Source organism: Actinomyces sp. W5033, from assembly GCF_051303165.1.
In genome coordinates this window covers 57205-99029 of the sequence record NZ_JBPPGD010000006.1, presented here as the reverse complement: position 1 = coordinate 99029, position 41825 = coordinate 57205, and the positions used below count along the sequence as shown (strand labels likewise).

Annotated in this window: 34 protein-coding genes and 1 other annotated feature; of the genes, 20 read left to right on the top strand and 14 right to left on the bottom strand. The window is 68.4% G+C overall.

The genetic code is table 11. The annotated features are described in order from the left end of the window. Nucleotides 1-84: 84 nt before the first annotated feature. Nucleotides 85-1272: a phosphoglycerate dehydrogenase gene (locus ACSJJR_RS05625; RefSeq protein WP_435942567.1), complete on the bottom strand. Its 1188-nt coding sequence runs from the start codon at nt 1270-1272 to the stop codon at nt 85-87. Nucleotides 1273-1320: 48 nt separating this feature from the next. Further along, nucleotides 1321-2409 (bottom strand): 3-phosphoserine/phosphohydroxythreonine transaminase, encoded by a 1089-nt coding sequence (gene serC / locus ACSJJR_RS05620; RefSeq protein ID WP_435942565.1) that lies wholly within the window; start codon nt 2407-2409, stop codon nt 1321-1323. Nucleotides 2410-2607: 198 nt separating this feature from the next. On the opposite strand from serC, the gene ACSJJR_RS05615 reads away from it, so the two are divergent. The 3 genes from ACSJJR_RS05615 (at nt 2608) to ACSJJR_RS05605 (ending at nt 7583) form a co-directional block, all read left to right on the top strand. After that, the gene (locus tag ACSJJR_RS05615) at nt 2608-3777 is read left to right on the top strand and encodes a hypothetical protein (protein ID WP_435942563.1); all 1170 of its coding nucleotides are present in this window, start codon (nt 2608-2610) and stop codon (nt 3775-3777) included. After that, the gene (locus ACSJJR_RS05610; RefSeq protein WP_435942562.1) at nt 3774-6875 is read left to right on the top strand and encodes a tetratricopeptide repeat protein; all 3102 of its coding nucleotides are present in this window, start codon (nt 3774-3776) and stop codon (nt 6873-6875) included. The genes ACSJJR_RS05615 and ACSJJR_RS05610 overlap by 4 nt, the downstream gene beginning before the upstream one ends. A gap of 495 nt (nt 6876-7370) precedes the next feature. Beyond that, nucleotides 7371-7583, top strand: a complete 213-nt coding sequence (locus tag ACSJJR_RS05605) for a hypothetical protein (protein ID WP_435942560.1) — start codon at nt 7371-7373, stop codon at nt 7581-7583. Nucleotides 7584-7705: 122 nt separating this feature from the next. On the opposite strand, the gene ACSJJR_RS05600 is transcribed toward ACSJJR_RS05605, so the two are convergent. Together ACSJJR_RS05600 and ACSJJR_RS05595 are read right to left on the bottom strand one after the other, a co-directional pair. Next, nucleotides 7706-8677, bottom strand: coding sequence for an Abi family protein (locus ACSJJR_RS05600; RefSeq protein WP_435942559.1), 972 nt, complete (start codon nt 8675-8677; stop codon nt 7706-7708). 275 nt (nt 8678-8952) lie between these two features. Beyond that, nucleotides 8953-10181 (bottom strand): IS3 family transposase gene (locus ACSJJR_RS05595; protein ID WP_435942557.1). Its coding sequence is split into 2 segments (ribosomal slippage): nt 8953-9905 and nt 9905-10181, totalling 1230 coding nucleotides; the frame shifts between segments, so codons are not numbered across the junction. Next, nucleotides 9776-9909 (bottom strand) — a sequence feature (AL1L pseudoknot). It overlaps the preceding gene by 134 nt. 671 nt (nt 10182-10852) lie before the next feature. On the opposite strand from ACSJJR_RS05595, the gene ACSJJR_RS05590 reads away from it, so the two are divergent. Then, nucleotides 10853-11518: a hypothetical protein gene (locus ACSJJR_RS05590; RefSeq protein WP_435942556.1), complete on the top strand. Its 666-nt coding sequence runs from the start codon at nt 10853-10855 to the stop codon at nt 11516-11518. 108 nt (nt 11519-11626) lie between these two features. Here the strand turns inward: ACSJJR_RS05590 and ACSJJR_RS05585 are convergent, their stop codons facing one another. Further along, the gene (locus tag ACSJJR_RS05585) at nt 11627-12157 is read right to left on the bottom strand and encodes a zinc ribbon domain-containing protein (protein WP_435942554.1); all 531 of its coding nucleotides are present in this window, start codon (nt 12155-12157) and stop codon (nt 11627-11629) included. A 176-nt stretch (nt 12158-12333) separates the two neighbouring features. Here ACSJJR_RS05585 and ACSJJR_RS05580 point away from each other — a divergent pair, with 176 nt between their 5' ends. From ACSJJR_RS05580 to ACSJJR_RS05545, 8 genes are all read left to right on the top strand, one after another. Beyond that, nucleotides 12334-13380 (top strand): sensor histidine kinase, encoded by a 1047-nt coding sequence (locus ACSJJR_RS05580; protein WP_435942552.1) that lies wholly within the window; start codon nt 12334-12336, stop codon nt 13378-13380. Then, entirely contained in the window at nt 13377-13991 is a 615-nt protein-coding gene (locus ACSJJR_RS05575; protein ID WP_435942551.1) for a response regulator transcription factor, read from the top strand. The genes ACSJJR_RS05580 and ACSJJR_RS05575 overlap by 4 nt, the downstream gene beginning before the upstream one ends. Nucleotides 13992-14616: 625 nt before the next feature. After that, nucleotides 14617-14829, top strand: coding sequence for a hypothetical protein (locus ACSJJR_RS05570; protein ID WP_435942549.1), 213 nt, complete (start codon nt 14617-14619; stop codon nt 14827-14829). Beyond that, nucleotides 14798-15934, top strand: coding sequence for a hypothetical protein (locus ACSJJR_RS05565; RefSeq protein ID WP_435942547.1), 1137 nt, complete (start codon nt 14798-14800; stop codon nt 15932-15934). The genes ACSJJR_RS05570 and ACSJJR_RS05565 overlap by 32 nt, the downstream gene beginning before the upstream one ends. Then, a complete protein-coding gene (locus tag ACSJJR_RS05560; protein WP_435942545.1) occupies nt 15927-17336 on the top strand; it encodes a HesA/MoeB/ThiF family protein in 1410 nt (469 codons plus the stop codon). The genes ACSJJR_RS05565 and ACSJJR_RS05560 overlap by 8 nt, the downstream gene beginning before the upstream one ends. Continuing rightward, nucleotides 17333-18205, top strand: a complete 873-nt coding sequence (locus tag ACSJJR_RS05555; protein WP_435942543.1) for an ABC transporter ATP-binding protein — start codon at nt 17333-17335, stop codon at nt 18203-18205. The genes ACSJJR_RS05560 and ACSJJR_RS05555 overlap by 4 nt, the downstream gene beginning before the upstream one ends. After that, nucleotides 18202-19128, top strand: a complete 927-nt coding sequence (locus ACSJJR_RS05550; RefSeq protein ID WP_435942541.1) for an ABC transporter permease — start codon at nt 18202-18204, stop codon at nt 19126-19128. The genes ACSJJR_RS05555 and ACSJJR_RS05550 overlap by 4 nt, the downstream gene beginning before the upstream one ends. 58 nt (nt 19129-19186) lie before the next feature. After that, complete coding sequence (locus tag ACSJJR_RS05545) at nt 19187-19450, top strand: hypothetical protein (RefSeq protein ID WP_435942540.1); 264 nt, start codon at nt 19187-19189, stop codon at nt 19448-19450. Nucleotides 19451-19817: 367 nt separating this feature from the next. Here the strand turns inward: ACSJJR_RS05545 and ACSJJR_RS05540 are convergent, their stop codons facing one another. Then, nucleotides 19818-21353: a CCA tRNA nucleotidyltransferase gene (locus tag ACSJJR_RS05540; RefSeq protein ID WP_435942539.1), complete on the bottom strand. Its 1536-nt coding sequence runs from the start codon at nt 21351-21353 to the stop codon at nt 19818-19820. Between the two features lie 69 nt (nt 21354-21422). Here ACSJJR_RS05540 and ACSJJR_RS05535 point away from each other — a divergent pair, with 69 nt between their 5' ends. From ACSJJR_RS05535 to ACSJJR_RS05500, 8 genes are all read left to right on the top strand, one after another. Beyond that, the gene (locus ACSJJR_RS05535; protein ID WP_435942537.1) at nt 21423-21932 is read left to right on the top strand and encodes an NUDIX hydrolase; all 510 of its coding nucleotides are present in this window, start codon (nt 21423-21425) and stop codon (nt 21930-21932) included. A 5-nt stretch (nt 21933-21937) separates the two neighbouring features. Then, nucleotides 21938-24337, top strand: a complete 2400-nt coding sequence (locus tag ACSJJR_RS05530; RefSeq protein ID WP_435942536.1) for a DUF6049 family protein — start codon at nt 21938-21940, stop codon at nt 24335-24337. Beyond that, nucleotides 24334-28137, top strand: a complete 3804-nt coding sequence (locus ACSJJR_RS05525; protein WP_435942534.1) for a lipid II flippase MurJ — start codon at nt 24334-24336, stop codon at nt 28135-28137. The genes ACSJJR_RS05530 and ACSJJR_RS05525 overlap by 4 nt, the downstream gene beginning before the upstream one ends. A gap of 136 nt (nt 28138-28273) precedes the next feature. Beyond that, the gene (gene trxB, locus ACSJJR_RS05520) at nt 28274-29200 is read left to right on the top strand and encodes a thioredoxin-disulfide reductase (RefSeq protein ID WP_435942532.1); all 927 of its coding nucleotides are present in this window, start codon (nt 28274-28276) and stop codon (nt 29198-29200) included. 415 nt (nt 29201-29615) lie between these two features. After that, entirely contained in the window at nt 29616-29942 is a 327-nt protein-coding gene (trxA, locus tag ACSJJR_RS05515) for a thioredoxin (protein WP_435942531.1), read from the top strand. A 123-nt stretch (nt 29943-30065) separates the two neighbouring features. After that, complete coding sequence (thrC, locus tag ACSJJR_RS05510) at nt 30066-31505, top strand: threonine synthase (RefSeq protein WP_435942529.1); 1440 nt, start codon at nt 30066-30068, stop codon at nt 31503-31505. Nucleotides 31506-32715: 1210 nt separating this feature from the next. Beyond that, nucleotides 32716-34026 carry a PLP-dependent aminotransferase family protein gene (locus ACSJJR_RS05505; RefSeq protein WP_435942670.1) on the top strand — a complete coding sequence of 437 codons (1311 nt, stop codon included), beginning with the start codon at nt 32716-32718 and terminating at the stop codon, nt 34024-34026. A 10-nt stretch (nt 34027-34036) separates the two neighbouring features. Further along, on the top strand, nt 34037-34993 hold the full coding sequence (locus tag ACSJJR_RS05500; RefSeq protein WP_435942528.1) for a D-alanine--D-alanine ligase family protein: 957 nt from the start codon (nt 34037-34039) through the stop codon (nt 34991-34993). Between the two features lie 590 nt (nt 34994-35583). Here ACSJJR_RS05500 and ACSJJR_RS05495 read toward each other — a convergent pair. From ACSJJR_RS05495 to rpmH, 8 genes are all read right to left on the bottom strand, one after another. Then, entirely contained in the window at nt 35584-36876 is a 1293-nt protein-coding gene (locus ACSJJR_RS05495; RefSeq protein WP_435942526.1) for a ParB/RepB/Spo0J family partition protein, read from the bottom strand. Further along, nucleotides 36876-37778, bottom strand: coding sequence for a ParA family protein (locus tag ACSJJR_RS05490; protein WP_435942525.1), 903 nt, complete (start codon nt 37776-37778; stop codon nt 36876-36878). Before ACSJJR_RS05490 ends, ACSJJR_RS05495 begins: the two co-directional genes overlap by 1 nt. A gap of 390 nt (nt 37779-38168) precedes the next feature. Further along, complete coding sequence (gene rsmG / locus ACSJJR_RS05485) at nt 38169-38855, bottom strand: 16S rRNA (guanine(527)-N(7))-methyltransferase RsmG (protein WP_435942523.1); 687 nt, start codon at nt 38853-38855, stop codon at nt 38169-38171. Between the two features lie 32 nt (nt 38856-38887). Beyond that, nucleotides 38888-39454 carry a protein jag gene (locus ACSJJR_RS05480; protein WP_435942521.1) on the bottom strand — a complete coding sequence of 189 codons (567 nt, stop codon included), beginning with the start codon at nt 39452-39454 and terminating at the stop codon, nt 38888-38890. A gap of 84 nt (nt 39455-39538) precedes the next feature. Further along, on the bottom strand, nt 39539-40726 hold the full coding sequence (yidC, locus tag ACSJJR_RS05475) for a membrane protein insertase YidC (RefSeq protein ID WP_435942520.1): 1188 nt from the start codon (nt 40724-40726) through the stop codon (nt 39539-39541). Between the two features lie 69 nt (nt 40727-40795). Beyond that, nucleotides 40796-41071, bottom strand: coding sequence for a membrane protein insertion efficiency factor YidD (gene yidD / locus ACSJJR_RS05470; protein ID WP_435942669.1), 276 nt, complete (start codon nt 41069-41071; stop codon nt 40796-40798). Nucleotides 41072-41141: 70 nt separating this feature from the next. Beyond that, on the bottom strand, nt 41142-41498 hold the full coding sequence (gene rnpA, locus ACSJJR_RS05465) for a ribonuclease P protein component (RefSeq protein WP_435942519.1): 357 nt from the start codon (nt 41496-41498) through the stop codon (nt 41142-41144). 1 nt (nt 41499) lies between these two features. Further along, a complete protein-coding gene (gene rpmH / locus ACSJJR_RS05460) occupies nt 41500-41637 on the bottom strand; it encodes a 50S ribosomal protein L34 (RefSeq protein WP_017177846.1) in 138 nt (45 codons plus the stop codon). Nucleotides 41638-41825 lie beyond the last annotated feature (188 nt).

The window sequence follows — 41825 nt, the reverse complement described above, 5'->3', positions numbered from 1 at the left end:
GGGGTGTCGCTGCCCCTGTGTTCAAAAGGGGTCCTCCCCCCCCCCGCCCGGGTGGGCGGGGCGAGGCAGCCCGGGTGAGACGGATCAGGCCTTGGACGGGATGGCGCGGGCGGAGATGACGCCCTCGATGGTGCTGAGCTCCTCCAGGACGCGGCCGTCCACCGGCCCGTCGACATCGACCAGCGTCACCGCGATCTCGCCGCGCGAGCGGTTGAGGAGGTTGGCGATGTTGTGGCCCGCCTGGGCGACGATGGTGGAGACCTGACCCACCATGTTCGGGACGTTGCGGTTGACGATGACGAGGCGGTGCGTGCCCGGCTCGCGGGTCATGACGGCCTCGGGGAAGTTGACCGAGTTGCGCACCTGACCGTCCTCGAGGAAGCCACGCAGCTCGTCCACGGCCATGACCGCGCAGTTGCGCTCCGCCTCCTTGGTCGAGGCGCCCAGGTGCGGCAAGGAGATGCACCTGGGGTGCTTGTGCACCGCCGTCGAGGGGAAGTCGCAGACGTAACCGCGCAGGTAGCCCTGGTCGAGGGCGGAGACGACGGCCGCCTCATCGACGATCTCGGCGCGGGCGAAGTTGAGGATGACGGCCGAGTGCTTCATCATCGCCAGGTGCTGGGTGGACACGAGCCCCCGGGTCGCCTCGATGAGGGGCACGTGGACGGTGAGGATGTCAGCCTGGCGGAAGACATCCTCCAGGGTGCGGGCGCGCTCGACCTCCGCCGACAGGTTCCACGCGTGGTCCACGCTGATCGCCGGGTCGAAGCCAATGACCTTGAGACCCAGGCCCAGGGCCGCGTTGGCCACCTGGACACCGATGGCGCCCAGGCCGATGACCCCGAGGGTCTTGCCGGGCAGCTCGAAGCCGACGAACTGCTTCTTGCCGGCCTCAACGGCCTTGGTGATGGCGGCGTCGTCGCCCTCAAGCTCGTGGGCGAAGCGAGCCGCCGGGATGAGGTTGCGCGAGGCGATGAACAGGCCTGCGAGGACAAGCTCCTTGACGGCGTTGGCGTTGGCGCCCGGGGTGTTGAAGACCGGCACGCCGCGCTCGGTCATGGCGGCCACCGGGATGTTGTTGGTGCCGGCGCCGGCGCGGGCGATGGCCAGGACGGAGTCGGGGATGGGGGTGTCGTGCAGCTTGGCGGAGCGCACGAGCAGGGCGTCCGGTGAGGTGACGGACTCGCCGACCTCGTAGATCTCCGCGGGGAAGCGGGTCAGGCCCGAGCCCGAGATGGCGTTGAGGGTCTTGACGCGGAACTGCTTGGTCACGGTGGGGTCCTTCTGTCTGTGGCGCTGGGCGGGGTGTGGTGCCGCGGGTCAGGCGCGGGTGCGCTCGAACTCGGCCATGTAGTCGATGAGGGCGCTCACGCCGTCGTCGGTCATGGCGTTGTAGAGGGAGGCCCGCATGCCGCCGACGCTGCGGTGGCCCTTGAGGTTGGTCAGCCCGGCGGCCTGCGCTCCGGCGAGGAAGCTGGCGTCAAGGGCGGGGTCGGCCAGGGTGAAGGGGATGTTCATGGCCGAGCGCGAGCGCCGCTCCACCGGGTTGGCGTAGAAGTCGGAGGCGTCGATGGCGTCGTAGAGGCGCTGCGCCTTGGCGTCGTTGCGCTCGCCCATGGCCGCGAGTCCCCCCTGGTCCTCGATCCAGTGCAGGATGAGGCCCAGCAGGTAGATGGAGAAGGTGGGCGGGGTGTTGAGCATCGAGTCGGCCTCCGCCATGACCTTCCAGTCCCAGATGGCGGGGACGTCGGCGCGGGCGCGGCCGAGCAGGTCCTTGCGGACGAGGGAGATGTCCATGCCGGCCGGGCCAAGGTTCTTCTGGGCGCCGCCGAAGATGACCCCGAAGGCGTCGACGTCGATAGGACGTGACAGGTACATGGAGGACATGTCGGCGACGAGGGGGACCCCTGCGACCTCCTCGGTGGGCACGTAGGGCATGGTGACGCCGCCGATGGTCTCGTTGGCGCAGTAGTAGAGGTAGCGGGCGCCCTCGGGGACGGTGAAGGAGCCGGGCTCGGGGGTGGTGGTGTAGGAGGAGGCGGCCTCGTCGGCGACGACGACGGCGTCCACGCCCTGGCGCTTGGCCTCCTTGATGGCCTTGGCCGACCACTGGCCGGTGTTGAGGAAGGCGGCGGTCTCCCCGCGCTGGGTGAGGTTGGCGGGGATGGCGGAGAACTGGCCGGTGGCGCCGCCGGCGAGGAAGAGGACGGCATAGTCGTCGCTCGCACCGGTCAGGCGCCGGATGGTGGCCTCGGCGTCGGCAGCGCAGGCGGTGAAGTCCTTGCCGCGGTGGGAGACCTCGAGCACGGACATCCCGGAGGACCGCCAGTCGGTGAGCTCACTGGCCGCCTGCTCCAGGACGGCGAGGGGCAGCTGGGCGGGACCGGCGGAGAAGTTGTGCACGCGCATGGGGGCAGGGTAGCCGCGGCCGGGGCACGGGCGCAGGGGTGTCCCACGCGGCACACGACACGCCCAGTAGGACGGCCGAGTCTCCAGGGAGCGTCGTAGGGTCCGTGCGCCGCGCCGCCCGCGGAAGCGCACCCCTTGACATACGTGGGACATCACGTACATTTATACGGGAGCCCCTACGTACATTCGGAGGACACCATGGACCCCCAGCAGCACCGCGTCATCCACCCGCAGCCTGGCAACCTCAGGGACCCACGCAGCTTCGTCGGCCGCGAGGCGGTGACCAGCCGGGCACGGGAGCGCCTGAGCGTGGGAGCCAACCTCCTCCTCACGGACTTCAGACGCATGGGCAAGACCTACTGGATGCGCACCTTCGCCGACAGAGAGACGGCCTTCCGCTCCTACTTCATCGACTACGAGGGCACGGACACGACGAGGGGGTTCCTCGACAAGACGGCCAAGCATCTCGCCGAGAACCCGAACCTGCCCGCGCGCGTGCGGAAACACCTGGCGACCATCTTCGACCACGTCGACTCCGTCGGGGTCTCCGGCTACCTCACCCTCAAGCCCTACCACACCACAACGCCCCCTTTGATTCTGCTGGAGGACGTTCTCAAGCGCCTGGACGCGCGAGACGACGAGGGACCCATCCCCCTTGTCCTCATGGACGAGGTCCCCATGGCGGTGTCTCTCATCGCCGAGAAGGAGGGGGCGACGGCCGCCAAGGGACTCCTTCAGACCCTCCGAGGGCTCCGCCAGAACACCACGCGCGTACGGTGGATCGTGACCGGCTCCATCGGCTTCCATCACGTCATCAGGCAGGCGGGGACAACGAGCGGAGACATCAACGATCTTGAGCCGCTTCACCTGGGCCCTATGCCCGAGGAAGAGTCGCAGGAGCTTGCACAAGCACTCTTTCGGGGAATCCACCAGGTACCTTCCGACGCCGTCGTCGATGAGTTGATCGACGTCAGTGGCGGCATCCCTGCGATCATGCACCAGGTACTCACCATCATTGACCTTCACGGTTATGACGCACCTGGCCCTGACGACATACGAGAGGCCTTTGAGGACGTCATTGACGATCCTCACGCGTTCGCGAACTTCAGGCACTTCGCCGAGAGGGTACGTGAGTACTACGGTCCGCTCACTGCCCGGGCTGAGCAGATACTCGATATCACGTCACGGTCAGCACCTCGCGCCTGGGTGGCGGTCACGGACCTCCCTCAGGGTGATGAGCTCCGAAACACCATGGACCTGCTGTGCCAGGACCACTATCTGGAGCGACGCGGCAGACGGGTGCGCTGGCGCTACCCGGCCTTCGCATACATCTGGTCCCGCAGCCGCAACCTTAGGGAGCGCCCATGACCATCATCCCCCGTTACACTCCGTCGATGATATCCGGCGAGCAGCTCGAGCGCCTCTTCGTCGCACGCGAGCGGATTCTCGCCCGGCTCACGGAACGCGTTGAGGAGCTGGGGTCGACGACCAGTCCGCACCACACCCTCCTCGTCGGGCCGCGAGGCTCAGGCAAGACCCATCTCATTTCCCTTGTCGCACACCGCAGTCGGTGTCTGGCGGAAGCGGGACAGGTGATGCGTATTGCCTGGCTCCCGGAGGACCCGTGGACGATCGTGTCCTACGGCAGACTGCTGTCCGCCATCCTAGAGCGGGTCCTGCCGGAGGAGCCGTGGTCCGGAGTGTCCGAAGACGAGCTCGATGCACGCTTGCGATCCTCACTGCTCAACAACGGCCCCGTCCTGCTGCTCATGGAGAACGTGGACCAGGTTCTCAACGCTATCGGTGACCTGGGTCAGCAGCGTCTACGTAACCTGTTCCAGACCGAGTCGAACATTCTGCTCATTGGCTCAACAACCACCCTGGATCGCACACTCACCGACGAGGCATTTCCGTTCTTCGACTTCTTTAGTCTGATCCGACTCAAGCCCTTCTCCGCGGAAGAGGCCCAGACGATGCTGGCCACTCTTGCACACGAGAGTGGCGATTCAGCACTGGAGGAACGACTGAAGGACCGGGACGCGCTCAGTCGCATCCACACGATCGCCCATTTGGCGGGGGGCCAGCCACGACTGTGGGCACTGCTCGGCAGCGTTCTCACCGTGGACCAGGTAGACGACATCACCGACCTGCTCCTAACCCGCTTCGATGACCTCACACCGTTCTACCAGGAAAGACTGGCTCGACTGTCGCCTCAGCAACGGCTCATCGTCGCCGAGTTGGCGTCCACGAACCGAGCACTTCCGGTCAAAGAGATCGCGGAGAGCGTTGGAACCGACCAGCGTAGCGTTGCGAAGTCGGTTCGCGATTTGGCCGACTTGGGCTGGTTGGCGCCCGTGTCGACTCCGTTTGTCCACCTTCTCGACCGGCGCAGAACGTACTATGAGCTGGCAGAGCCGATGGCGCGCCTCGCGTTCCAGATAAAAGAAAACCGCGGGGAGCCGCTGAAACTCATCATCGAGTTTCTCGCCAACTGGTTCGACACGGATGACCTGCGTTCGGCTGTAGACCAGAAGTACGCCCAGGCGGCTCTGATGATGATCGACCAGGATGAGACGATCAGCCTGAGGCGCGATCTTGCGAGTCTTCCCATCACACGTCGAGCATCACTCGCTTTACTCGGTCAGATTGTCGACGCGCTGGCAGCCGTTGAGGCTGAAGACGCAGAGCCTGTCATGAGTCTTCCCACCGCGCTGAGGCAGGTGATCGAGCAACGATACCGCGAGACGCACAGCGTGACAGATATGCAACTTCTCCTTTTTGACCAGGCCCTGAAGGAGGTAGGTGACGTTCCCGTTAAGGACACGCAGGCGGCATGGATCGCGCGTGCCGAACAACTCGACGCTCGTGTTCAGTCTCCGACAACGCGCCTCATGCACGTGCGTTGGCTGGCGGCCGGTTGGCAGTTGGAGGAGGCACAGGCAGCGCTTGGCACCTTGCCGCCAGGCCTTGAGCATGCTCAAGGCCAGAGCGCACTTGCGAGCGCGCACGCATCGATGGGAGACCCAATGGAGGCGATCGCGCTGTACCAGCAGAGTATTAGTGAGCACATACAGGTGCTGGGGGCCGACCACCCCGACACCCTGACCACCCGGAACAACCTGGCGTCGGCGGTGCGGGATTCGGGCGCCCCGGCCCGGGCAGCCAGCATGCTCGAGAAGCTGCTCGAGGACATGGTGCGGGTGCTGGGGGCCGACCACCCCGGCACCCTGACCACCCGGGGCAACCTGGCGTCGGCGGTGTTGGATGCGGGTGACCCGGGCCGGGCGGCGGGCATGCTCGAGGGGCTGCTCAAGGACCACACGCGGCTGCTGGGGCCCGACCACCCCGACACCCTGGCCACCCGGGGCAACCTGGCGTCGGCGGTGCGGGCGGCGGGTGACCCGGCCCGGGCAGCGCGCATGCTCTCCGAGCTGCTCAAGGACCACACGCGGGTGCTGGGGGCCGACTACCCCGACACCCTGGCCACCCGGGCCAACCTCGCCTCGGCGGTGTTGGATGCGGGTGACCCGGCCCGGGCGGCGGGCCTGTTCTCCGAGCTGCTCGAGGACATGGTGCGGCTGCTGGGGCCCGACCACCCCCACACCCTGACCACCCGGAACAACCTCGCCTCGGCGGTGCGGGCGGCGGGTGACCCGGCCCGGGCAGCGCGCATGCTCTCCGAGCTGCTCAAGGACCACACGCGGGTGCTGGGGGCCGACTACCCCGACACCCTGGCCACCCGGAACAACCTGGCGTTGACGGTGCGGGATGCGGGTGACCCGGCCCGGGCAGCGCGCATGCTCTCCGAGCTGCTCGAGGACATGGTGCGGCTGCTGGGGCCCGACCACCCCCACACCCTGACCACCCGGGGCAACCTGGCGCAGGCGGTGCGGGCCGCGGGTGACCCGGCCCGGGCGGCGGGCCTGTTCTCCGAGCTGCTCAAGGACATGGTGCGGCTGCTGGGGCCCGACCACCCCCACACCCTGGCCACCCGGGCCAACCTCGCCTCGGCGGTGCGGGATGCGGGTGACCCGGCCCGGGCGGCGGACATGCTCGAGGGGCTACTCGAGGACATGGTGCGGGTGCTGGGGCCCGACCACCCCCACACCCTGACCACCCGGGGCAACCTGGCGCAGGCGGTGCGGGCCGCGGGTGACCCGGCCCGGGCGGTGGACATGCTCGAGGGGCTACTCGAGGACATGGTGCGGGTGCTGGGGCCCGACTACCCCCACACCCTGACCACCCGGGGCAACCTGGCGTCGGCGGTGTTGGATGCGGGTGACCCGGCCCGGGCGGCGGGCCTGTTCTCGGAGCTGCTCAAGGACCAGACCCGGGTGCTGGGGGCCGACCATCCGGGCACCCTGACCACCCGGGCCAACCTGGCGTCGGCGGTGTTGGAGGCGGGTGACCCCGCACAGGCGGCCAGCATGCTGGAGAACCTGCTGGAGGACACCATCGAACCCTGACGGCCACACGACAGTCACGAAGGCGAGCGAAGCCTTCGCAGGGCCCAGCACGCATGTCTGCCCTGGCTTGCATCACTTGTGGCGCTAGATCATCTGTCGAGGGGCTTCTCGTTGGCTGTGGCGGCGCTGATGGCAGTCGGCCATCGCACGATGGAGGCTGCTGCAGGCCAGACAGCCGTCACCCTGGAGCCCCTGGCGTCGGCCCGTGTGGTTGACCCCACCAGCAAGGAGCAGGTGCCTCTCGTCATCCGGGTGACCGGCGTCCAGGCGCGGCCTCGGATCGCCTTGTTCCGCTCGCCGACGCGCTGCGCGCAGCGTGGCTGGCGCGGCCAGGCCGTCGGCACCCTCACCCCCAGGCGCGGGGGCGCCAGCAAGGAGCGCGACCAGGAGGCGCACGACGAACCGGTCTGGGCCCCAAGACCCACCCGGGCTCGATGGACGTCGTACCCGGTCGGTAGACTGGTTAGACAGCTGAGCAAGGGCTAGGAAGGAGGCGTGAGCATGTCGATGACCTCAACAGACGGTCTGATTCGTGTCTTCACCGAGGACGAGCTCCGCTCCCGCATGTCTGCGGTTGTGAACGAGCTTGAGCGTCGCTTCGGCAGCCTCGACCGGGCTCTTGAGCGCGAGCAGGACTGGGACTACGACGACGATGAGGCGCGCCTCTTCTCCGAGTACCACGCCGTCGCCTTCCTCCTGTCCGACTGATGGAGGGCCTTGCCGCCCAGACCGCGCGGAACATCCTTAACGGCGTCAACTTCTCGGGTCACTCAAGCGATACGACTCAGGTCAGGCCAGGTGGCCGGGGCCTGATGGGCCGGCACGGGCCGCTAAGAACTCAACGCGTCCGCCTCTGCGGAAAGTGGCACCCACAGGTCGTGCCGCTCCCAGCCCGGTGGTGCAGCGATACGCGAGAAGGGGACGAGGTCGTTGTCGGGGAACGACGTCAGAACCGCAGGCAGCCTCCCACGATCAGGAAGCCCTAGCTCATGACTGAGATATCGAATCAATGTGAGCTGACCAAAAGAACGATTGGTGACATCTCTAATGACATCGAGCCGTCCGTCTCCACTCAGTTTCGGCTTGATGTCGAAGCCTCTGTTGAATATGCGGGCATGATGCGCAGCCAGGTTGCGCAGGATGTTAAGACACTTGATCCACGACTCCATCTGAGGGGCGCTCATCCGACAGATTTCTGCGACGTCCTCACGCACATTCTCCGGGGCCATCCGATAGAGATTGGACAGCATCCCCCAGTCCATCAGTTCGACGGCGACCCATACCGGAACCTTGCTCTCGTATTGCTCTCTGTAGTGAGCCGCAAATTCTTCCTTCGACTTGTTGAGTGCTTGATCGAACCTGCGCTTCCAGACCTGATACTCGGTCTGACGTGGATTACGTTTTGAGGGACGTTTTGCGACGTGCCCCAGCGCGTCAGGACGGAGATGGATGAGAGGGTCGATCCTCCCAAGGTGATGTCCGACGAGCGCGCGTAATGCAAGCTCGATGGGAGCCAGATCCGCGAGGATCGCCGCCCGCAGCCGCTCATCAAACTCGTACAGGTCCATCACGAGGTCGAAGGAGGCTCCTTCGCGAAAGAACTCTCGCCCATTCTGTACATCACTGTCGACATCGCGCATCGTGTACCAGTACCCCGACAGGCGGTAGTAGTTGAGGGTTCTCAGTTCACGTTCGGCTCGCTCATGGTCCTCGATTCGCATGCCACGAGACTCCAGGATGATTCGCATGCCACGAGACTCCAGGATGATTCGCATGCCACGAGACTCCAGGATGATTCGCATGCCACGAGACTCCAGGATGGAGACCTGTTCCCTGTAGGTGCGAAACGGCTTGCATTCCGAGATGACGTCACCCACGTTCTTCCCTCTCGAAAAAAGACCGGCCCTGGACTACCCGACGATGCGGGTAGCGGAACCGGTCATGTTGATACAAGTCTACTCAACCCCCTCCTATCACGCAAGAGGGCGACGAGACTCATCAGGAATGCCCGCAAAGGGGGCTCGGTGCCTCACGTGGAACTGCCCGCGAATGAAGCGCCCTGGGTTTCGTTCCGTGGTTAGACGGTCGCGGGCGCGGTCGTCATGGGGTGAGTGTAGGACGCTTCGACTTCCGCGGGGGTGCGGTAGCCGAGAGCTTCGTGCAAGCGGTCATGGTTCCACCAGTGGACCCAGCCCATGGTGGCGATTTCGACCGCCTCGGTGGACTCCCAGATCCTGCGCTGGGAGTGGATCAATTCGGCCTTGAACAGGCCATTGACGGTCTCTGCGAGGGCGTTGTCGTAGGAGTCGCCGACGGTGCCGACTGATGCGGTGACGCCGGCGGTGATCAACGCGGCTGAGTAGGCCAGGGAGACGTATTGGGCTCCGCGGTCGCTGTGGTGGATCAGCCCGCTCTCACTGCGTACTGCGCCGCTGGTCAGCAGGGCATGTTCGAGCGCCAGCAGGGGCAGGCCCTCGGTGTGGAGGGTCGCAGCCACCGCCCAGCCGACGATCTTGCGGGTGCACACGTCGGTGATGGACGCGACGTAGCAGAACCCGGCGAGGATCCGCACGTAGGTGATGTCAGCGACCCACAGGCGGTTGGGCTGCTCCGCGGTGAAGCGCCGTTCGACGAGGTCCGGGCGGGCATCAGGCACCTGGGCAGGTCGTGTGGTGACTGGTTTCCGGCCCCGCCGCACCCCCTGCAGGCCAGCTGCTCGCATCAGGCGGGCGACCTGGTCACGGCCTACGTCCCAGCCGGCGCGGCGCATTGCGTGGTGCATCTTCCGCACCCCGTAGACGCTGTAGTTCTCGCTGTGGATCCGCCGGATCTCCGGCAGGAGGGCCTCATCCCGCAGCGCCCTGGCCGAGGCTGGACGCGCCTTGGCGGCCCGGTAGCCGCGGGACGTGATGAACCCACACTCCGTCGCGCTGAGCACACGGCAGATGGCCTCGACCCCGAACTGATCACGGTGCTCGTCGATGAACCGGATCATCTCGTCGTGGGGCGGTCGAGTTCCGCGGCGAAAACAGCTGAGGCTGCTTTGAGGATCTCGTTGGCGCGGTGGGCTTCAGCCAGCTCCCGGCGCAGGCGCCGGTTCTCCTCCTCGAGTGACTCGCCACGACCGGTGACCGGTTCGGTGGGGCCGTAGCGGTTGCACCAGATCCGTAAGGTCTCCAGGCCGACCCCCAGCTGGGGCGCGATGGCACGGATCGACTCTGCGCGCGGGCCTCCCTCGCGCGCCTGACGTTCGTAGACCAGCCGCACGGCGCGGTCACGCAGCTCGGGACTGAACTTCTTGGGCATACTCCGATTCTCCTTGCTGAGACTCGGAACAAAACCCAGGACGCTTCACGAAGTCCGTGGACCGTGGTGGGCATGGGAAGTGGGTTGTCGATGCAGGCCAGGGCCGAGATCACAGGCAGGTACGCCAAGGCGTACGCGAAGGCCTCAAAGAAGGACAAGGGTCGGATCCTTGACGAGGTCTGCGCGGTCACGGGCTGGAGCCGGGACAACGCGCGCCGACGCCTGGTGGCCGCGGCCAGGCGCCCACCGGACCACAGGAGATTGGGGCCCAGGGCCAGGGCCCGCAGGTACTCCTACGACGCTTTGAAGGTACTTCAACGGGTGTGGGCCGCCAGCGGCGGCCAGTGCGGTAAGTACCTCAAGGAGTCCACACCGCTGCCGCTGGACCTGCTGGAGGCGAGTGGTGAGCTCGACGACGAGCCGCGCTACAGCCCGACTGTCAGAAGTGAGTTGGAGGCCATGAGCGCACCCGACCATCGACCGCTACCTCGCCCCGGCACGCTCCACCGACCAGCTGCGGGGCAAGTCGACCACCAAGGCCGGCCCGTTGCTGCGCAGCTCCATCAAGACCCGCAAGGCCGTTGACGAGGCCGAGGCCGAGCCCGGGTTCCTCGAGGCCTGTCACCGTCGCCCACTGCGGGCCGACTTTCAAGGGAGAACTCGCCCGCACCATGAGCATGACCGATGTGCTCACGGGGTGGACCTTCACCCGCTCGATCCGCAACAACACTGAGAAGCACATCATCTCCGCCCTGAACGCTGCCGTGGACTGCCTGCCGTTGCCCGTCCTGGGCATGGACTTCGCAGGCGGCTCGGAGCTCATCAACCACGGCGTGGTGAAGTGGGCCGGGAACCTGGACACCTACTTCACCCGCTCGCGCCCCTACAGGAAGAACGACCAGGCCACCATCGAGTCGAAGAACAACCACCTGGTACGCCGCTACGCCTTCTACTACCGCTACGACACCAGCGCCGAACGCGAGGTCCTGGGCCGCCTGTGGGAGCAGGTCAACGTCAAGCCCAGCTTCCTGACTCCCACCCGTAAACCCGTCGGGTGGGGCACTGACAAGGCCGGCAGGCCGGGGCGCCTCTACGACGCCCCCCGCACCCCACTGGACCGGCTGCTGGACACCGACGCCCTGACCAAGACCCAGAAGACTGACCTGATCGCCTACCGCAACCAGCTCAACCCCGCCGCCATCACCCGCCGCATCGTCGAGCTCCAGGACGTCCTCATCCGCCTGGCCAAGGACAAGACCGACCAGCTCTACCTCACCCAGATCCCCAGCATCCTGCCCGACGTCCACAAAGGCGTACGACTCAGGAAAGCCTCCTGACCACAACCGGACTACGCGGGCACTCCTACATGAGGCACCGAAGACACTTCGCGGGCACCTTGACATGAGGCACCCCGGAGGGCGCCCCGATCGGCGCCCCCGCCGGCACTACATGCGTGCGCCGCAGCCTGAGCAGAAGGCGGCGTCCTCGGTCTCCAGGTAGCCGCAGGCCCGGCACCGCACCCGGATCTGCGGCTCGGCGTCACCGCGGGCAGCACCCAGCCCGGACAAGGCGGGAACCTCCTCCAGACGGTGCTGGTCCTGAGCGCCCTTCGAGCGGTTCCAGGCCTCGGCGTCACGCGCCTCACCCTGAGGGGAGAGGATGATGCCGGAGCCGGCCAGGCCCTTGCGCCCGACGTCCCGGAGCATCTTGCCCCCATTGATCATGAAGATCCCGACGATGGCCACGGGGAACATGATGAATCCCCGCTGGACGTGCGCGGAGATCATGGCGGGGTTGTGCCCCATGAAACCGAAGCTCAGTGCGATCGTGAAGAAGACGGACAGGAAGGCGAGCACCCCCAGGACCTGCAGCGCCCCGCCGCCGTAGTAGGCCCACTTGCGCCAGGGCTCCACGTCGTACTGGCGCGGACGGCCCCCGTTGTCGGCGTAGGGGGAGGGAGGGTGGTTGCTGCTCATGGGACTCCGTTCATGGGTGCGGACCGGGTCCCGCCCCGGCGCGCGCGTGAGGGCTGCTCGATGGTAGCCACACCAAACGGCACCCCGTCCATACCGACGTCGGTGGCCTTCAACGGACGGGTCGGCCCGCTATAGCATTCAGACCGGTATCGACGCCGAGTCGGCGAGGAGGCCTCATGCCCACGTGGTTGATGCAGGTACTTGACCTCGCGTGCCTCCTGCCCGTGGCGGCCATTGCGCTCGCTCTGCACGGCCGCTCATCGGATGGTCGGAGCACCGAGGCCCTCGTCATCAGCCAGGTGCTGGCCATCACGTACCCGGTCCTCGGCTACCTGGGGTTTCTGGGCGGCACCTTCGCCTGCGTCGTCGCCGCCGTCGCCGTCGTCCTGGCCGTGCCGCAGTGGCGGGTCGCCGCAGTCGAGGTCATCACCCTGGCTCTCGCCCTGGCCCTGACCGCTCCGGCCTCTGTGTCGGAGAGTCTCATCATCATGGCGACGGCGGTCCTCGCCACCGCCTGGGTGAGGGTCCTCACGGACCTCGACCACCGGGCGGCGGACAGGTCGACCCGGGCCGTGGTCATCGCTCAGGACCGCGAGCGCGCCCGCATCACCCGTGACCTGCACGACTCGATCGGCCAGGAGCTGTCGGCCCTGCGCCTGACCCTGGGCATGGTCGAGGACCACCCGGCCCTCGCCGGGCACGAGGACGCGGCGGCACTGCTCACCCGCGCCCAGGACCTCGTCACACAGGCCTACGCGGACCTGCGCACCGTCATCCGCGGCAACGTCTCCTCCTGCCTGGCCGTGGAGGCGGAGGTCCTGCGCTCCACGGCTGCCTTGGCGGGCATCGAGGTGCGCACTGAGGTGCCCGAGCCGGGCGTGCTGTCAGCCACGACCGAGACGGCTCTCGCCCAGGCACTGCGCGAGCTCGGTACGAATGCTGTGCGCCACTCGCGGGCCACCACGGTGACCGTCTCGGCGCTCAGGGACGACGACGGCGCCACCCGTCTGACAGTCACCGACAACGGACGCGGCCTGCGCACCCCGCACCTGCGTGCCGACCACGGTCTGGCGATGCTGCGACGCGCGATCGAGGGCCAGGGCGGGGACCTGCGCATCAGCTCCTCGGATTCGGGCACCGTCGTCGAGGTCACCCTGCCGGAGCTCACCGGCGGAGCCGACGTCGTCGGGGACGCCCAAAGCCCGCAGGAGGTCCAGGCATGAGCATCCGCGTCGCCGTCGTCGACGATCAGGTCCTCTTCGCTGAGACGCTGAGGACGCTGCTGGGCACCGACCCGGCCATCGAGGTGGTGGGGGTGGCCTCCTGCGGGCCCGAGCTCCTCGATCTCGTGCGCGCGCAGCCGGTCGATGTGGTCCTCGTCGACGTCGACATGCCCGGCATGAGCGGCCTCGACACGGTACGCGCCCTGGCGGGCATCCCTCAGGCCGCCACGGCACGCGTCATCATGCTGACCGTCGTCACCACCCCGGGGGTTGTGCGTGCGGCCCTCGACGCGAGGGTCGCCGGCTTCCTCGGCAAGGACGTCCATGCGCGCGACCTGCTGCGGGCGATTCGCACGGTTTCCGACGGCGGACGGGTCATCAGCGCCGAGCTGGCCGCCTCGGCGGCACTGCTGGGACCCAACCCTCTGACGGAGGCCGAGCAGCGGGTCCTGCGCTGCGTGCGTGAGGGTGCGGACACGGCGACGGCGGCCACGCGGCTGTTCCTGTCGTCCGGCACGGTGAAGAACCACCTGTCCCACGCGATCCAGAAGCTGGGCGTGCGCAACCGCACCGAGGCGGTGCGTCTGGCCCAGGACAACGGCTGGATCTGAGCCTTCGGCCCGGCCGCCCCATGACCGAGGTCATGCCCGGCGGGCCCCCGTTCCCGGGCGGGCCCCGCAACCTCCGGTGGGCTTGGTGGTCCCGGCACCATCCGATGGGCCTGGCGGGGCCCGGCCGCCCCATGACCGAGGTCATGCCCGGGTCGTGACGATGTCGATCGTGACGTGGCTCTCAGACGGCGAAGACTTGAGTCATCGGCAGGGCGCACGCCCTCCGGTTCTCATCCCTCACATGACAGGAGTCACTCATGAGCACCTTCGAGATCACCTCGCTGCAGACCGAGGAGGCCGCGGTCTCCGGGTGGACCGTCGCGGGCGCCGTCGCCGGCGTCGGCCTCGTCGCCCTCGCCTGCGACTGAGCCTCGGTTCGCACCGCGTTGTTCTACGACGTCGTCCGGGTGAAGGGAGGTGCGTTCCCATGTCCTACACGATCTCGACGGTCGCCGACGCCGTCGCCTGTGACGCAGGCGACGACTTCATCGTTGGCGTCTCCCTCGGCATCGCAGTCGGCAGCCTGTTCTTCTGCTGACACGCACGTCGGTTGCGGGGGTGGGGTCATCGCCACCCCCGCAACCGCCCGTTCCTCGCTCATCCACAACCCACAACAGGAGCCGTCATGACCCCCGCACCGGCAACAGTCACCGGACGTCGCACGATCCTCTCCCGCACCCCCAGCCTGTGGCCCCTGGTCATCTGGGTCCTCGCAACAGCCCTGTGCTTCAGCTTCCTGCCCGGCACCGTCTGGGGCATCGTCCGCTGGGGGCTCGGTGCCGCTCTTCTCATCGAGGTGATCCTCCTTGTCAGCCGCAAGCTCCGTCCTCAGGCCTGAGCGGATCGCCGTCGTCCCGCACGGAACGCAGAGCGTGGTCCGGTGCCGCAGGACCCGCCAGACCCTCATCCTGGGGCCGAAGGAGTCCCGCCTGGTGGCCACGTGCTCCGCACCACTGCACATCGACGACCTCAAGAGCGCCGTCCACGAGGACTTCTCCGGACGTGACGTCGAGAAGATCGTCGTGCTCCTGCGGGACCTGGGAGTCTTGCGCAGCGACGAGGCGCACCGCGCACGGCAGCGCCCCTGGTCCTTGCGCATCATCACCATCCCGTTGTCCGGCGCCGTACACCACCCTCGGGCGCTACGGGTCCTCGCCGACGCCATCAGTGTCGGCGGCATCCTGTCGACCGCTCTCAGCGCCTGGCTCATCGCCCGGCACGCACCGCAGGTGATCACCTCGCTGCTCAACCAGAGTTACCTGTCGGGGTCCTCCCTCCTGACCTACCTGCTGTCCATCCTCATCATCGGTTTCCTCCACGAGTCGAGCCATGCGGTCACAATCCAGGCCCGGGGCGGACACGTCTTCGAGACCGGCTTCTTCCTCATGTTCCTCATTCCGGCGTTCTACGTCGACGCCACCGGTATCTCCATGATCCGCACACGTATCGGCAGGATCCAGGCCTGGTGCGCCGGCCTGAGCATGCAGGCGATCCTGCTGCTCATCTCCCTGCTCGTGCTCATCACAGCACCCACCGCACCGCACTGGCTGCGCAGCTTCGTCCTGCTGGCCTCCTGCGTCAACATCGCCATGGTCCTGGCGAACCTCATCCCCATCATCAGGCTCGACGGCTATCGCGTCTTCTGCGAGATAGTCGGCGTGGACGACCTCCTCAGTCTGGGGCTGCCCGTCCTCATGAACCGACCGGTTCCCGCCAGCACCAGCGCGGTGCAGCGGGTCCTGGCAGGGTTCTTCACGGCGGTTACGGTTCTTCTCGTCCCCTGTCTCATCATCACGGCCGTGTCCATCGCCCTGCCCCACTGGACGGGAGTACCGGTGCAGGCCCTCGGACGGATCATGACCGGGCTTATGGCAACGGCAGTCGTCCTGTCCGTGCTCGTCCAGCTGGTGCGTCGTGTGCGACGGGCGGTGCGTCATGGCTGAGCTGTACTACTTCAACCCCTTCCGACCGCTCGTGGAACGAGGAGGGGAGCCGGGTCTGCTCTTGGGGTCCTCGCAGGTGCTGCCCCTGCCGGGTAGCGCATCACAGTGCTACGACGCCATCGTGCACGGCACCCCGGTGACGATGAAGGACGTCGTGAATGAGCTCGGCAACCACACCACCCGGGTGCTCCTCGACAACCATGTGCTGCTCGACTACGACCCCAGCGACGACGGGCTGCTATCGCGGACACGTGGGCTGCTGTCCCTCACCGGGGCCGAGTCGCAGCTCGAGACGCTCGCACACTCAACAGTCCTCATCCTCGGGGCCGGTGCCATCGGATCCCACGTCGCGTGGATCCTCGCGGCGCACGGCGTCGGAAGGCTCATCATTCTCGACGACGACGTCGTCGAGAGGTCCAACCTCAACCGACAGCTGCTGTACACACAGGACGACATCGACCGGCCGAAGGTCGAGGCACTGGCCGATCACCTCATGCGGTTGCGCGACGACCTGGGGGTGACGGGCCTGCGCCAGCACCTGACCAGCACGGACCAGTTGCGCGCTCTCATCCGGAAGTACCAGCCGACCGGGGTCGTCAAGGCGCTTGACACGCCGCACGACGTGACCCGCTGGATCAACACGGCCTGCGTGGAGGCGCGCATCCCCTACTCCACGGGCGGGTTCGTCCAGCTCGACGCCATCGTCGGGCCGACGTACGTCCCCGGAAGGACCCCCTGCCTGAGCTGCTACGAGACCCCGGTGGAGGAGACCCGGCTCATCGCCGGGCGGGGAGGGACCAGTTCCTCCGTCACCGAGTTCACTGCTGCACTCGTCGCCGACGAGATCATCCGTTCGCTCACCGGCACCACGCCCGTGGAGAACGGTCGTATGACCGTCCGTCACGGTGCCACCGGGCACATCGAGCACCGCCGGCTCAACCGCGTCACACACTGCCCTGTCTGCGGGTCCCACGCGGATGCCGTCGAGGACGGATGGTGGCGGACCCTCATGGTGCCGCTGTGGGCCACCGTCCTGTGCGCACTGCCGTTCCTCATCACTCTGCCGACGTGGTCGGTGAGACTGACGCTGGCGTACTGGAGCGCATGCACCCTCCTAACCACATTACTGCCGCGCAGGAACCGCGCCGCGATCGTCGCCGTCGTCGCCATCGTCTACGCCGCGATCAACTTTGCCATCACGCTGCGTTTCAACACGTCCCTGCTGGGGGTCTCCCATCTGCCCCTTGTCATCGCCGCAGCACGCGTCGTCGTCGACTTCATCATCATGTCCTGCCTGGCGGCGATGGTCTTCGTCGTCCTCGCAGCTATCGTCCAGAGCATCGAGCACGCCATCGGCAGGCACCTGCGTCCGCTGCGCATCACACAGGCGGTACGGGCATGAGCAGGTACATCACAGTGGAGGGGGTGCAGGCCTGCTACGGCAGCGTCGTCGCCCTCGACGACGTCAGCCTCAGCATCGAGCGCGGCCGTCCGCTCGCACTCCTGGGCCGCAACGGCGCGGGAAAGACGACTCTCCTGTCCACGCTCGCCGGTCTCGTCGTGCCCACGCGTGGACGCGTGCACGTCCCCCGGGGGCTGAGCGTCTCCTACCTTCCCGAGGAGCGCGGCGTGTACCCGTCCATGACGGTCACCGAGCACCTAAGGTACTTCTCCCGGATCTCCGGCGCAGGCGAGGCCGCTGCACGTCGCTGGTGCGAGGCCTTCGACCTGGTTCGGTACTCCGACTTCCGGGTGCGTGAGCTCTCCAAGGGCAACCAACAGCGTGTCCAGCTCGCCTGTGCCCTCATCGACGACCCCGACTGCGTCCTTCTCGACGAGCCGTTCTCCGGGCTCGATCCCATCGGCAAGACCCTCGTCAGCGAGGTTCTCGCGGACTACGCCCGCGACCACTGGGTCGTGCTGTCGGCGCACGACGTGCGCGCGATCGCAGAGATGGTCACCGACATCGCCTTCGTCCGCGACGGACGAATCGTCTGCACCGGGTCCGTGGAGGACCTGTGTGCCTCCTATGGGGGTCACCGGCTGACGGTCGAGCGTCCGGAGGCCGTCGCGGACGCCGTGGCGGGTGCGCCCGGTCTGTCCTGCTCCCGGACGGAGCAGGGCTGGCTTCAGGTCCACGGCCTCAAGGACTACACAAGCGCCGTCGCCCTCCTCGCAAAGGGCACGGACCCCGGGGGCTTCACGTGGGCCGCACCCAGCCTGTCAGAGCTCTACGTCCTCGTTCTCGGTCACCAGGAGGACCCATCATGACCACCACCAGTCACAGCCCCTCACGTCAGCTCCTCACCGTCGCTCGTGCCGCGCTCGTCGACATGCTCCGGTCCCAAACGCTCAGGATCGCCTCCGTTCTCATCCTGCTTGTGCTACCGGGCCTCACGTGCTGGCTTCGTACCAGCGACGCCGCAGCCGAGGTTCTCTCATCCGCGCAGAACCAGACCGAGGGTGTTCGGCTCGAGGCGTCGCAGCGCGGGCTCGTCGTCTCCCTGCTGCTGCTGTTCACCGTCTACATCTTCATCCTCGCCTGCGGGTCGATCATCACGACCTCCGTCGCCTTGGAACGCACGTCCCGTGTATCCGTCATGGTGTTTCGCCACGTCAACCCGCTGACCGTTGTCATGGCTCGACTGACGGCGCTCATGGTGGCGGTCACCGGCCTGCTCCTCGGTGTCGCCGCCGAGGCCGGTACGCTTGCGGCCCTGCACCAGCTGCCGCTCATCGGCCTGGCCCGCATGCTGGGTCTGACCTCGCTGTCAGCTGCACAGTGGGGCGTGGCTGCTGTGTGCGCTTGCGGCGGCGTCGTCCTCTTCGCGGTCCTTTACGCGGCTGTCGGGTTGTTCGTGCGTGAGCCGAGTCAACTGCAGTACGCACAGTTCCCGGTCTCTTTCGTGCTCGTCCTCGTCTTCGTGCTGTCCTACGTCGCCGTATTCAACCCGGGCTCGCCGGCCGCTGTCGTGGCCGCCCTGCTTCCGCTGTCGGCGCCAATGGTCGAGCCAGGCAGGATCGTGGCCGGCCAGGCCGCCCCCTTCGAGCCCTGGGCGTCAGCACTGGGTGTGCTCGCCCTGCTCGGCGTCGTCGCCGTGGTCATCGCACGTATCGTCGTGCCCAGGACCGTGGGCCGCTACAGCACGACGACGACCGGCACCCGACGCCACCACCCTCGCCACCGTCACTAAGTCGTCACCGAACCGTCAGACCTCACTGCTGAGCCAGTACCCACCTAGGAGAACAGTCATGACCCGCAACAACATCACTCAGTCCACCACCATCGACGAGTTGCGGCACACGATCCACCACTTGGAGGCGCGCGCCAACGCGACCCGTGTCGTCGCCGCAGTGCTCCTCGTCGTCCTCGGCGTCGCGGCGTCTCAGGACTTCCACGTGTTCCTCGTCTCGGGGGCGTGCCTGACGGTCCTGGTCGGCATCTTCGCCGTCGGCATCCCCACGCAGATCAGGCTCTTGCGCGCCCGCCGTCAGCTGACGGCTCTCCTGCGATGAGCGCCCTCGCAAGCGCTCCCCGCCGGATGACATCACCGTCCTCGGGAAAATACCACCCGCCTCCTGTCGACTCCGGTCCGGCAACACGGGCGCGAAGTGGACCAGAACGAGCGTCGGAGGTGGACCAGAGCGAGCATCCAAGGTGGACCAGAACGAGTACCAGACCCTGGTGACGCCTGCGATCCCCCACGTCGGTCCAGTCCACAGGGCGAACAGCAGCGGCCAGATTGGAGCATCTGATTCCTTGAGCCCGAACCGGGCTCGTTCCCTCCGGGAACCGGGCGTACCGCGACAAGGACGGCGTCGCCGTCGTCCCAGCAGCTCTGCTCGGCCCGTGAGCGGCGCGTCGCCCGCGCAGATCCCGCCCTCACCGCCCCCGCGCGGCCCACCACGAGCGCAGGGCCTGGCGGGCCAGCTCCTCGCCCAGCGGGCCCTTCTCCATGCGCAGGTCCATGAGGAAGCGGTAGGCCTCGCCGACCACCGGCCCGGGCTCGAGCCCCAGCTCCGCCATGATCTGCCCACCGTCCAGGTCCGGGCGGATGGCGGCCAGCTCCTCGGCCTCGGCAAGCTCCGCGATGCGCCGCTCGAGGTCGTCGTAGGCGGCGTCGAGCATCCGGGCCTTGCGCTTGTTGCGCGTCGTGACGTCGGCGCGGGTGAGCCGGTGCAGTCGCTCGAGCAGCGGGCCGGCGTCGGTGACGTAGCGGCGCACAGCCGAGTCGGACCAGCCAGCGTCGGCGTAGCCGTGGAAGCGCAGGTGCAGCTCCACCAGCCGTGCCACGTCCTTGACCGTCTGCTTGTCGAAGCGCAGGGCGGTCAGGCGCCTCTTGACCATGCGCGCGCCCACGTGGTCGTGGCCGTGGAAGGTGACCGTGCCATCGGGCAGGAACCGGCGCGTGGCGGGCTTGCCGACGTCGTGGAGGATCGCCGCCAGGCGCAGCACGAGGTCGGGTGCGGGAACGGGGCCGTCAGGGCCGGTCTCCATGTCCATGGCCTGGTCGAGGACGGTGAGAGTGTGCTCGTAGACGTCCTTGTGGCGCCGGTGCTCGTCCACTGTCTCCTGAAGGGCTGACAGCTCGGGCAGGACGACGTCGCACACTCCCGTGTGCACGAGCAGCTCGAGCCCCCGGCGCGGCCAGGGCGACAGGAGCAGGCGCTCGAGCTCGGCGCGCACCCGCTCGGCGGAGACGATCTCGAGCCGGCTGGCCATCTCGGTCATGGCGTCCATGACCTGGGGCTCGACGTCGAAACCGAGCTGGGCGGCGAAGCGGGCAGCGCGCATGATGCGCAGGGGGTCGTCGTCGAAGGACTGCACGGCGCTCACGGGGGTGCGCAGGACGCCGGCGGCCAGGTCCTCAAAGCCTCCACAGGGGTCGATGAGCTCGAGCTCGGGCAGGCGCAGCGCCATGGCGTTGACCGTGAAGTCACGGCGGGTGAGGTCGCCCTCGAGCGTGTCGCCGTAGGCGACGACGGGCTTGCGGCTGCCGACCTCGTACTCCTCGGTGCGGTAGGTCGTGACCTCGACGATGACCTCACCCTTGCGGGCACCGATGGTGCCGAACTCCTTGCCCACGTCCCAGCAGGCGTCGCCCCACTCCTTGAGGATGGCCTCGGTCTGCTCGGGGCGGGCCGAGGTCGTGCAGTCCAGGTCGTGGGGGGTGGCTCCGAGGAAGGCGTCGCGCACGGGCCCGCCGACGAGGGCGAGCTCGTGCCCGGCGCGCGCGAAGCGGTGACCCAGGGCGGCGAGAGAGGCCGGCAGGTGGGAGAGCGCCTCGCGGGCGGTGACAGTCAGGCCGGCCGCGTCGCGGACGAGGTCGGTGGCGGGGTGGGCCGGGCCCCCGGGCGGGACCTGCCGGGCCCGGTGGTCGGAGGCGCAGGTGCTCGTCGTCGTCTTCGGGTCACTCATCTGGACAAGGGTGCCATGTGGACCGGGCGGCGGCCGACCGACCTGGCTCGACCGCCTAGAGTGTCCTCCATGCCCAGCCATCGCACTCGCGGACCCCACGTCGGCTCCCAGCCGCGCCGGGCGAGTGCGCGCCACCTGCCCGTGGTCGATGAGACGAGCGCGGGCGGCCTGGTCATTGACGTCCAGGACGGCCGGGCCGTGACCGCTGTCATTGCGCGGCGCAACCGTGGTGGCCGCCTGGAGTGGTGCCTGCCCAAGGGCCACCTCGAGGGCGAGGAGACGGCCGAGCAGGCCGCGGTGCGTGAGATCGCGGAGGAGACGGGTATCACCGGCCGTGTCCTGCGGCACCTGGCAACCATCGACTACTGGTTCGCCGGTGACGACCACCGCGTCCACAAGGTGGTGCACCACTTCCTGCTGGAGGCGATCGGAGGCGAGCTGACGACCCGCAACGACCCGGACCACGAGGCGGAGGACGTCGCCTGGGTGGACCTGGACGAGGTCTCGCGCCGCCTGGCCTACCCGAATGAGAGGCGCATCGTCGCCGCCGCCCGCGAGATCCTCGTCGGGGACGGGTGAGGTCCATGGGGTGGCGCCTCCTGCGCGCCTGGGCGGCCCAAGCGGCTGCCGCGGTGCTTCTGGTGCCGACGGCGGTCGCCTCGCCCTGCGGTCAGGCGGCCCTCGCGCTACCCCTGGCCGGGGCGGCCTCCACCACCACCGCCCTGTCGCGGCCCAGCGCCTCGCTGCCCGACTCGGCCCCCTACGTCGAGGGCCAGGTGACCCTCTCGGTGGACTCGCTCCTGCCGGAGGTCCTCACCAGCGAGGAGTCCGTGACGATCACGGGCACGGTCACCAACGGCACCAGCACACCGGTGCACGAGGCCGGCCTCGTCGTGCAGGTGCAGACCCGCACCGAGGTGACGGTTGAGGACCTCGAGCTGTGGCTGACCCAGGACCACCGCACCCGGGTGAGCCAGGTGCGTGTCGAGGACACCGGGGACATCGCCCCCGGCGAGACGCGCTCCTTCTCGATCACGGTGCCGGCCAGCGACCTGCCCCTTGACGACACGGACCAGTGGGGCCCGCGTGGCGTCGAGGTCATCCTCACCGAGGGCTACGAGACCGTGGCGGCGGACCGCACGCTGCTGCTGTGGGACCCCGGCGCCTCCGTGCAGGCCTCCCGGGTGACCGCCGTCGTGCCGGTCGCAGCCTCCGGGGCCGAGATGACGGCCCTGCTGTCCTCCACCACCCTCGAGTCCTCGCCGGAGGCCTCGGCCGAGGACGCCCGGACGGTGACGGCGCTGCGCCAGCGGGTGACGGCACTGCTCGGCCTGGCCCGTGAGGGTGTCGTGCTCGCCATCGACCCCTCCCTGCTCCAGGCCCTGGGACTGGGGCAGGACGACGCGCAGGTGGAGGAGGCCGACGCCACCCCGGCCCCGGACTCCTCCACCGCCACGCAGGGGCCCGTCCCCACGACCAGCCCGACGGCGGATCCCACGGCACCCACCCCGGCCCCGACGGGGACCCCCACCTCCCAGCCCACGGGCGCCCCGGACTCCTCTACGGTGCTGCGCCAGGCCCGCACCGAGCTCACCCAGGCCCTGACGGCGGCGCTGGAGGCGGGCGACGTCGTCGTCCTGGCCTGGCAGGACGCGGACCTTGCCTCCCTGGCCCACCTCGGTGAGACGGACCTGGCCCAGAGCGCCCTCGCCCGCGCCAGCCACGAGGCCGCCGCACTGGACGAGTCCCTGGGCAGCGGGCTGGCTGCGGGCACGACGACGGCCCTGGCGGCCGGCCCGCTCGACGCTGCGACGCTGTCCCTCCTGCCGGAGACGGTCACCACCGTCATCGCCTCCCCGGGTGACCTGCCGGTGAGCGAGGAGCTGTTCTACACGCCCTCGGGCACGACGACGGTCAACGGGCGCACGGTGCTCGTGCCCGACCAGGACCTGTCGGAGGCGTCCTCGGGCACCGCGGCGGGTGTCGCGCTGTCCCGGCTCGACGCCCGCCAGCTGCTGCGCGCCGACACCGCCGTGCGGGTGCGCCAGGCTCCGAGCATGGGTCGCGACGTCGTCGTCGCCGTCAGCCGCGCCGAGGCAGCGACCCAGCCGGCCGAGGTCCTGGACGAGAGGCTGGAGGCCGTGCTGGGCTCCGGCTGGACGGTGCCGCAGGACCTGGGATCGCTCATCAGCTCCGCGCACGAGGACGAGTCCCAAGGCGAGCAGGTGGCGCGTGACCCGCTGCCAGAGGTGGCCCCGGGCGAGGGTGAGCTCACCGCCGCGGACCTGGCCGCAGCGAGGCAGGCCACGACGGTCCTGGAGTCGCTGGAGTCGGTCCTGTCAGACCCGCAGGCCGTCACGGGCGGGGCGACGCAGGTCGTCTCCGCCTGCACGTCGAGCGCCTGGCGCACGGACACGGCGGGCAGGAGCGCGTACACGGCTGCCGTCGTCGGCCTGAGGGACGCGGTGGCGGCGAGACTGGGTGCGGCGCCGTCATCCACGATCAACGTCATCGCGCAGTCCGCGGCCATGCCGGTGCGGGTCATGTCCTCCCTCGACCAGGACGTGACGGTGCGGGTGCACCTCAAGCCGAGCTCGACGCGCCTACAGGTCTCGCAGGACGTCGAGGTGACGGTCCCGGCGCACGGTGAGGCCACGGCAAGCGTTCCGATCACGGCGGTGGGCTCCGGTGAGGTCACGGTGACGATCGACCTGCTCGCCGCTGACGGCACGAGCGTGGGCACGCCGACGACGATCCTCACCCGGGTGCACGCGGACTGGGAGAACGTGGGCACACGGGTGGTCGCGGGCCTGCTGGTGCTCGTCCTCGTCGTCGGCATCATCCGGACGGTGCGTCGAGGCCGACGGCGGGCAGCGCCCGTGACCGAGCTCGCCCGGCCCTCCGTCAAGGACGGTGCCGGCGCGGGTGAGGGCGGCAGCGAGGAGACCGGACGCACACGGACCAGGACCGAGGGGGAGCAATGAGCACGCAGAGGTCCATCGCACGCTCGAGCGCGGTGATGGCAGCCGGGACGCTGGCCTCGCGCCTGCTCGGGCTGGTGCGCAACGCACTGCTCATCGCGGCCCTGGGGGCGACCGCCTCGGGCGCCGCCGATGCCTTCAACGTCGCCAACATGCTGCCCACCCAGCTGTACAACCTCATCATCGGCGGTGTCCTCAACGCGATCCTCGTGCCGCAGATCGTGCGCGTCATGCGCGAGCGCAACGGCGACGAGCTCGTCAACCGCCTGCTCACGGCGGCGGCCGCCATCATCGCCGCGCTCGCCGCGCTCCTGACCATCGCGGCGCCGCTGGTGGTCACGCTGTACGCCTCGGGCCTGGACCGCTGGCAGCCGCTGGCCTACGCCTTCGCCTTCTGGTGCATGCCGCAGGTCTTCTTCTACGGCCTGTACGCGCTGTGGGGCCAGGTGCTCAACGCCCGCCACAACTTCGGGCCCTACATGTGGGCGCCGGTGCTCAACAACATCGTCTCGATCATCGCGATCCTGGCCTACCTGCGCCTGTACGGCAGCTACACCCAGGGTCAGGACCCGGGTGTGTGGGACGCGGGCCGCATCGCCCTGGTCGGGGGCACGACGACGCTGGGCATCGCCCTTCAGGCCCTGGTCCTGTATGTGCCGCTGCGGCGCTCGGGCTTCCGTCCGCGTCTTGTGTGGGGCCTGAAGGGAACCGGCCTGGGCACGATGTCCAAGGTGGCCCTGTGGGCCCTGGTGGGCACCGCCGTCTCCTCACTGGGGGACCTGGCGGTGACGAACCTGGGGTCGCGGGCGGTGACGGCTGCCGAGTCAGCCCAGTACGCGGGAGTCATCGTGCCCTCGACGACGATGTACGCCAACGCGCTTCTCGTCTACATGCTGCCTCAGTCGCTGGTGACGGCCTCGGTCATCACCGCCTTGTTCACGCGTATGAGTGAGAAGGCCGCGGCCGGGGACAGGGACGGGGTACGTGACGACCTGTCCCTGGGCCTGCGCTCGGTGGGCGTGTTCACCGTCCTGTTCGCCGTCGGCATCGCCACCCTGTCCGCCCCGGCCCTGCAGCTCTTCGTCCCCTCACTGTCCCTGGCGCAGGCGACGGCGTCGGCCCCGATCCTCACCGTCCTGGCCCTGGGCATCCCCCTGCAGGGCATCTGGTTCACCACCCAACGGGTCATGCTGGCCTACGCCGACACCCGCAGGCTCGTGCGGGCCGACAGCGTGGTGGGAGGGGTCGGTGCCCTGGGCTGCGTGCTCGCCTACCTGCTGGCGCCCGCCGACCAGTGGATGATGTGGGCCGCGGTCGCCAACGTGGCGAGCCTGGCCGCGGCCTCGGCGGCGATCGTGCCCCTCCTGCGCCGGCACCTGCCGAGCCTGGACGGACGCCGGGTGGCCTCGACCTACGCGCGCCTGGTGGGTGCTGCCCTCGCCGCCTTCGTCGTCGGATGGGGGGTGCGCCAGCTCCTGGGGCCGACGGACGGGTCACTGACGGGCACCCGGGCGACGGACGCGCTCCTGACCGTGCTGCTGGCCGCCGTGCTCATGACGCTGACGTACCTGGCGGCAGCCAGGGTGGCGCGCGTGACGGAGCTGGGGGTCCTGTTCGGGCCTGTCTCGCGCCTCGTGCTCGCGGTGGGAGGCCTCCTGCCGGGCGGTGCGGGCCGAGGTCTCCAGCGCCTGGGCCGGGCGCTGGCGCTGCCGGCGGCCGGGGCAGCCGCGCCCTCACCCGCCGGGGCGGACGGACCCTCACCCGCCGGGCCAGCCGCGCCCTCACCCGGCCGGGCAGCCGCGGCCAGCCAGCGGGCCTCCCAGCCGGGAGCGCACGCGGATAGACTCAGTGCGCACGCCTCAACGGCGTCGGAGCACACGCACACGGAAGGGGGGCCCACTGTGGTCGCTGCCGGTCGCCCCAGCTCAGCGGGCGGCACGCCCCAGGGCACCCCTATCGGCACCGGCCGCTACCGCCTCCTCGGGACCCTGCCGACGACCCTCCCCCACGTCGTGCGCCACGCCGGACGGGACACGATCCTCGACCGCGACGTCACCGTCCTCGCCCTGACTGCCGCCACCCGCAACCGCCAGGAGGTCCTGTCCACGGCCGCGCGGGCCGTCCTCGTGGACGACCCGCGCACCCAGCGGGTCCTCGATGTCGAGCACACCGACCCTGGGCACATCATCACCGAGCCGGCCAGCGGCCGCACGCTCAGGGCGCTTGTGGAGACCGGCCTGCGCCCCGAGCAGGTGCGGGCGATCATCGGTGAGGCCGCCGAGGCCCTGGACGCCTGCTCCCGCCGCGGCCTGCACCACCTCAGCCTCTCCCCGGAGTCCGTGCGCCTGCGCCCCGACGGCACCGTCCAGCTCTCCGGCATCGGCATCGAGGCGGCGCTGCTGGGCCTGGACGACGCGGGCGAGGACCCGCTAGCGGCGGACCGCAGGGACGCCCACGCGCTCGTCGAGCTGCTCTACTACGGCCTCACGGGGCGTTGGCCGGGCAAGCGGGCCGGCATCGTCGCGGCCCCTGTGCACGCCGGCGCGCCCGTCGCCCCCTCGACCCTGGTGCCGGCCGTGGCCGACCAGCCGGACCTGGACGCCCTGGTGGCACGCACCTGGGGTGGGCCGCCACCCCAGTCCGCCGCCGAGGTGGCGCACGCCCTCAGGCCCTGGGACACCTCGGTGCTTCCCGTGGTCGAGGCCGCAGCGCCTGCCACCCCGCTCGGGGCGGGCCCGGACTCCCCCACACCCGCGCCCGCAGCAACCTCCAGCCTGCAGACGGCGCGTGCGGCCGTCACCAGGAGCCTCGCCCGGACCGCCTCACAGGCGGCCGCCGGTGCCGCGGGACTGCTCGCGCGCCTCAAGGCACTGTCCGCCTCCCGCGGCGTGCCCCCTGCCAGCGCCCTGCCTCCCGCTGAGGGACCCGACGTCGTGGGCGCTGGCCCCGTGGCCCACGGGGTGCAGGCCGCTGCCCTTGGCGACGAGGGCAGCACTGTCAGCCTGAGCACGCTGGCTCCACAGCTGGTCCACGAGGCCGGGACCGCGGACACCGGGCACCACCACGACCCTCAGGCGCCTGAGGACTGGTCCACGTGGCCGGCAGCCGGCGCGTCCGCTGCCCGCGACACGGCTCCGGCCGGTGCGCCCGCCGTCGGGGCGCCAGCCGCCCAGGAGCCGGAGCAGGCCCGTGGCCCCCGCCTGAGCCTGACGACCGCGGCGGTCATGGCGCTGGCGCTCGTGGCGGTCGTCGTCGGCGTCTACCTGGCCGTCAACAACCTCCTCCAGCTCGGTCGTGTCCCCATCGCTGACGAGGACGTGCCCGCAGCCCGCACAGTGCCCACGGCGATGACCACCGAGGAGCAGGTCGAGCCCAGCGCGCCGATCGTCATCAGCGGCGCCGAGTCCCTGGACCCCTACGACGACCGCAACGAGCACCCGGAGCTGGTCGGCAACCTCATCGACGGCGACCCCTCCACCGAGTGGTACTCGCGCTTTTACGCGGCCTCGTCGCTGGCCTGGAAACAGGGCATCGGTGTGGCTGTGAGGCTCGAGACCGCGACGCAGGTCTCCAGCATCGAGCTGCAGGGCACTGGCACGGGGGGCAACGTGCAGATCCGTGCGACGAGCCCCGAGGACCCCACCGGGGGCACGCTGCTGGCGCAGGGGCCGATGACCGCCGGCACGACGACCTTCACCTTCCCTGCGACCTCAACCGGATCGGTCGTCGTGTGGGTGACGGACCTGCCGACGGCGTCGGACGGACTGTTCAAGGTCACGATCACTGAGATCACGCTTCGATAAGATCGCCTGCGGGAATGTTTTTCTCTCATCACCGGTTCCTCAGGGTGATACTCAGGGGTACCCACATCGGAATCGCCCACGACGGCGTTCCAGGGCCCGCTCACGGCGGACCAGCCCCGTCCACCCGAGGAGAGTCATGATTCACGACGTCGTCATCGTCGGCTCCGGCCCAGCCGGCTACACCGCAGCGATCTATGCCGCTCGAGCCCAGCTCAAGCCGGTCATCCTGGGCGGCTCCGTCACCTCCGGCGGAGCCCTCATGAACACCACTGAGGTCGAGAACTACCCCGGCTTCGTCGATGGCGTCATGGGCCCCGAGCTTATGACCCAGATGCAGGAGCAGGCTGAGCGCCTGGGCGCCGAGCTGCGCTACGAGGACGTCGTGTCCATGGACCTGACCGGCGACATCAAGCGGATCACCACCGACGACGAGGTCTACGAGGCCCGCACCGTCATCATCTCGACCGGCTCTGAGTACCGCAAGCTCGGTCTTGAGCACGAGGACCGCCTCTCCGGCCACGGCGTGTCCTACTGCGCCACCTGCGACGGCTTCTTCTTCAAGGACCGGCCGATCGTCGTCGTCGGCGGCGGCGACTCCGCCATGGAGGAGGCCACCTACCTCAGCCGCTTCGGCAGCTCGGTGACGGTGGTGCACCGACGCGACCAGCTGCGTGCCTCCGCGGCGATGGCGGAGCGGGCGATGAACGACCCGAAGATCCGCTTTGCGTGGAACTCCATCGTGACGGCGCTCCACGGGCAGGACGCGCTCGAGTCCGTCACGCTCACGGACACGGTCACCGGTGAGCAGCGCCAGATTCCGGCCGCCGGCCTCTTCGTCGCCGTCGGGCAGATCCCGCGCTCCGAGCTCGTGCGCGACGTGCTCGACCTCGACGAGGCCGGTTACATTCAGGTGGCCTCCCCGAGCCAGCGCACCAAGGTCCCTGGCGTCTTCGCCTGTGGCGACGTCGCCGACCCCACCTACCAGCAGGCGATCACCGCGGCCGGCTCCGGCTGCCGTGCCGCGCTCGACGCCCAGGAGTACCTGGCGGCACTGTCCGTCTGAGCACCCAGAACCTCGGGACTTAGGCCCTATGTCCTGTGGGGCTGAGGCTGTGTCCGGGGGTCAAGACCTGGGGCCCGAGGTCATGTGCCTCGTCGGCGCCCCCGGGTCGTTGTCCCGGGCCCGGCACCGGGTGGTGACCTGGTCCTGGCCTCAGCCCCGCTTATCGGCGCCAGCCCACCCCCGGCAGCGGCCCCTTCGGCAGCGGCCCAACCTCAGCCCCGTCCCTGGGGCTGGCACCTCAGTGCCGACCACACACCAGCCAGCCCGAGCGCCTCGCGTCAGCGCCCACCTCGGTCCCGGGCGCCGTCGTCGGCCCCGCGACCTCCGGCCCTTCGTCCCAGTTCTCTTCGTCCTAGTCCCAGCAACAGCCCGTCGTAGCACCGATATCCACTCGCCATGATCACAGGAGATCCCCATGTCCTCTGTCTCGCCCGTCACCGACTCCACCTTCGCCACTGAGGTCCTGGCCTCCGACGTCCCGGTGGTTATCGACTTCTGGGCCGGGTGGTGCGGACCCTGCCGTCAGATGGCCCCCGTCGTGGACGAGATCGCCGTGGAGATGGCCGGCAAGGTCAAGTTCGTCAAGGTCGATGTCGACGAGAACCCGGCCACCACACGGTCCTTCGGCATCCGCTCGATCCCGGCTTTCGCCGTCGTGCGTGACGGTGAGGTCTTCCACCAGTTCGCGGGCTCGCGCCCCAAGGTGGCGTTCCGCACCGAGATCGAGCGCGTTCTTCCCTGACGGGCCGATCGCCGGTGCGCACCGTTGGACCAGTGCCCGTTCCTTGGGCGCTGTGGGTCCGCATGGCGACCACCGGTAGTGTGAGTGCCAGGACCACAGCACACTCCTGACGAAGGCGGGCACATGCAGTTCATCTCGACGCGCGGCGGCATGGAACCGGTCGGCTTCGCCGACGTCCTGCTCACCGGGCTGGCTCCCGATGGCGGCCTGGCGGTCCCGGACACCGTTCCCGCCCTGTCCAGCGTTGACCTCGAGGCGCTGCGCCCCCTGCCCTACGCCGACCTCGCAGCCCGGGTCATCGGCCTGTGGGCCACCGACATCCCTGAGGCGGACCTGCTCAGCCTCACCCGGGCCGCCTACGGCCAGGACAGGTTCCCTCGGACGGTCGTGCCCGTCACCGGCCTGGACCAGGTGGCCGATGGGCTCATCCTCGTCGGTCTGTCCGAAGGCCCGACGATGGCCTTCAAGGACCTCGCCATGCAGTTCCTCGGTCAGGCGATTCCCTACGTCCTGCGTCGGCAGGGGCGTGTGCTCAACATCCTGGGCGCGACGAGCGGGGACACCGGTTCCGCGGCAGAGCACGCGTTCAAGGGCCAGAACGGAGTCAGCGTCTTCATGCTGTCGCCGGCTGGACGCATGAGCGAGGTGCAGCGCGCTCAGATGTACTCCCTCGCGGACGCCAACATCCACAACATCGCGGTGGAGGGCGTGTTCGACGACTGCCAGAACCTCGTCAAGGCAGTCAACGCGGACCAGGACTTCAAGCGCCGCTACGCCATTGGCGCGGTCAACTCCATCAACTTCGGGCGCATCGCGGCTCAGATCGTCTACTACGTCTGGTCGTGGCTCAGGGTGACGGACGAGCTTCCTGTTGCAGAGCGTGCCACCTACCGCGTGGACGTGACGGTGCCCTCGGGCAACTTCGGCAACATCTACGCCGGGCACCTTGCCCGGGAGATGGGTCTGCCACTGCGTCGGCTCATCCTGGCGACGAACGAGAACAACGTGCTGGACGAGTTCTTCCGCACCGGCGTGTACGCCCCGCGTCCCAGCAGCGCCACACTCGCCACCTCCAGCCCGTCGATGGACATCTCCAAGGCCTCCAACCTTGAGCGTTTCCTGTGGGCGCTGCTCGGGCCTGGGGCCTTCGCACAGGCTTGGCAGAGGCTGGAGGAAGACGGCCGGACCGACCTGTCCGAGCACGTGTCCACGATGCGCGAGCGCTACGGCTTCATCTCAGCCTCGTCTTCCCACGCGGACCGGCTCACCGCGATCCGGCTCGTCCACGCGATGACCGGCAGGCTCATCGACCCCCACACCGCTGACGGCGTGACGGTGGCCCTGCAGCTGATGCAGCCCGGCTTCCCGACTCTCGTGATGGAGACCGCCAAGGCGGCCAAGTTCGGCGAGACGGTCGCCGAGGCTCTGGGCTCCGCCCCTGCTCCGGACGCCGAGCTCCGGGCTCTCCTGGAGGCCGAGCAGCACGTCGAGACAATTGCTAACGACCTCGCGGCGCTCCGCGCGCTCATCGAGAAGGACGCTGTGCTTCCCGCCGAGTCCTGAGGCGGGTGTTCCCAGCACCTCGGTGCCTCAGGAAGAACTTGACGTGAGAGCCGTCGGTGCCTGAGGTCTGGCAGGCGCACAATGTACCGGAGCCTCGGCTCAAACCTCGGTCTGAAGCCACTGGCGCCTCGACGGAGACCCGCCCCCCATCGGAACCGCGTCAGCGATCGAGGACTCTGTTTCACGTGAAACACTCTGGCCTCGCTCTGGTAGCACTCGTTTCCCGGTTGAGAGCGCCGTAGCACGACGCTTGCGACCAACGCCGCCACGCGTGACGACAGTGCGTCCTCGCGCCCCTCCTTACACGTTGGGCGGAGGTGCAACGTGGCCACGTGAGGGGTGCGGGGGCACACGCAACCGTCGCCCTCGTGGGGCGTGAGCGCACCCTCGCCCCGGCCGACATCGGGGGTGACATCTGGACCTTGTTGCCGTGCAAGAGCCGGCAGTCCATCGCCATCTCGATATGGCGGGTGACACGCCGCCATTCGCACCGTCCTACCGCCCAGGAAGACCATGCCGGCCCTCATCCTCGCTGACCCTCATGCTGTGCTCCGTCCCTGCGTCTTGAGGTATCACTGGCTGGTGCCTCCGGGTTGGTGCCTCCGGGTTGGTGCCTCCGGGTTGGTGCCCTCGGTTGGTGCCACCGGGTCGGTACCTCCGGGTCGGTGCCACCCGGTCGCTCTAACCCAACGCCCAGGAGCATCACATGAGCGCGCCTCCACCATCTGCGGCGTAGGTGCGCCTCGCCGCCACCCAGGCGGAGGAGTGCCCACATCAGTGCCGCCCAGACACTCGTCGCCCGCATGGGCTACCACGCCGCACATGATCGGGGCCTTCACCGGAGGCTGGGCACTGGCAGGCGTCAGAAGTGCCGCATGACGATCAGTTCCACGCGGCGCCATGTTTCACGTGAAACACTCCCTCATCTGAGGCAGCATCCATCCCTGTCACGAAGACAACCGGCTCACGAAGACAACCAACGCGGCGTCTAACCTCGCTCCCGGCTCGGACCTACCTGCCGCTGCCATCCACGGCGCCTGCGCACGGCGCCGGCAAGAGAACCACCTGCACTCCTGACGAACCGTAGCGTCCACCGTCCGACCCTTGCCGCGGCAAGGTGTGGCGGCGTTCTCGTCAGCACCCGGACTTCCCTCGCCTTAGTGGCAAACTTGTCCTCGCGGTGCGGAGGGTCCCGCCGAGCAAGGAGCCGATCGTGAGTGATGCGAACCAGGTCAAGGGCAACCGACTTGATCCGTGGCTGGACAGCTACGCCGCACGTGCCCACGGACTGCGCGCCTCTGAGACCCGCTCACTCTTCGCCGTCGCCTCTCGCCCCGAGGTTGTCTCGCTGGCCGGAGGTATGCCAAATCTCAAGGACCTTCCTCTCGATGCACTCGCCGAGGCGACAGCGCAGATGATCCGTAAGGACGGCGGTAGGGCCTTGCAGTACGGCAACGGCCAGGGGCTACCAGCGCTGCGCGAGAAGATTCCCGAGATCATGGCTCTCGAAGGGATCGACGCCGACCCTGAGGACGTCATCATCACGACGGGGTCTCAGCAGGCCGTTGACATCATCACCGAGCTCTTCATCGACCCAGGAGATGTCATCCTTGCCGAGGCACCCACATACGTCGGATCGCTGTCGATCTTCGCCACCTACCAGGCCGATGTCCAGCAGGTTGCCATTGATGCCGATGGGGTGGTCCCGGAGGCACTGGAGGACCGGATCATCCAGCTTGAGCGCGAAGGCAGGAGCATCAAGTTCTTCTACTGCCTGCCGAACTTCCACAACCCGGCTGGTGTCACCCTCTCGGAGGAGCGCAGGCCTCAGGTCATCGACATCTGCCGTCGGCACCACATCCTCATCGTCGAGGACAACCCTTACGGACTGCTCGGCTTCGAGGGCCAGACCTACACGGCACTCAAGACGCTCGCTCCCAACGACGTCGTGTACCTCGGTTCCTTCTCCAAGATCTTCGCTCCGGGGTACCGAGTCGGCTGGGCTGTGGCCCCGGCCGCCGTCAGGGAGAAGATGAAGCTGGCCTCGGAAGCCGCCATCCTCTGCCCCTCCTCAGTCGGCCAGTACTCCATCGCGATGTATCTCGACAACTTCGACTGGCAGCAACAGATCAAGTACTTCCGGGTGATGTACCGGGGACGGCGAGACGCGATGGTCTCTGCCCTTGATGAGTTCATGCCTCAGTGCACGTGGAACGTGCCCGACGGCGGGTTTTACGTTTGGGTTGGTTTGCCCGACGGACTCGACGCGAAGGACATGCTTCCCCGCGCCGTCACCAACCTCGTTGCCTACGTCTCCGGAACAGCTTTCTATGCCGGTGGTCGATCCGGCCGCGACCACATGAGGTTGTCGTTCTGCTATCCCGAGCCTGTAGAGATCCGCGAGGGTGTCCGACGCCTGTCGGAAGTCGTCAGCCGTGACCTGGAGCTGCGCGACCTCTTTGGCCCCACATCGTCCCGCCCCGTCGAGGGCATCGTCGCCCCGGCACCCGACCAGATCTGAGGAACACGCCATGTCGATCCCGACGTCAGAGCCCCTGCGCATCGCCATTCTTGCCGGTGGTCTCAGCCACGAACGCGACGTGTCGCTGCGTTCGGGCCACCGCGTGGCCCAGGTTCTCAAGCACCTTGGCCACACCGTTCTCATCCTCGACGTCGATGCCCGAATGATCGCCTCCCTACGGGCATTCGGACCCGACGTCGTGTGGCCGCTCGTTCATGGCTCCCACGGTGAGGACGGCGGCCTGCAGAACATCCTCATCGCCCTGGGACTTCCCTACGTCGGCACGCACTCAGATGGCTGCCAGCGTGCCTCCTTCAAGCCGACCGCCAAGGCGACAGTCCGTACCGGCGGGGTGCTCACACCCGACTCGGTGACGCTACCCAAGTCCTACTTCTCCCAGCTCGGGGCACAGGAGGTTCTTGGCGTCGTTTCTGGTCATCTCGGTCTTCCGGTCGTCGTCAAGCCCAACCAGGGCGGATCAGGCCTTGGAGTGTCCCTCGTGACCAACGCCGATGAGCTTCGTCAGGCCATGGTCGGCTGCTTTGCCTATGACGAGCGTGCCCTCATCGAGTCCTACGTTCCCGGCAGGGAGATCGCGGTCTCCATCGTCGATGTCGGCAACGGTCCTCGCCCGCTTCCGCCCGTCGAGGTGGTCACGGAGGGGCAGTACGACTTCGACGCACGCTACAACCCCGGACGCTCTGAGTACTTCGCTCCCGCACGGCTGACAGGTGCAGAGACCACGCTCGTGCAGGAGACGGCACTTCGGGTCCACAGGACGCTCGGTCTCGGCAACATCTCCCGCACCGACCTGATCCTGGCCGAGGACGGCACACCCTGGTTCATTGATGTCAATGTGGTACCGGGGATGACGGAGACATCTCTGTTCCCACTTGCTGCTGAGGCCGACGGCGATCTCCCGTCAATCTACGAGGCTCTTGTCAGGAACCCTCTCGTACGGGCGTGAGGCAACTCGTGCTCGTGTGAGGCAACGCGACCAGTGGGTGGGTCTTGCGTGTTTCACGTGAAACACGCAAGACCCACCCTCATATGTAGCGACGGACTCGCGCAGAGAGACCTCCCGACAGCCATGCGACGCCTAGCCCGCTGCCACCGAACGCAGCCTCAGCACACCGCTGCCAGCGCACACCGCGACCGCGAAGGCCGTCTTGTGCCCGATGGACGTTCCTACCGCATCGCGACCGCCCTGAGGACTTGACGTCACCGTTGACGCACACGGCGCCAAACTCACACACCGCTCACACACGCGGGCGGAGGTCACGCGCCCCTTGACGTGCCACGGCGGTGCGGCCTCCGTGAACGCACAGGCCTGTCCGTCACCTGAGCTCGAACCGCCAGCCGTACCGGCCACCACTGCGCAGCACCCGCGGCCACCCGGACCAACCGGCAGCCATCAACAGCACCCCACCGACCCGAAACCCCGAACGAAGCACGTCGTGCGTGTCGTCGCACAGGACGAGGAGCCCGCAGCCGCACACCGCCGTCCCCACCGCAGCACGGTTCGCCGGCTCCGCAACCATTGTCAGGTGCGAGACCTCAGTCCTCCGACAGCGATGTACCAGGCGCCAGAGCCTCAATGAGTCGCGCAAGATCCTCATCTCCTGCGAACTCGATGGTGATCTTGCCCTTCTTGGCGCCTCGCGTCACCTTGACCCGGGTGTCAAAAGCGTCAGACAGACGTGTGGAGAGCGCGGGGAGCGTGGTGCTGCGCGTACGCAGCACCGGGGCGCGGACCTCAGGCTCATCATGGAGTGCGACCAGCTCCTCGACCGCACGCACAGACAGTCCCTCGGCGACGATCCTCTGCGCCAGCCGCTCCATCGCCGAGGCGTCCGGAAGCCCCAGGAGAGCGCGCGCGTGCCCGGCCGACAGGACGCCCGCTGCGAGACGCCGCTGCACAAGTGCAGGCAGCTTGAGCAGACGCAAGGTGTTGGAGATCTGGGAACGAGACCTCGCGATGCGTTGGGACAACTCCGCGTGGGTACAGCTGAAGTCCTCAAGGAGCTGTTGATACGCCGCGGCCTCCTCAAGGGGGTTGAGCTGCACGCGGTGCAGGTTCTCCAGCAGGGCATCACGCAGAAGGTCCTCATCATCCGTGTACCGGACCACGGCCGGGATTGAGGTGAGGCCGGCGACCTTGGCCGCCCTCAGACGGCGCTCACCCATGATGAGCTCGTAGGTGGTCGAGCCGTCATCACCGTCAACACGGCGGACGACGACCGGCTGGAGCAGTCCGACCTCCTCGATGGAGGCAGCCAGCTCCGCAATGTCATCGTCATCGAAGACCTGCCGCGGCTGACGCGGGTTGGGAACGATCATCTCGACGGGAAGGTCGGCAAAGGTGGCGCCCGGAACTGGGATCAGTCCCTCGTCCTCCCCGGAGGCTGGCGACGCTGCTGCGACCACCACTGGTGTTTCACGTGAAACCGCTCCGTTACTCTCACCAGGGGAGGTGAGGTCGGTCGTGTTCTCACGTGACGCAGCCCCGGCGCTCACCGAGCGGGACGAACCCGCAGACGTGGTTTCACGTGAAACACCAGCCGCACTGCTGTGACTCACTCCCGCACTCGGCACGGTTTCACGTGAAACCGTTGTCTCAGGCGTACGGGCCGGCCTCTTTGTGGCTGCACGGGCCCGCTTTGAGGGCTCCATCAGCACCTCGGCGATCTCCGCTGCACGTGACGACCCCTCGTAACCACGTACCGCGTCAGTGCCACGACCACTGGACGGAAAGAAGACATCCGTTGGACGGCTCGACGGGTTCTCTGCCTGCGCCTCGGGAATCAGTGCCTGGAGGCCCCGTCCCAGACCGCGCTTCTTCTGTGCCATCAGGCCTCCTCGATGTCACTGTGCCCATTGGTGCCGCGCTGGGCGATCTCTTGGGCGAGCTGCTTGTACGCTACCGCCCCTGTTGAGCGCGGGTCCCAGAACACCACAGGGGAGCCGAATGACGGAGCCTCCGCCACACGGACCGAACGAGGGACCCTCGTCTGGAGGGTGGCCGACGGGAAGTACGTGCGGACCTCAGCCTCAACCTCACGGGCCAGGGTGGTGCGCTGGTCAAACATGGTGAGCACGATCATCGACACCCGCAGTGCCGGGTTGTGAATCTCCGCGATGCGGTCCACTGAACGGGTGAGCAGGGCAAGGCCTTCCAGGGCGTAGTACTCGGCCTGCATCGGTATGAGGACCTCACCTGCCGCAACGAAGGCGTTGATCGTCATGATGCCCAGGCTCGGAGGGCAGTCGATGAAGACGTAGTCAATGCGTGGCAGACCGAGGTCAGCACGGCTGAGCAGGTACTCGCGCAGTGCCAGCCTGAGGCGTGACTCGCGCTGAGCAGCGTTGATGAGCTCAATCTCAACCGCGGCCGCGTCGATGGAGGCGGGAACGCACCACAAGGTAGGAGCGAACCGCGTCTGGCTGACAACGTCCTGGATCCGCGCACCCTCAACGAGCACGTCGTAGATCGACGCCGTCTCCTCATCGTGGTCCACACCCAGAGCGGTTGAGGCGTTGCCCTGAGAGTCCGCGTCGATGACGAGTACGTGCAGACCCACCTCCGCAAGAGCCGCTGCCACATTGACGGCCGTCGAGGTCTTACCGACCCCACCCTTCTGATTGGCGACGGCGATGACCCGGGTCTGCTCGGGACGCGGGAAGCCGCCGACCGCGATGTCCTCAAGGGCAGCGTGGTCGGCCTGGAGCTGGTCGAAGATGGAACCTGGCAAACCTGTACTCCTCGGGCGACGTCCTGCAGGGGATCCTGCCGGGCACCTCAGTCTATGTGAGGGCACGGACGTCAGACCCAGGCCTGTGGACAGCCAGGGCCGTCCCCAGGGGCTAAGGTTCCGATGTCGCCCGACCGGTCCGTGGTGCCCTCCAGGCGGGCCGTCCCACGGACAGCGGTACCGGACAGGTGCCTCCCCGGGGACGTGCCGCCAGCGCACCACCACTTAAGGACGGCTTCAGAGCCGTCACGTGACTTCCGGGGACGTGCCGCCCTCCGACCGCACGCTCGGCGGCAACCGCCCCGGCTGCCTCAGCACCGGTCCGTCACACTCCGGCCGCGCGGTGCCCAGCCGTGCCAGGTCCCGGTCCCAGCCGCGCCCGGTCCCAGCTCAGCGCCTGGGCCGGCGGACCTCGACGATCTTGGTGAGCTCGTCACCGGGGGTGATGACCTCGTGAATGACGGCGGGCTCGAGCTTGGCCTTCTTGATGACGTACCGGGCGTCCTCAACCTCCGCCTCAGCCCTGGCCCCCTTGAGCGCCAGGAGGCTGCCCCCCTGGCGCAGCAGGGGAGCAGTGAGCCGCACCAGCCGGGAGAGGTTGGCGACGGCGCGCGCGGTGACGACGTCATAGCGCTCGCGCACCTCCTCCGCCCGGGCCCTGACGATCTGGACGTTGTCGAGGTCAAGCTCTGAGACGACGTCGGACAGCCAGTCCACCCGACGCTCCATCGTCTCAATGAGGGTGACATCCAGATCTGGGCGCAGCAACGCCACAACGACCCCGGGGAAACCGGCCCCCGAACCGACGTCCGCCACCGTGCCCCGTCCGGGCAGAAAAGGCACGACCGCGGCGGAGTTGACGATGTGACGGGTCCACAGGCGAGGCATCTCCCGAGGACCCACCAGCCCGCGCAGCTCGCCCTGGTCCTGGAGCATGTGAGCGAAGTGCTCCGCGCCGGAGAAGGCGACGCCGAACAGCTCGCGCACCTCCTCGCTGGGCTCCTCCACCACGCAGGACTCGCGGGCGCCACCGTCCTCACCGGGCACCGCCGCCTCCTGCCTGTCCTCAGCCGTCATCTCGTCACCCACGGTGTGCCCCACGCTGGCCCTCAGGCCTCGTCAGTGTCCTCGTCGGGGGCGTCGTCACCCTCCACCTCGTCGCCCTCCACCTCGTCGGCGGGCAGGACGACCACCCTGCGGTGGGGCTCGGCGCCCTCGGACTCCGAGACCAGCCCGGCAGCCGCGACGACGTCGTGGCATACCTTGCGCTCAAAGGGGTTCATCGGCTCGAGGGCGACCGTCTCACCGGTGGCCTGAACCCGACGGACCGCCTCCTGTGCGACCGCGGTCAGCTCCTCGCGGCGCGCGGCCCGGTAACCGTTGATGTCGAGCATGAGGCGCGAGCGGTTGCCCGTGCGCGCCTGGACGGCCAGGCGCGTGAGCTCCTGGACCGCCTCGAGCACCTCGCCCTCCTCACCGACGAGATCGGCCAGCTCGCGCTCGTCGCCCTCCTCGGAGGCCACGATGGCGATCGAGGCGCGACCGTGGTCGATGTCGATGTCGATGTCGCCACCGAGGTCTGCGATGTCGAGCAGCTCCTCGAGGTAGTCGGCGCCGACCTCACCCTCCTCCTCGAGGCGCTTGACGGTGCTGGACACGGCGGTGTTGTCAGTCATGGGATCTTCCGTTCTGTCAGGTGCGGACCGCGTGGCGTCGGTGTCGCCGCCCCGCGGAGGTCGTGGACAAGGCCCGGCGCGGCCTCAGCGGCGGCGCTTCTTGCTGCTGTTCTTGCGCTGCTGGCGCTGGCGGGCGCGCTTCTCGTAGCGGCGGCGCGCGATCTCCTCAGGCGTGAGGCCGACGATGTTCGTCTCGATCTCCTCGATGGCGGCCTCCTCATCGGCGGTGAAGCCCTCGACCACCCCGCCGACCTCGTCCTCACGCTGCTCCTCGGGGGCCGTGGGCACAGCGGAGCCCGCCTTGCGCTTCTGACGGTCCTTGCGGACCGGCTGCACGCGCTGACGGCGCTGACCCGCCTGCTCGGCGAGCTCGGCGGCGCGCTGGGCGGCCTCCTCCTCCTCGAGCGTGGGCAGGCCCTTGGCTGCGCGCCGGGCGTTGACGCGCGCACGGTGCTTCTTCTCCGCCTCCGAGCCGGGGGCCGGCATGTTGCGGATGGTGAAGAACTGCTGGCCCATGGTCCACAGGTTCGTCGTCACCCAGTACACCAGGACGCCGATCTGGAACTGCACGCCCGTGAAGGCGAAGAAGATCGGCATGATCGTCATCATCATGCGCTGCGAGCGCATCATGGGGTTGTCCGAGTTCTTGGCGGACTCCGGCATGTTCTTCATGCTCAGCTGCGCCATGGTGTACCACTGGGTGGCCGACATGATGATGATCATGACGACGGTGACGACCTTGGTGGTCATGTCATCAGAGTTCATGAAGGAGGCGGACAGCGGCGCGCCGAAGACGCTTGAGGCCTGAACGTCCGCCGCCAGCTGGGCGGTGAGCGGGCCGATGGAGTCGTGGTTGGCGTAGGTGCCCTGGGCGACCGCCTCGAGGGAGGCCAGCACCCTAAAGAGCGCGAAGAACACCGGCATCTGCACGAGCAGCGGCAGGCAGGAGGAGAAGGGGTTCGTCCCGTGCTTGGCGTACAGCGCCATGGTCTCCTCCTGCATCTTCTGCCGGGAGGCCGGGTCCTTCTTGTCCTTGTACTTGGCCTGGAGCGCCTGGAGCTCGGGCTGCATGAGCTGCATACCGCGGCTGGCGCGGATCTGCTTGACGAACAGCGGCATGATGAGCAGTCGCACGACCATGGTCAGGCCGATGATCGACAGGACCCAGGCAACACCGGGGCCGTCGGGCATACCGATGAAGGTCAGGGCCTTGTGGATGTAGACCATGACCCAGGCAACGACCACCTTCAGGGGCCAGAGCATCGTGTCCATTGCACTCCTTGCTGTGCGTGCGGGGCCGGGGCCCCGCGGGCCGGAGCTTCCGGCCGGGTCCCGCGCGGGTCAGGGCGTGGCCGTCTCCGGGCGGGGAACGTCATGGGGGTAGTGGTAGCGCCACTGGCCCACGTCCGGGACGTGGTCGACGCCGCCGCGGGTGAAGGGGTTGCAGCGCAGGATCCGCCAGGTGGCCAGAACAACGCCCTTGAGCGGGCCGTGGATCCTGACAGCCTGGACCGCGTAGGCGGAGCAGGTGGGGTAGTAGCGGCAGCGCCGTGGCAGCCCGGGCGAGATCCACTGCTGGTAGAACCGCACAGGAGCGAGCACGAGCCGTGCGAACATGCCCCCGCGGTCCTCACCGGACTGTGAGCCGTGCGCCTGAGCTGGTCGTGTCACGAGGATCCCACCGTCCTCACCGTCGCCGCCCCTGCCGCGCACGCGCGAGGTGGCGGTCAAGGTCGGCACCCAGCTCGGCACTCGTGGCGCCGTCGGCCCCGGCCAGTCCCCTGACCACCACACGCGCACCGGGCTCGAGGTGCCTCACGCGCTCGCTCATGAGCGCGCGCACCCGGCGCTTGATGCGGTTGCGGTGGGTGGCCCGGGCCACCTGCTTCTTAGGCACGACGATGCCGACGAGTGCCGGGGACGTGTCCCCGGTCTCGCCGGCTCGGTAGTGGACGACAAGCCTTGGGCTCCCGCTGCGCGCACCCGTCCTCACTGCGGCGGTGAAGTCCTCACCCCGCAGCATCCGGTGCGCGGCCGGGAGCACCTCAGGCAGCGAGACGTGCGCGGCCCTTGCGGCGGCGCGAGGCGAGGACGGCGCGGCCGGCGCGGGTGCTCATGCGCTTGCGGAAGCCGTGCACCTTGGCGCGACGACGGTTGTTCGGCTGGAAGGTCCGCTTGCTCACGGGTGTACTCCTGGTCGGATGATTGGAACCGTGCGTCACGGGGTTCGCGGCACGGTCGCTCGCGCTGGCAGCCCCATGGACCGGGACGTGACTCCACGCGAACGTCCGCACCACAGTACGGGCGTGGCTGAGTCAGGGTCAAACGCATGATTGCGCTCAAAGGTGAGAAACCCGCCACTTCGTGCGGG

What these genes read in the sequence shown, in the direction of transcription:
- serC (WP_435942565.1), bottom strand. Translation starts at nt 2,409, where the DNA reads ATGCGCGTGCACAACTTCTCCGCCGGTCCCGCCCAGCTGCCCCTCGCC.
- ACSJJR_RS05615 (WP_435942563.1), top strand. Translation starts at nt 2,608, where the DNA reads ATGGACCCCCAGCAGCACCGCGTCATCCACCCGCAGCCTGGCAACCTC.
- ACSJJR_RS05610 (WP_435942562.1), top strand. Translation starts at nt 3,774, where the DNA reads ATGACCATCATCCCCCGTTACACTCCGTCGATGATATCCGGCGAGCAG.
- ACSJJR_RS05600 (WP_435942559.1), bottom strand. Translation starts at nt 8,677, where the DNA reads ATGCGAATCATCCTGGAGTCTCGTGGCATGCGAATCATCCTGGAGTCT.
- ACSJJR_RS05590 (WP_435942556.1), top strand. Translation starts at nt 10,853, where the DNA reads ATGAGCATGACCGATGTGCTCACGGGGTGGACCTTCACCCGCTCGATC.
- ACSJJR_RS05585 (WP_435942554.1), bottom strand. Translation starts at nt 12,157, where the DNA reads ATGAGCAGCAACCACCCTCCCTCCCCCTACGCCGACAACGGGGGCCGT.
- ACSJJR_RS05580 (WP_435942552.1), top strand. Translation starts at nt 12,334, where the DNA reads ATGCCCACGTGGTTGATGCAGGTACTTGACCTCGCGTGCCTCCTGCCC.
- ACSJJR_RS05575 (WP_435942551.1), top strand. Translation starts at nt 13,377, where the DNA reads ATGAGCATCCGCGTCGCCGTCGTCGACGATCAGGTCCTCTTCGCTGAG.
- ACSJJR_RS05570 (WP_435942549.1), top strand. Translation starts at nt 14,617, where the DNA reads ATGACCCCCGCACCGGCAACAGTCACCGGACGTCGCACGATCCTCTCC.
- ACSJJR_RS05560 (WP_435942545.1), top strand. Translation starts at nt 15,927, where the DNA reads ATGGCTGAGCTGTACTACTTCAACCCCTTCCGACCGCTCGTGGAACGA.
- ACSJJR_RS05555 (WP_435942543.1), top strand. Translation starts at nt 17,333, where the DNA reads ATGAGCAGGTACATCACAGTGGAGGGGGTGCAGGCCTGCTACGGCAGC.
- ACSJJR_RS05550 (WP_435942541.1), top strand. Translation starts at nt 18,202, where the DNA reads ATGACCACCACCAGTCACAGCCCCTCACGTCAGCTCCTCACCGTCGCT.
- ACSJJR_RS05545 (WP_435942540.1), top strand. Translation starts at nt 19,187, where the DNA reads ATGACCCGCAACAACATCACTCAGTCCACCACCATCGACGAGTTGCGG.
- ACSJJR_RS05540 (WP_435942539.1), bottom strand. Translation starts at nt 21,353, where the DNA reads ATGAGTGACCCGAAGACGACGACGAGCACCTGCGCCTCCGACCACCGG.
- ACSJJR_RS05535 (WP_435942537.1), top strand. Translation starts at nt 21,423, where the DNA reads ATGCCCAGCCATCGCACTCGCGGACCCCACGTCGGCTCCCAGCCGCGC.
- ACSJJR_RS05530 (WP_435942536.1), top strand. Translation starts at nt 21,938, where the DNA reads ATGGGGTGGCGCCTCCTGCGCGCCTGGGCGGCCCAAGCGGCTGCCGCG.
- ACSJJR_RS05525 (WP_435942534.1), top strand. Translation starts at nt 24,334, where the DNA reads ATGAGCACGCAGAGGTCCATCGCACGCTCGAGCGCGGTGATGGCAGCC.
- trxB (WP_435942532.1), top strand. Translation starts at nt 28,274, where the DNA reads ATGATTCACGACGTCGTCATCGTCGGCTCCGGCCCAGCCGGCTACACC.
- trxA (WP_435942531.1), top strand. Translation starts at nt 29,616, where the DNA reads ATGTCCTCTGTCTCGCCCGTCACCGACTCCACCTTCGCCACTGAGGTC.
- thrC (WP_435942529.1), top strand. Translation starts at nt 30,066, where the DNA reads ATGCAGTTCATCTCGACGCGCGGCGGCATGGAACCGGTCGGCTTCGCC.
- ACSJJR_RS05500 (WP_435942528.1), top strand. Translation starts at nt 34,037, where the DNA reads ATGTCGATCCCGACGTCAGAGCCCCTGCGCATCGCCATTCTTGCCGGT.
- ACSJJR_RS05495 (WP_435942526.1), bottom strand. Translation starts at nt 36,876, where the DNA reads ATGGCACAGAAGAAGCGCGGTCTGGGACGGGGCCTCCAGGCACTGATT.
- rsmG (WP_435942523.1), bottom strand. Translation starts at nt 38,855, where the DNA reads ATGACGGCTGAGGACAGGCAGGAGGCGGCGGTGCCCGGTGAGGACGGT.
- ACSJJR_RS05480 (WP_435942521.1), bottom strand. Translation starts at nt 39,454, where the DNA reads ATGACTGACAACACCGCCGTGTCCAGCACCGTCAAGCGCCTCGAGGAG.
- yidC (WP_435942520.1), bottom strand. Translation starts at nt 40,726, where the DNA reads ATGGACACGATGCTCTGGCCCCTGAAGGTGGTCGTTGCCTGGGTCATG.
- yidD (WP_435942669.1), bottom strand. Translation starts at nt 41,071, where the DNA reads ATGTTCGCACGGCTCGTGCTCGCTCCTGTGCGGTTCTACCAGCAGTGG.